At 73.9% G+C, this 45,289-nt stretch carries 43 protein-coding genes and 1 pseudogene; 33 read left to right on the top strand and 11 right to left on the bottom strand.

The window, feature by feature from the left end:
• Window positions 1-269: 269 nt before the first annotated feature.
• Window positions 270-1,031, bottom strand: a complete 762-nt coding sequence (locus NOCJ54_RS0118435) for an endonuclease/exonuclease/phosphatase family protein (protein ID WP_028656669.1) — start codon at window positions 1,029-1,031, stop codon at window positions 270-272.
• Window positions 1,032-1,118: 87 nt separating this feature from the next.
• Here NOCJ54_RS0118435 and NOCJ54_RS26855 point away from each other — a divergent pair, with 87 nt between their 5' ends.
• The 4 genes from NOCJ54_RS26855 (at window position 1,119) to NOCJ54_RS0118415 (ending at window position 5,647) form a co-directional block, all read left to right on the top strand.
• Window positions 1,119-1,760 (top strand): hypothetical protein, encoded by a 642-nt coding sequence (locus NOCJ54_RS26855; RefSeq protein WP_051486050.1) that lies wholly within the window; start codon window positions 1,119-1,121, stop codon window positions 1,758-1,760.
• A 46-nt stretch (window positions 1,761-1,806) separates the two neighbouring features.
• A complete protein-coding gene (locus NOCJ54_RS0118425; protein ID WP_028656668.1) occupies window positions 1,807-3,252 on the top strand; it encodes an APC family permease in 1,446 nt (481 codons plus the stop codon).
• Between the two features lie 62 nt (window positions 3,253-3,314).
• Window positions 3,315-4,652, top strand: a complete 1,338-nt coding sequence (locus NOCJ54_RS0118420) for a class II 3-deoxy-7-phosphoheptulonate synthase (protein ID WP_028656667.1) — start codon at window positions 3,315-3,317, stop codon at window positions 4,650-4,652.
• Window positions 4,649-5,647 carry a threonine aldolase family protein gene (locus NOCJ54_RS0118415; RefSeq protein ID WP_028656666.1) on the top strand — a complete coding sequence of 333 codons (999 nt, stop codon included), beginning with the start codon at window positions 4,649-4,651 and terminating at the stop codon, window positions 5,645-5,647. Before NOCJ54_RS0118420 ends, NOCJ54_RS0118415 begins: the two co-directional genes overlap by 4 nt.
• Window positions 5,648-5,659: 12 nt before the next feature.
• On the opposite strand, the gene NOCJ54_RS0118410 is transcribed toward NOCJ54_RS0118415, so the two are convergent.
• The 4 genes from NOCJ54_RS0118410 to NOCJ54_RS0118395 all read right to left on the bottom strand — a co-directional run bounded on the left by NOCJ54_RS0118410 (window position 5,660) and on the right by NOCJ54_RS0118395 (window position 10,457).
• Window positions 5,660-6,736 (bottom strand): zinc ribbon domain-containing protein, encoded by a 1,077-nt coding sequence (locus NOCJ54_RS0118410; protein ID WP_157514960.1) that lies wholly within the window; start codon window positions 6,734-6,736, stop codon window positions 5,660-5,662.
• Window positions 6,737-6,797: 61 nt separating this feature from the next.
• Window positions 6,798-7,280: an SRPBCC family protein gene (locus NOCJ54_RS28535; protein ID WP_051486048.1), complete on the bottom strand. Its 483-nt coding sequence runs from the start codon at window positions 7,278-7,280 to the stop codon at window positions 6,798-6,800.
• An 89-nt stretch (window positions 7,281-7,369) separates the two neighbouring features.
• Entirely contained in the window at window positions 7,370-8,278 is a 909-nt protein-coding gene (locus tag NOCJ54_RS0118400) for a DMT family transporter (RefSeq protein WP_028656664.1), read from the bottom strand.
• Between the two features lie 10 nt (window positions 8,279-8,288).
• Complete coding sequence (locus NOCJ54_RS0118395) at window positions 8,289-10,457, bottom strand: Stk1 family PASTA domain-containing Ser/Thr kinase (protein ID WP_051486046.1); 2,169 nt, start codon at window positions 10,455-10,457, stop codon at window positions 8,289-8,291.
• Window positions 10,458-10,592: 135 nt separating this feature from the next.
• Between NOCJ54_RS0118395 and NOCJ54_RS0118390 the strand changes: the two genes are divergently transcribed.
• From NOCJ54_RS0118390 to NOCJ54_RS28530, 3 genes are read left to right on the top strand one after another with little or no spacing between them, the layout of a single operon-like run.
• Window positions 10,593-10,964: an Rv2175c family DNA-binding protein gene (locus NOCJ54_RS0118390; RefSeq protein WP_028656662.1), complete on the top strand. Its 372-nt coding sequence runs from the start codon at window positions 10,593-10,595 to the stop codon at window positions 10,962-10,964.
• An 11-nt stretch (window positions 10,965-10,975) separates the two neighbouring features.
• The gene (locus NOCJ54_RS0118385) at window positions 10,976-11,446 is read left to right on the top strand and encodes a ribonuclease domain-containing protein (protein WP_036518616.1); all 471 of its coding nucleotides are present in this window, start codon (window positions 10,976-10,978) and stop codon (window positions 11,444-11,446) included.
• 4 nt (window positions 11,447-11,450) lie between these two features.
• On the top strand, window positions 11,451-11,864 hold the full coding sequence (locus NOCJ54_RS28530; RefSeq protein ID WP_051486045.1) for a barstar family protein: 414 nt from the start codon (window positions 11,451-11,453) through the stop codon (window positions 11,862-11,864).
• A gap of 85 nt (window positions 11,865-11,949) precedes the next feature.
• Here the strand turns inward: NOCJ54_RS28530 and NOCJ54_RS0118375 are convergent, their stop codons facing one another.
• Window positions 11,950-13,038, bottom strand: coding sequence for a polyprenyl synthetase family protein (locus tag NOCJ54_RS0118375; protein WP_028656660.1), 1,089 nt, complete (start codon window positions 13,036-13,038; stop codon window positions 11,950-11,952).
• 75 nt (window positions 13,039-13,113) lie between these two features.
• On the opposite strand from NOCJ54_RS0118375, the gene metF reads away from it, so the two are divergent.
• Window positions 13,114-14,004, top strand: coding sequence for a methylenetetrahydrofolate reductase [NAD(P)H] (gene metF, locus NOCJ54_RS0118370; RefSeq protein WP_028656659.1), 891 nt, complete (start codon window positions 13,114-13,116; stop codon window positions 14,002-14,004).
• A gap of 43 nt (window positions 14,005-14,047) precedes the next feature.
• Here the strand turns inward: metF and NOCJ54_RS0118365 are convergent, their stop codons facing one another.
• Both NOCJ54_RS0118365 and NOCJ54_RS0118360 read right to left on the bottom strand, forming a co-directional pair.
• The gene (locus tag NOCJ54_RS0118365; RefSeq protein WP_028656658.1) at window positions 14,048-15,364 is read right to left on the bottom strand and encodes a phytoene desaturase family protein; all 1,317 of its coding nucleotides are present in this window, start codon (window positions 15,362-15,364) and stop codon (window positions 14,048-14,050) included.
• A complete protein-coding gene (locus NOCJ54_RS0118360) occupies window positions 15,364-15,837 on the bottom strand; it encodes a YbaK/EbsC family protein (RefSeq protein WP_028656657.1) in 474 nt (157 codons plus the stop codon). The genes NOCJ54_RS0118365 and NOCJ54_RS0118360 overlap by 1 nt, the downstream gene beginning before the upstream one ends.
• Window positions 15,838-15,884: 47 nt before the next feature.
• Between NOCJ54_RS0118360 and NOCJ54_RS0118355 the strand changes: the two genes are divergently transcribed.
• The 5 genes from NOCJ54_RS0118355 (at window position 15,885) to NOCJ54_RS0118335 (ending at window position 19,537) form a co-directional block, all read left to right on the top strand.
• Window positions 15,885-16,412 (top strand): hypothetical protein, encoded by a 528-nt coding sequence (locus NOCJ54_RS0118355; protein WP_028656656.1) that lies wholly within the window; start codon window positions 15,885-15,887, stop codon window positions 16,410-16,412.
• Between the two features lie 99 nt (window positions 16,413-16,511).
• Window positions 16,512-16,961 carry an SAV_6107 family HEPN domain-containing protein gene (locus NOCJ54_RS26840; RefSeq protein ID WP_051486052.1) on the top strand — a complete coding sequence of 150 codons (450 nt, stop codon included), beginning with the start codon at window positions 16,512-16,514 and terminating at the stop codon, window positions 16,959-16,961.
• A gap of 21 nt (window positions 16,962-16,982) precedes the next feature.
• On the top strand, window positions 16,983-17,696 hold the full coding sequence (locus NOCJ54_RS0118345) for a methyltransferase domain-containing protein (RefSeq protein ID WP_028656655.1): 714 nt from the start codon (window positions 16,983-16,985) through the stop codon (window positions 17,694-17,696).
• A gap of 27 nt (window positions 17,697-17,723) precedes the next feature.
• Window positions 17,724-19,007, top strand: coding sequence for a DNA polymerase IV (gene dinB / locus NOCJ54_RS0118340; protein ID WP_028656654.1), 1,284 nt, complete (start codon window positions 17,724-17,726; stop codon window positions 19,005-19,007).
• A gap of 107 nt (window positions 19,008-19,114) precedes the next feature.
• Entirely contained in the window at window positions 19,115-19,537 is a 423-nt protein-coding gene (locus NOCJ54_RS0118335; protein ID WP_028656653.1) for a DUF3040 domain-containing protein, read from the top strand.
• A 560-nt stretch (window positions 19,538-20,097) separates the two neighbouring features.
• On the opposite strand, the gene NOCJ54_RS0118330 is transcribed toward NOCJ54_RS0118335, so the two are convergent.
• The 3 genes from NOCJ54_RS0118330 to NOCJ54_RS26835 are packed head-to-tail and all read right to left on the bottom strand — an operon-like array spanning window position 20,098 to window position 24,720.
• The gene (locus NOCJ54_RS0118330) at window positions 20,098-22,455 is read right to left on the bottom strand and encodes a transglutaminase family protein (protein ID WP_028656652.1); all 2,358 of its coding nucleotides are present in this window, start codon (window positions 22,453-22,455) and stop codon (window positions 20,098-20,100) included.
• Window positions 22,452-23,681: a DUF58 domain-containing protein gene (locus NOCJ54_RS0118325; protein WP_028656651.1), complete on the bottom strand. Its 1,230-nt coding sequence runs from the start codon at window positions 23,679-23,681 to the stop codon at window positions 22,452-22,454. The genes NOCJ54_RS0118330 and NOCJ54_RS0118325 overlap by 4 nt, the downstream gene beginning before the upstream one ends.
• A 19-nt stretch (window positions 23,682-23,700) precedes the next feature.
• Window positions 23,701-24,720: an AAA family ATPase gene (locus NOCJ54_RS26835; protein ID WP_084255429.1), complete on the bottom strand. Its 1,020-nt coding sequence runs from the start codon at window positions 24,718-24,720 to the stop codon at window positions 23,701-23,703.
• A 336-nt stretch (window positions 24,721-25,056) separates the two neighbouring features.
• On the opposite strand from NOCJ54_RS26835, the gene mraZ reads away from it, so the two are divergent.
• The 20 genes and pseudogenes from mraZ to NOCJ54_RS29125 form a co-directional block, all read left to right on the top strand.
• On the top strand, window positions 25,057-25,479 hold the full coding sequence (gene mraZ / locus NOCJ54_RS0118315; protein ID WP_028656650.1) for a division/cell wall cluster transcriptional repressor MraZ: 423 nt from the start codon (window positions 25,057-25,059) through the stop codon (window positions 25,477-25,479).
• Between the two features lie 327 nt (window positions 25,480-25,806).
• Entirely contained in the window at window positions 25,807-25,974 is a 168-nt protein-coding gene (locus NOCJ54_RS29565; protein WP_157514959.1) for a hypothetical protein, read from the top strand.
• 7 nt (window positions 25,975-25,981) lie between these two features.
• Window positions 25,982-26,983 carry a 16S rRNA (cytosine(1402)-N(4))-methyltransferase RsmH gene (rsmH, locus tag NOCJ54_RS0118305; protein WP_028656649.1) on the top strand — a complete coding sequence of 334 codons (1,002 nt, stop codon included), beginning with the start codon at window positions 25,982-25,984 and terminating at the stop codon, window positions 26,981-26,983.
• Entirely contained in the window at window positions 26,983-27,588 is a 606-nt protein-coding gene (locus NOCJ54_RS28525) for a hypothetical protein (protein WP_051486044.1), read from the top strand. The genes rsmH and NOCJ54_RS28525 overlap by 1 nt, the downstream gene beginning before the upstream one ends.
• 136 nt (window positions 27,589-27,724) lie before the next feature.
• Window positions 27,725-29,467, top strand: a complete 1,743-nt coding sequence (locus tag NOCJ54_RS26825) for a peptidoglycan D,D-transpeptidase FtsI family protein (protein ID WP_051486041.1) — start codon at window positions 27,725-27,727, stop codon at window positions 29,465-29,467.
• On the top strand, window positions 29,461-31,014 hold the full coding sequence (locus NOCJ54_RS0118290) for a UDP-N-acetylmuramoyl-L-alanyl-D-glutamate--2,6-diaminopimelate ligase (protein WP_051486039.1): 1,554 nt from the start codon (window positions 29,461-29,463) through the stop codon (window positions 31,012-31,014). Before NOCJ54_RS26825 ends, NOCJ54_RS0118290 begins: the two co-directional genes overlap by 7 nt.
• The gene (locus tag NOCJ54_RS0118285; RefSeq protein ID WP_028656647.1) at window positions 31,011-32,378 is read left to right on the top strand and encodes a UDP-N-acetylmuramoyl-tripeptide--D-alanyl-D-alanine ligase; all 1,368 of its coding nucleotides are present in this window, start codon (window positions 31,011-31,013) and stop codon (window positions 32,376-32,378) included. The genes NOCJ54_RS0118290 and NOCJ54_RS0118285 overlap by 4 nt, the downstream gene beginning before the upstream one ends.
• Window positions 32,375-33,445 (top strand): phospho-N-acetylmuramoyl-pentapeptide-transferase, encoded by a 1,071-nt coding sequence (gene mraY, locus NOCJ54_RS0118280; protein ID WP_028656646.1) that lies wholly within the window; start codon window positions 32,375-32,377, stop codon window positions 33,443-33,445. The genes NOCJ54_RS0118285 and mraY overlap by 4 nt, the downstream gene beginning before the upstream one ends.
• The gene (murD, locus tag NOCJ54_RS0118275; RefSeq protein WP_028656645.1) at window positions 33,442-34,926 is read left to right on the top strand and encodes a UDP-N-acetylmuramoyl-L-alanine--D-glutamate ligase; all 1,485 of its coding nucleotides are present in this window, start codon (window positions 33,442-33,444) and stop codon (window positions 34,924-34,926) included. Before mraY ends, murD begins: the two co-directional genes overlap by 4 nt.
• 30 nt (window positions 34,927-34,956) lie before the next feature.
• The gene (gene ftsW / locus NOCJ54_RS26820) at window positions 34,957-36,228 is read left to right on the top strand and encodes a putative lipid II flippase FtsW (RefSeq protein WP_051486038.1); all 1,272 of its coding nucleotides are present in this window, start codon (window positions 34,957-34,959) and stop codon (window positions 36,226-36,228) included.
• Between the two features lie 9 nt (window positions 36,229-36,237).
• Window positions 36,238-37,323 carry an undecaprenyldiphospho-muramoylpentapeptide beta-N-acetylglucosaminyltransferase gene (gene murG / locus NOCJ54_RS0118265; protein ID WP_028656644.1) on the top strand — a complete coding sequence of 362 codons (1,086 nt, stop codon included), beginning with the start codon at window positions 36,238-36,240 and terminating at the stop codon, window positions 37,321-37,323.
• Window positions 37,320-38,702: a UDP-N-acetylmuramate--L-alanine ligase gene (gene murC, locus NOCJ54_RS0118260; protein WP_028656643.1), complete on the top strand. Its 1,383-nt coding sequence runs from the start codon at window positions 37,320-37,322 to the stop codon at window positions 38,700-38,702. The genes murG and murC overlap by 4 nt, the downstream gene beginning before the upstream one ends.
• Window positions 38,695-39,456 carry a cell division protein FtsQ/DivIB gene (locus NOCJ54_RS26815; protein ID WP_036518611.1) on the top strand — a complete coding sequence of 254 codons (762 nt, stop codon included), beginning with the start codon at window positions 38,695-38,697 and terminating at the stop codon, window positions 39,454-39,456. Before murC ends, NOCJ54_RS26815 begins: the two co-directional genes overlap by 8 nt.
• 274 nt (window positions 39,457-39,730) lie before the next feature.
• Window positions 39,731-40,948: a cell division protein FtsZ gene (gene ftsZ / locus NOCJ54_RS0118250; protein WP_028656642.1), complete on the top strand. Its 1,218-nt coding sequence runs from the start codon at window positions 39,731-39,733 to the stop codon at window positions 40,946-40,948.
• A gap of 3 nt (window positions 40,949-40,951) precedes the next feature.
• Window positions 40,952-41,644: a peptidoglycan editing factor PgeF gene (pgeF, locus tag NOCJ54_RS0118245; protein WP_028656641.1), complete on the top strand. Its 693-nt coding sequence runs from the start codon at window positions 40,952-40,954 to the stop codon at window positions 41,642-41,644.
• Window positions 41,641-42,342 carry a YggS family pyridoxal phosphate-dependent enzyme gene (locus NOCJ54_RS0118240; RefSeq protein ID WP_036518609.1) on the top strand — a complete coding sequence of 234 codons (702 nt, stop codon included), beginning with the start codon at window positions 41,641-41,643 and terminating at the stop codon, window positions 42,340-42,342. The genes pgeF and NOCJ54_RS0118240 overlap by 4 nt, the downstream gene beginning before the upstream one ends.
• 61 nt (window positions 42,343-42,403) lie before the next feature.
• Window positions 42,404-42,895: a cell division protein SepF gene (locus NOCJ54_RS0118235; protein ID WP_028656639.1), complete on the top strand. Its 492-nt coding sequence runs from the start codon at window positions 42,404-42,406 to the stop codon at window positions 42,893-42,895.
• A gap of 738 nt (window positions 42,896-43,633) precedes the next feature.
• A complete protein-coding gene (locus tag NOCJ54_RS0118230) occupies window positions 43,634-43,930 on the top strand; it encodes a YggT family protein (RefSeq protein WP_028656638.1) in 297 nt (98 codons plus the stop codon).
• Window positions 43,931-44,072: 142 nt separating this feature from the next.
• Window positions 44,073-44,846, top strand: coding sequence for a DivIVA domain-containing protein (locus NOCJ54_RS0118225; RefSeq protein WP_036518607.1), 774 nt, complete (start codon window positions 44,073-44,075; stop codon window positions 44,844-44,846).
• A gap of 165 nt (window positions 44,847-45,011) precedes the next feature.
• Window positions 45,012-45,289, top strand: a pseudogene (locus NOCJ54_RS29125) (histone H1); the annotation flags it as partial.

Here is a 45,289-nt window from a genome sequence, read left to right as displayed (position 1 = left end):
GCCACGGTCCCAAGAGCAGGCGAGCGATCTGACGACGGCTCCCACTCATGCGCTGAAACCGGACCCGACCTCGCTGGGCCGGTCCACTTCCCTCATCCGGGGCATCCGTGGCCAGACCAGCGATGGCAATCAGCCGAACGGGGCCACCGACCCGCAGGCCGACACCCCAGAGCCCGTCACGACGCCACTCACCGGACCAGCCGGGACACTCACCATCCCGGGACCCGCGACGGTGATCAACCGCCGGAGCTCCTTACATGAGGCCGTCCTCAGCGGTGGTCGACGTCGACCACGAGCGCACGGTGGTCCGACAGTGCCATCTCCCGCGCCTCGAAGCGCGCGGGGAGCGGCCGGTCGGCGAGCACGTGGTCGAGCTGCTCGACCGGCGCGTCGGCCGGGAAGGTCGTGGCCGCCGCGAGCGGGTGCAGCCCACTGACGCCCGCCGCCCGGTCGAGGCCCATGTTCAGGTCGCCGGTGAGCAGCAGCGGCCGACGCGCCCCGGAGAGGGCGCGGACCAGGTGGCGCAGCTGCCGGCCGTTCCACCAGCGCACGAACGACAGGTGGGTCGTCGCCACGGTGACCTCGCCGCCGGGCGCCCGCACGGTCGCTGCGACCGCCACCCGCGGCTCGTCGCGGACCAGCGTGGGCGCGAGCTGGCCCCGGAACCGCATCGGCACCCGCGTCGGCAGCACCGGCAGCCGGACCACCTCCCAGCCGGCGACCTCGAACCGGCTCAGCAGGGCGATGCCGTAGGCGGCGTCCTCCGGCTGCTCCCGCCCGGTGGCCGCCGTCCAGGTCGCCCCCGGGCTCCCGGCGAGCGCGGCGACGAAGCGGTGGTGCGGCGCCCCCATCGCCTCCGCCGCGACCGCGGTGAGGTCGGCGCGGCCCGACCGCTGCTGGTTGCGGTCCACCTCCTGCAGCGCGAGCACGTCCGGGTCGAGGGACCGGACGGCGTCGGCGAGCACCCGCACGTCCACGGTGTCGTCGTGCAGCGTGCGGCCGTTGAGGATGTTGAACGAGACCAGCCTCATCGCCCCGCCAGTACCCGGGAACGGGCTCGGGAAGCGGGTGCATGGACCTCCGGGGCGGGGGTACCACCCGCCCCGAGGTGATGGCGGATGGTGCACGACGACGCCTCGGCCCGCGCAGTGCGTCCTGCCGGTCCGTACGGGCAGGACGCGCTGCGCGAGGCGCTCAAGCTGGTCGCGGTCACGCTGAAGGAGGGCGAGACGCCCTTCGCGCTGGCCGGCAGCTACGGGCTGTGGGCGCGTGGTGGGCCGGAGCCCGACCACGACGTGGACTTCATGGTCGCCGAGGAGGACGCGCCCCGCGCCCGGGACCTGCTGGCCGCGCGGGACCTCGAGGTGGTCCAGCCCCCGGAGGACTGGCTGTTCAAGGTCTTCATCGACGGGGCGATGGTCGACGTGATCTTCCGGGTCGGCGGCGAGCCGATCTCCCGCAGCCGCTTCGACGACGCCGAGGTGATCGAGGTCGAGTCGGTGCAGATGCCGGTGCTCCCGGCGACGGTGCTGATGGCCGACAAGCTCGGCGCGATGGAGGAGCACGCGTGCAACCTGACCCCGGTCATCCCGGTCGCCCGCGCGGTGCGCGAGCAGGTCGACTGGGGCGAGGTCGAGCGGCGTACGGCGGACAACCCGTTCGCCGAGGCGACGCTGGGCCTGCTGCGCCGGCTCGGCGTGGTCGCCACGCCGCCGCCCGGCGGACATGCTTCCCAACCGCCGACGGCTGCGGCAAGGTGAGACAGGGCAGGGCGAGAGACTTTCCACCTCGGGAGAAGGAACGACCATGACCGACACCTCGCAGACGGGAACGACCCCCGAGGCCGACGCCCAGCCGTCGCTCAAGCGGGTCCTGGGCCCGGGGCTCCTGCTGCTCTTCATCGTCGGTGACATCCTCGGTGCCGGGGTCTATGCCGTCACCGGGCGCCTCGCCGGACAGGTCGGCGGCATCGCGTGGCTGCCGTTCCTCGTGGCGTTCGCGATCGCGACGCTGACGGCGTACTCCTACCTCGAGCTGGTCACGAAGTACCCCCAGGCAGCGGGGGCGGCGCTGTACGCCCACAAGGCGTTCGGTGTCCACTTCATCACCTTCCTCGTCGCCTTCACGGTCGTGTGCTCCGGCATCACCAGCGCGTCGACGGCGTCGGGGCTGGTCGCGTCCAACCTGCTGATCGGCTTCGGCAACGACGAGCCGGCCTCGGGCCTCGTGCTCGTCGTCGCCCTGCTGTTCATGGTCGTGCTCGCGGCGATCAACCTGCGCGGTGTCGGCGAGAGCGTGAAGTTCAACGTCGTGCTGACGCTCGTCGAGATGCTCGCGCTGGCGATCGTCATCGGCATCGGCGTCTGGGTGGTCGGTCGCGGCGACGGCGACCTGGAGCGGGTCACGGCCTTCGAGAGCCCCGACGACAAGGGCCTGTTCATGGCGGTGACCATCGCGACCGCCATCGCCTTCTTCTCGATGGTCGGCTTCGAGGACTCGGTCAACATGGTCGAGGAGACCAAGGACCCGCGGCGGATCTTCCCGAGGATGATGCTCACCGGCCTCGGCATCGCGGTCGTCATCTACATGCTGGTGGCGGTCGCCGTCATCGCGGTGCTGCCCGCCGGTGACATCGCCGAGCCCAGCAGCGAGGCCGGCGTCCTCATCGACGTGGTCAAGATCGGTGCGCCGGACCTGCCGATCGACGACATCTTCCCGTTCCTCACCGTCTTCGCCGTGGCGAACACCGCGCTGATCAACATGCTGATGGCCAGCCGGCTGGTCTACGGCATGGCCCGCCAGGGCGTGCTGCCGCCGGTGCTGGGCAAGGTGCTGCGCGGGCGCCGCTCGCCGTACGTCGCGATCGCCTTCACCACCCTGCTCGCGCTGGGCCTGATCACCTATGTCCGGCTCGCGTCGGAGTCGACCATTGTCGCCTCGCTGGCCGGCACGACCTCGCTGCTCCTGCTCGCGGTGTTCACCATCGTCAACGTCGCCTGCCTGGTGCTACGCCGCGAGGAGCGGCCCGAGGCCTTCCGGGCGCCGACGGTGGTACCGGTGCTGGGCGCGGTGTTCTGCGCCTACCTGCTCGGCCCGTGGGCCCGCCTGGAGGCCGACATGGTGCAGTACAAGATCGCGGCCGGCCTGCTCGCGATCGGCATCGTGCTGTGGGCGGTGACCCGGTTCCTCCACAAGCCCGAGGGCGGCCACTTCGCCGACATCGACCACCTGGGCGCCGACCCGGACGACTGACGCCCGGTCCACGGGTCAGCGCCGGATCGGCGATGGGGCGTCCCGCGCCGTACCCTTGGGGGGTGAGCACCCTTCCGTCCCTCGAGCAGTTGCACGCCATCGGCGCGAAGCAGCAGCCCTCCTACGACGACCCCGCGGCCCTCGCGGCCGTCGTCGAGAGGCTGCGCACGCTTCCCCCGCTGGTCTTTGCGGGCGAGTGCGACGAGCTCAAGGCGAAGATCGCGGCCGCCAGCCGGGGCGAGGCCTTCCTCCTCCAGGGCGGGGACTGCGCGGAGACCTTCGCCGACGCGACCGCCGACAACACCCGCAACAAGCTGCGCGTGCTGCTGCAGATGGCCGTCGTGCTGACCTACGCCGCGTCCGTGCCGGTGGTGAAGGTCGGCCGCCTCGCCGGCCAGTACGCCAAGCCGCGCTCGTCCGACACCGAGACCCGCGACGGGGTCACGCTGCCGGCCTACCGCGGCGACGCGGTCAACGGCTTCGACTTCACCCCGGACTCCCGGCGCCCCGACCCGCAGCGCCTGCTCGACGTCTACCACGCGTCCGCGTCGACGCTGAACCTCGTGCGCGCGTTCACGACGGGCGGCTACGCCGACCTGCGCCAGGTGCACACCTGGAACTCCGAGTTCGTGCGCAACAGCCCCGTCGGCCAGCACTACGAGGCGATGGCGGCGGAGATCGACCGCGCGCTGACCTTCATGAAGGCGATCGGCGCCGACCCCGACGAGTTCCACCGGGTCGACTTCTACTCCTCCCACGAGGCGCTCCTGCTCGAGTACGAGCACGCGATGACGCGCATCGACTCGCGCACCGACAAGCCCTACAACGTCTCCGGCCACATGGTCTGGATCGGCGAGCGCACCCGGCAGCTCGACGGCGCGCACGTGGAGTACTTCAGCCACATCAGCAACCCGATCGGGTGCAAGCTCGGCCCGTCCGCGACCGCCGACGACGCCCTCGCCCTCGCGGCGCGGCTGAACCCCACCAACGAGCCCGGCCGGCTCACCTTCATCACCCGCTTCGGCGCGGGCAAGATCCGCGACGGCCTGCCGCCGCTGGTCGAGAAGGTCACCGCCGAGGGCGTCGACGTGGCCTGGGTCTGCGACGCGATGCACGGCAACACCTTCGAGGCGTCCAACGGCTACAAGACGCGCCGCTTCGAGGACGTGCTCGACGAGGTCATCGGCTTCTTCGAGGTCCACCGCTCGCTCGGCACGGTCCCGGCGGGCATCCTCGTCGAGAACACCGGCGACGACGTCACCGAGATCATCGGCGGCGGCGAGGAGCTCGACGAGCAGGGCCTGGCCCACCGCTACGAGTCGGTGGTCGACCCGCGCCTCAACCGCGTCCAGTCGCTCGAGCTCGCCTTCCAGGTCGCCGAGAACCTGCGTCGCAAGTGATCGACCTCCGCTCGGACACGGTCACCCGGCCGACCGCGGCCATGCGTGCCGCCATGGCCGCGGCCGAGGTGGGCGACGACGTCTACGGCGAGGACCCGACCGTCCGTGCGCTCGAGGAGCGGGTCGCCGGCCTGTTCGGCCACGAGGCCGCGCTCTTCACGCCGACCGGGTCGCTGGCGAACGTGCTCGCGGTCGCCGCGCTGGTCGGTCCCGGGCAGGAGGTACTCTGCGAGGCCCGGGCGCACATCGCCCGCGCCGAGCTGGGCGCGCACGGAGCCGTCACCGGGCTCACGATGCGCACGTGGTCGGACCCGCGTGGGCAGGTGGACCTCGCCGCGATCAGTGACCTGCTCGCCCCCGACCTCGGCCCGTTCTTCGTGCGCACCACGGCGATCTCGGTCGAGAACACGCACAACTTCGCCGGCGGCACCGTCGTCCCGCTCGACGACCTCGCCGCCGTCCGGCGCTTCGCCGACGACCACGGCGTCGGCGTGCACGTCGACGGGGCCCGGATCTGGAACGCCCACGTCGCGACCGGCACCCCGCTCGCCGACTACGGCCGGCTGGCGGACGTGATGGCGGTCTGCCTCTCCAAGGGCCTCGGCGCCCCGGCCGGCTCGCTGCTGCTCGGCCCGGCCGACGTGGTCGCCGAGGCGCGGGTACGACGCAAGCGGCTCGGCGCCGGGATGCGCCAGGTCGGCATCCTCGCCGCTGCGGGTCTGCACGCCCTGGACCACCACGTCGACCGGCTGGCCGACGACCACGCCCACGCCCGGCTGCTGGCCGAGGCCGTCGGCGTCGACCCGGCGACCGTCGACACCAACATCGTGGCACTCGAGTGCGCCGACGCCCCGGGCCTGGTGGCCCGGGCCCGCGAGGCGGGGGTGCTGGTCGGCGCCGTCGGCGCCCGCACCGTGCGGCTGGTGACCCACCTCGACGTGGACCGCGGCGACGCCGAGTCGGCCGCGCGGGTGCTCGCCTCGCTGCTGGCCTGACGCCGCAGCCGGTCAGGCCGGTGCGCCGAGGAAGCGGACCTCGCTGATCGCGGTGTAGTCGCGCCCGTTGTCACCGCGCCCCGGGGCGGTGACCTGGACGAGGTGGATCCGGATCGTCCGGGTCGCGATGGGCCCGACCTGGGCCATCTGCATGCGGCGGTCGTCGGCGAGCTCCTGGGTGACCCGGGTGCCGTCGTCGAACTCCCACTGCACGGCCCGGACCCGGCGGTTGGCGCGGTACCAGTTGTCGGGGCCGTCGATTTTCGCGTAGCCGTTGATCATGCCGACCTCGGTCAGCACGACCTCCTGGCCGAGGTCGAAGGTCAGCGTCGTTCCTGTCCCGTCACCGGGCATCCGCCACGACGTGCGGGCCTCGCCGTCCCACATGTTGCGCGGGAGGAAGCGGACCGGCCGGTTCTGCCGGTCGCGGCTCGGCGGCGCGACGCCCGGCACCTCGGCCGAGACGCCCGAGGTGAGGTCGACGACGTCAGCGGGGTCGGGGGCAGGCGCCGGATCCTCGGTGCCGGAGGCGTCCGGCTGGGCCGGCTCGCTGGTGCCGGCGGACGGGTCCGTCGCGCCGACAGTGCGGCGGGCGTCACCCCGGTCGTCGGCGCGGTCGTCGCCGTCGTCACCGCCCAGCAGCAGCCAGCCACCCAGGCCGGCGACCAGCGCGAGCACCACCACGGCCGCGACCCACGGCAGCCAGCCGGGGGTGGAGCGCCGCGGCGCGGGAGCGCCGTGGGCGGGCGCGACGAACGGGGGTGGACCGGCCGGCGGCGGACCGGACGGCGGCGGACCGGACGGGCGCGGTCCCGGAGGGACCGGGCGAGCGGCCACCGTCGGCGCCGTACGGGTCGGCGCGTCGTCGGCGTACAGGGGGTAGCGCGCGGCCGGCGGCACGTGGCTCACCGGCGGCGGGACGACCGGGCCGCGGGGCTCCGGCGCGCGCTCGGTCACCGGCGCCGGGGGAGCACCGGGGGCGGGCGCCGCCTCGGGGTGTCGGCCGGGCACGGGCCTGCCGCAATTCGTGCAGAACCGCCCGACCCCGAGCTCGTGCCCGCAGCTGGTGCAGTAGGTCGGGGTGGTCATCTCGCGGGTCACCGTACCCCGACCGCGCCGCGGACCGTGGAACGGAACCGCTGTCGGGGTATCAGCCGGCCGCGGCGGCGCGCCGGCAGGCCTCCGCCTCGATGTCCTCCAGGTCGTGCTCGAGCACCTTGCGGCTGCGGTCGTAGCTGAAACCGCCGAACATCGCCCAGACGGCGCGCGACACCGGCGAGCGGTGGCTCATCTCGACCGTCGTGGTCATCGCCAGCCGGGTGCGCTGGCGGTCCGGCGTCGGGGTGAGGCGGTACGACGTGCGGATGACGTCGTCGCCCACCTCGGCCTCGACCACGGTGCGGACCGGCGCCTGGGCCTCGACGACGTGGAGCTCCTCCGGGCCGCGGTGCCCGAACAGGGTGCGCCGCTCGCGCCAGGTGGTGCCGACGTCGTAGCCGCCGTCGGTGAGCACCTCGCTGTCGTGGACGCTGCGCAGCACCTGGTCGGCGTGGCCGACGTCGGTGATGACTTCCCAGACCCGCTCCGGTGGCGCCGGGATGGTGGTGTGGACGTGGATGACGTGACCGGCCATGGCGACTCCTCAGGGACGACGAACCCCCCGTCCTCCATGGTGCGCCGGGTCGGCGCCGAGCGCCAGTGGGGGCGTCCGGCCGGGTGCGGCTAGACGGCGAGGTGGGTGACCTCGGCCTCCACCTTGCGCCGCGGGAGCGCCTCGACGACGAGCATCGCCGTCAGCACCATCAGCCCGCCGACCGCCATCCGTGCGGTGACCTGCTCCCCGCCGAGCAGGACGGCGAAGAACGCGGCGAACACCGGCTCCATGCTCATGATGATCGCGCTGCGGGTGGGCGGCAGGTGCGACTGCGCCCAGGTCTGGGCGAGCATCGCCGCGGCACCGGCGACCAGCGCCATGTAGACCAGGGACACCCAGTCCGCGCCGCGGTCGGGCAGCACCACGCCGCGCTCGCCGGTCACCAGCGCGGCTGCCAGGCAGATCGCTGCGATGACCAGCACCTGCAGGATCGACATGCCCAGCGCGTCCGACGCGGTGGACCAGGCGCCGAGGCCGACGATGTGCGCGGCGTAGAGCAGCGCCGCGACGAGGGTGATCGCCTCGCCGTAGCCGATCGAGAAGCCGTCGAGGGTGAGTACGCCCAGGCCCGCGGTCGCCAGCAGGACCGCCGCCCAGGTCAGGCCGTTGATCCGCGTGCGCAGCACCACGGCGGCGAGCACCGGCGTCGCGACGACGTAGAGGCCGGTGATGAAGCCGGACACGCTCGCCGGCGTGTGCGCGAGCCCGGCGGTCTGCAGGATCTGCGCGACGCCGTACAGCGCGCCGAGCACCACCGCCCTGCGGCGCACCTCGGGGGAGAGGCCGGCGACCGCGCGCGGAGCGACGAGCACCATCGCGGCGCCGGCGACGAGGAAGCGCACGGCGAGGAAGTCGACCGTGGGCACCCGGTCGAGCAGGTCCTTGATCAGGAAGAACGTCGAGCCCCACGACGCGGTCATGGCGAGCAGCGCCAGGGCGGCGAGCAGGGAGGTACGGCGGGCGCCGCGGTCGGTCACGGTCGCCGCCTCAGACGACGTAGAGGATGATCGTGCTGCCCTTGCGCACCCGGGCGCCCGAGCCGGGCTCGGTGTCCCACGCGACCTGGCCGCTGAGGTAGATCGACGCCCGCTCCTTCTTCACCTTGAAGCCGAGGTCCTCGAGCTTCTCGACCGCGGAGGAGGTGGACGAGTAGCGCACCGAGGGGACGGTGACCAGCTCGGGTCCCTTGGACACCACCAGCTCGACCTCGTCGCCCTTGTAGAGCGTGCTGCCGGCCTTGGGGGTGTGGCTGATGACGTGGCCCTGCGGCACGTCGTCGCTGTACTCGGTGTCGACGACCTTCACCTGCAGCCCACGCCCCTCGAGCGTCTTCTCGAGCTTCTCGGCGTCGCGACCGGCCCAGCTGCCGACCTTGATCGGCTTGCGTCCCTTGCTGACCACGACGGCGACCGCGGTGTCGACGGGCAGCGCCTTCGCGGCGTCGGTGCCGAAGGCCGGGCGGCTTCGGATGACCCGGCCCTTCGGCACGGTCTCGGACCAGCGCTCGACCTGGCGGCCGAGCACCATCCGCACCTCGGCGAGCGACTGCTCGGCGTCCTCCACGGTCAGCCCGGCGAGGTCGGGGACGTCGTAGACCTCCGGGCCGAGCGAGACGGTGAGGGTGACGTCGTCACCGGGCAGGATCCGCTCGCCCGGGCGGGGATCGCTGGAGACGACGTGCCCGGCCGCGACGTTGTCGGAGTGGACCTCCTCGATCGTGGCACCGAGGCCGGCGTCGTCGAGCTTCGTCTCGGCAGCGGCCTGCTCGAGGCCGACGACGCCGGGCGTCGAGGTGTAGCGGCCCCAGCCGAACCAGTAACCGCCGGCGCCGAGGCCGGCCAGGACCAGGGCGACGACGAGGGCGAGCACCAGGCCGCGGCGGCTGCGGCGTCCGGGCCCGTGGGCACCCGCATCGCCGTGGCCGTCGGGTCCGTCATGGTCGCCGGCCGGCCCGGGACGGGCGGCCACTGCTGCGGGGGCCGCCCCCTGGCGCGGGCGACGCGCGGTGCGCTCCGCCGGGGACGCGGCGGACGCCGGGATGACCGAGGTCCGCTCGCCGTCGGCGTCGCGGGCGGCGGTGCCCGCCCGGGGCGCGGTCGACGCCGGCAGCAGGCCTGGCGCCTGGGCCAGCAGCGAGCCGACCGGCTCGGGCGTGGTGTCGCCGTCGACCGAGCGTGCCGACGGCAGCAGGTCGGCGACCAGCTCGGGGTCCTCGCGGACCCCGTCGTGCAGGGCCTGGGCGACCCGGTGCACGTGGTGCAGCAGCACCGTGGCGTCGGCCGGGCGCAGGCTCGGGTCGCGGGTGGTCGCCCGGGCGACCAGCGCGTCGACGTACGCCGGCAGGCCGGGCACGACCGAGGACGGCGGCGGCACGTCGTGGTGGACGTGGCGGTAGGCGACGGCGATCGGCGTCTCGCCGGTGTGCGGCTTGGTGCCGGTCAGCAGCTCGAAGAGGATCACGCCGGCGGCGTAGACGTCGGCACGGGCGTCCGCACGCTGCTCGACGACCAGCTCGGGCGCGAGGTAGGAGACGGTGCCGATCAGCACGCCATTGGTCGCGGTGTGCTGGGTCTCCGCGCTGACCGCCTTGGCCAGGCCGAAGTCGGCGACCTTGATCCGCCCGTCGTCCGCGATCAGCACGTTCTCCGGCTTCACGTCGCGGTGGATCAGGCCCGCACGGTGGGCCGAGCCGAGCGCGGAGAGCACGGGGTCGAGAATGGCCAGCGCCCGCTCGGGCGACATCGGCGCTTCCTTGGTGATCGTGTCGCGCAGGGTGTGGCCGGGGACGTACTCCATGACCAGGTAGGTCGTGCCGTCGCCGGCCTCGTCGCGGCCCTGGTCGTAGACCGCCACCACGTTCGGGTGGGACAGCCCGGCGGCCGCCTTGGCCTCCCGCACGAAGCGGCGGGCGAAGGAGTCCTCCTGCGTCGTGGCGTCCCCGAGGCCGGGGTGCATGACCTTCACCGCGACGGTGCGGTCCAGGCGGGTGTCGACGGCCTCGTAGACGCTGGCCATGCCGCCGCGGGCGATGCGCGGCCCGACCCGGTAGCGGCCGTCGAGCAGGCGGCCGCTCAGGTGGTCCTCGGTCCGGGAGGTGCCCGCGGGGTCGCCACGCCGCGCGGCCGCCTCGCCGCGGGCACGCTCGTCCTTGTGCACAGCGACCCTCCTGTGCGGTTCCTCTGGACCGGCCGGGGAAGTGGACCGGAACGGCCATGGTACGGCGCCGGGCCACGCTCGCCGGGCGGCCACGCCGGTGTGATCCTCGACCGCCCGGTGGGGGAAGATGGGTGCATGAGCGACGCACCGCTGGCCGAGCAGGACCTGTCCGTCCTCGTCGAGGAGTGGCTGACCTGGGACGAGGCGGCCGCGCAGATCGGCGTGACGCCCGCCAAGGTGCGCACCATGGTGCGCGACCACCAGCTGGCGGCCGCCGTCCCCGCGAAGGGCCGGCCGCAGGGCATCCCGGCGCTCTTCATCGTCGACGGCGAGCCGGTCAAGGGCCTGCCGGGCCTGCTGACCGTGCTGCACGACAACGGCTTCGACGACCGCGAGTGCATCGCGTGGATCTTCCTCGACGCCGACCTCCCGGGCCGCCCGATCGACGCCCTGCGCGAGAACCGCGGCGCCGAGGTGAAGCGGCGCGCCCAGGCGCTCGCCTTCTGAGGCCGAACCCGGTGCCGCGCCCCGGGAGGCGGACCAGCCAGGTCCTCTCGACCCTCGTCACCCTCCTGCTGCTCGCGGGGCTGTGGTGGCTGCAGTCCCAGGGCGACGACGAGGACGGCGGCACCGCCCGCGAGGACTCCAGCGCGGTCGCCACGCCGACGGACGGTGCCCGGTCCCCGACCTCGTCCGTCGACGAGCACGGGCTGCCGTACGTCGACCTCGCCGACCTGCCCCGCGAGGCCGCCGAGACCGTCGACCTGATCGACGCCGGCGGACCGTTCCCCTACCCGCGCAACGACGACCAGACCTTCGGCAACTTCGAGGGCCTGCTGCCGGACCGGCCTCGCGGCTACTACCGGGAGTACACCGTCGAGACGCCCGGGCTCAGCCACCGCGGCGCGCGGCGCATCGTCGCCGGCGACGGGGGAGAGCTCTACTGGACCGAGGACCACTACCAGTCCTTCGAGCGGATCCGGAGGTGACCCCGTGAGCGGTCTCGCTGCCGTCCTCGCCGGCCGGCACGCCCCGGGCGTGCACCGCTGGGACTCCGCGCTCGACGTCGTCGACGTCGAGCACGCGGTGGAGCACGCCGGCTGGGCGTTCGGGTACGTCGACGGCGCGGGTCTCGAGGAGCTGCCCGCCGTGCTGGACGCGATCGGCAGGGCGCTGGTGCTGCCGGAGCACTACGGCCGCAACCTGGACGCCCTCAACGACTGCCTGCGTGACCTCGGCACGCCGACGGTGCTGCTGTGGGACGCCTGGGGCGGCTTCGCGCACGCCGACCCGCGGCGCTTCGCCGTGCTCGTCGAGGTGCTCGGCAGCCGGGCCGACGACGACCCGGCCGTCGAGGTGCTGCTGCGCGGGCCGGGACCCGCGGACGTCGTACCGCTGCTGGACTAGTGGCTGACTGACCGCTGACCGCTGACCGCTGACCGCTGACCGCTGACCGCTGACCGCTGACCGCTGGCCGCTGGCCGCTGGCTGACTAGCGGGTGCGGCGGGTGGCCGCGGTGGCGAGCTGCTCGAGCACCTCGCAGGCCCCGGCGTCCCAGCCCTCCTCGGCCTGGCCGGTGCGCAGCGCGCCGACCGCCGTGGTGGCGAGGTCGGCGATCATCGTCTCGACCTGCTCGCGGGCGCCGCTGGTGTCGATGATCCGGCGCAGCTCCGCGACGGCGTCCTCGTCGAGCGCGGTGCCGAGCGCGGCGTCGAGCCGGGCGGCGTCGTCGGCACCGGCGCCCTGCAGCGCGAGCGCGACCAGCACGGTGCGCTTGCCCTCGACCAGGTCGTCCCCGGCCGGCTTGCCGGTGGTGGCCGGGTCACCGAAGACGCCGAGCAGGTCGTCGCGCAGCTGGAACGCCTCACCGAGCGGCAGGCCGAAGGCGGTGAGCCGCTCCAGCGTCGCCGGCCCGGCGCCGGCCAGGGCGGCGCCGACGTGCAGCGGCCGCTCGATGGAGTACTTCGCCGACTTGTAGCGCAGCACGGTCGTGGCCTGCTCGACGGTCGCGCGCCCGCGCGCCTGCACCGACACGTCGAGGAACTGGCCCGCGATCACCTCGGAGCGGCACAGGTCGAAGACCTCGAGCGCGGGGCCGACCCGGTCCCAGCCCAGCCCGCAGCGCCGGACCAGCTCGTCGGCCCACGAGAGCAGCAGGTCGCCGAGCAGGATGGCCGCCGCGGCGCCGTACTGCACCGGGTCGCCGCGCCAGCCGTCGGCGCGGTGCTCGGCCTCGAACCCACGGTGGGTCGCCGCGCGGCCGCGGCGGGTGTCGGAGGCGTCCATCAGGTCGTCGTGGACCAGCGCGCTCGCGTGCAGCAGTTCCAGGGCCGCCGCGGCGCGCAGCACGGCGCTCGCGTCGTCACCGTCGGGCACGCCTGCGACGGCGGCGTAGCCCCACTGGCAGAAGGCGGCGCGGAAGCGCTTGCCGCCCGACACGGTCGCCCGGGCCTCGGTCAGCAGTCGCGACGCGTCGGCGCCCAGCGGTGCCAGCCGGTCGGCCTGCTCGGCCAGGAAGGCGTCGAGCGTGGCCTGGACGCCCGCCCGGAAGGAGGTCGGGTCCCACCGCTGGTCGGTCACCCGGCCAGCCTAGTGACGGTATCCACCTGCGAGATGATGGGGTGGCGACAACCTGTTCCACCTACACTGCGGCCCATGACGACAGGTGCAGGGCGTTCGCTCGGCGAGCTGATCCGCGAGGGCGGTCGCTCGTTCTCCTTCGAGTTCTTCCCGCCGAAGGACGAGGCCGGCGAGGTCCAGCTCTGGGACGCGATCCGCGCGCTCGAGCCGTACCGCCCGACCTTCGTCTCGGTGACCTATGGCGCCGGCGGCAGCACGCGGGACAAGACCGTCGCGATCACCGGCCGCATCGCCCGGGAGACCTCGCTGATCCCGATGGCGCACCTGACCTGCGTCGGCCACACCCGCGGCGAGCTCGAGGCGATCCTCGACGCCTACGGCCGCGAGGGCGTCAACCACGTGATGGCGCTGCGCGGCGACCCGCAGGAGGGACCGCGCGCCGAGTGGACCCCGACCGACGGCGGCCTCAACTACGCGATCGAGCTCGTCGAGCTCGCCCGCTCGCGCGGCGACTTCCGGGTCGGTGTCGCCGCGTTCCCGGAGGGCCACCCGTCCGCGGAGTCGCTCGACGCCGACGCCGACGTGCTCGTCGCCAAGGCGCGGGCCGGTGCGGAGTTCGCGGTCACCCAGATGTTCTTCCGCGCCGAGGACTACTTCGGCCTCGTCGACCGGGTGCGCGCCCGCGGCGTGGACATCCCGATCCTGCCGGGCATCATGCCGATCCTGAACCTCAGCGCGATCCGCCGCCAGGGCGAGCTGATCGGCACGAGCGTGCCGCAGCCGGTCGTCGACCGGATCAGCGCCTACGACGGCGACCCCGCGGCCGTGCGGGCCGAGGGCATCCGGCTCGCCGCCGAGCTGTGCGACGAGCTGCTCGTCGGCGGCGCGCCGGGGCTGCACTTCTACACGCTCAACCGGTCCAAGGCGACGCTCGAGATCTTCGAGGCGCTGCAGATCACCGTCTGACCGCCTCACCGCGCCGCACCGTGGTCCGGCCGGGGGCTCCCGCTCAGGCGGGGCCGACCAGCCCGGCGACCAGCGCGGCCGACTGCGTCGCGAACGGGACCCCCGCCCCCGGCGCACCGTGCGCACCGGCGAGGTAGACCCCGGCCACCGGCGTGGTCGGCCCGAGCCGGCTGCGGACGGTGCCCCGGCCCTGCCACAGCACGCCCAGCGGCGAGCCGTTCCAGTGCTGGACGAGGTCGCGAGGCGTGAGGTCGACGCGGGTGACGACGTGGTCGCGCACGTCGAGCCCGTGCCGGGCCAGCGCCACGGTCATGTCCTCGGCGATCTTGCCGCGCCCGTGCAGGGTCCACGCCGTGCCGCCCTCCGGCGCGGAGACACCGGGGCGCACCGAGATCATCGGCTCGGCGTTGAACACGACCTCGTGCTCCAACGGCGGGACGTCGCCGGTCAGGCCGAGGTGCGTGACGACGGGCGGGAGGGCCGGCATCGTCTTCTGCACGTGGCCCGCGAGCGCGGGCAGCCGGCGCGGGTCGACGGCGACCACGACGACGTCGGCGTCCGCATCGCCCTCGCTGGTGCGCACCGCGACGGCGCGGCCCCCGCGCACGACCACGTCGGCCACCTCGGTGCCGGTGCGCACGGTGACCCCACGGGTCGCCAGGCGCGCCTCCAGGAGGTCGGCGAGCCGGCACATGCCGCCGGGCACGCGCCACCCGCCGAAGGTCTGCTCCAGGTAGGAGCCGACGCCGACCCACGACGGCACGTTGCGCAGGTCGTGGCCCTCGGCGCGGGGGAGGTGGCCGGCCACGAGGGCCAGCCGCTCGTCGCGGAAGTCGTGGCGCAGCCGCTTGTGCAGCGTCTCGCGGATGGCGAAGAGGTCGTCGAGCTCCTTGGGCAGGCTGCGACGGTCCGCAGGCTCTGCCGGTGCCTCCACGTAGTGACGGCGCAGGACGTCCCACACCGCCCCGTAGAGGTCGACGTGGCGCGCCCACACCTCGCCCAGGCCTGCGCCGAGCTCGTCGAACGCCGCGATCTGGTCGGCCCGCGAGCCGCCCGGCAGCCGGACCGACGTGCGGTCCTCGAAGCGGTGCTCGCGCAGCACGGCGACCGGCTCGAGCTCCCCGGCCAGCTCCTTCTCCAGGGGCCGGCCGGTCTTGCGGAACAGGTCGCGCAGCGCCGCCGGGACCAGGGTCGTCGCCGGCCCGCCCTCCCAGCGGTAGCCGTCCTGCTCGACCGGCGCGAGGGCACCGCCCAGCCGCGGGCCCGCCTCGAGCAGCGCGACCTGGTGGCCCTGCTTGGCCAGCCGGGCCGCGGTGGCCATGCCGCCGAGGCCTCCGCCGACGACGACGACCCGCGCCACTACTCCACCTCGACGGGGGTCGCGCCGGTCATGGCCAGCAGCTCGTCGTACGACGTGGAGAAGACGGCAGCCGGGTGACCCGCGGCGGCCCACACGACGTCGTACCGCTGCAACCAGGTGTCGAGGTAGGTCGGGACCGGTGCCGGGTGCGCGATCGGCGAGACGCCACCGATCACCTGGCCGGTGTGCTCCTTCACGAAGTCCGGCGAGGCGCGGCGCAGCTTGCCGCGCCCGATCCGCTCGGCGGTGAGCTTCGTGTCCACGCGGTGGTCTCCCGAGGTGAGGATCAGCACGGGGGATCCGTCGGCCTCGAAGAGCAGGCTGTTCGCGATCGCGCCGACCTCGCAGCCGAGTGCCTCGGCGGCCAGTGCGGCGGTGTGGACGGAGTCGGGCAGAATGACGATCTCGCCCCGTCCGCCGCGGCGCTGGTGCTCCGCGCGGAACCGGGCGATCGAAGGATGCTCGGCCGACATGGGGCAGACCCTATCGAGGCCGGGACGGGCTGATGCAGGAGGAACGGATGACCAAGCGACCACCGGCCGTCGACGCGGCGTGCTGGCTGCTGTGGCTCCTCGTGGCCGCTGGCCTCGCCGTGTGCGTGATGGTCCTGGTCAAGCGCGACGACCTCGGGGCCGTGTGGTCCCCGATGCAGGTCGGCGACAGCACCGTCCAGCCCGTCGAGTTCGTGCCCGTGATCCTCGTGCTCTACGGCACGACCGCCGTCATGGCCGCGACCCTCATCGCGCTCTACCGCGGTGGCCACAACTGGGCGCGCCACTTCCTGGCGATCATCGTCTTCGGCGTCTTCCTCGTCACCGTCGCCACCGTGCGCACCGAGCCGCCGGCCCTGGTCGAGTGGGCCGCGATCGCGGGCGCCGTGATCTGCTCGGTCACCCTCGTCTTCCTCTGGCACCCCCAGAGCTGGCACTACATGCGCCTGCACAGCGAGTACGCCGAGGAGGCGGTCGAGCCGCCGGAGGCCTCCCTGCGGACGAGCCGGTCGTCACGTTCGTCCGACGCGGCACAGGAGGCCGGCGCGGCCTCCTGAGCGGCACGCCCGGGCGCGACCCTTGACGTTGCGTCGGAGCGCGGGTGTATCTTCGAGGTGTTCGAACACGTGTTCGAACGGCACTCGAAGGAGAACACCGTGGCACCGTCCTTCCCGCTCGGTCCCGACACGCTGCCGGCGACCACGCACAACTACCTGCTCCGCTCGGCCGAGTCGCTCAGCGAGGCCGTCGCCGCGGTCGACGTGGCGACCCGCTACGCCTGCGCCCACGTCGCCGCCCTCCGCGCCGCCGCCGCGCTCCTGTCCGCGCGGGCCCGGCCGACCGCGACCCGCCGCCGCGCGCAGAAGAACGCCTGGGTGCTGCTCGCCGAGGTCGCGCCCGAGATGGGGGAGTGGGCGACCTTCTTCGCCGCCGGCGCAGCCAAGCGCGCCGCGGCCGAGGCCGGCTCCTCCCGTGCGGTCACCGGCCGCGAGGCCGACGACCTGGTCCGCGACGCCGACCGCTTCCTCGCCCTCGTCGAGCAGTCCCTGGGCCTCACCCCGCACGCGCCGGTCGGCGTGCGGGTGGTCGACCGGGCCGCGGGGTGAGTGACCGCTAGTGTTCGGGGCATGGCCACTCGCGAGCAGCGCGGTTCGGTGCGGACCGCCGTCGTCTGGGACGCCCTCGAGGCGGCCCTGGCCGGCGGCCCCCGGGACGTGGTGGACCTCGGCGGCGGGACCGGCGGCTTCGCCGTCCGGCTGGCCGAGTCGGGCCACCGCGTGCGGGTGGTCGACCCGAGCCCGGACGCCCTCGCGGCGCTCGCCCGTCGGGCCAAGGAGGCCGACCTCGACGTCGTCGGCCTGCAGGGCGACGTCACCGACCTCGTCGACGTGGTCGGCGCCGGGTCCGCCGACGTCGTGCTCTGCCACGGTGTCCTCGAGGTGGTCGACCCGTCCCTCGCGCTCGCCCGGATCGGCGAGGTGCTGCGCCCGCAGGGCCTGCTCAGCCTCGTCGTCGGCCAGCGCCACGCGGCCGTGCTCGCCCGCGCGATGGCCGGGCACTTCCAGCAGGCGCTCGGCCTGCTCGACGACCAGTCGGCGGTCGACGGCCGCACGGGGCGCCGGTTCACGGCCGGCGAGCTCGAGGCCCTGCTCGCCCCGGCCGGCTTCGTCCCCACCGCGATCCACGGCGTCCGGGTCTTCGCCGACCTCGTGCCCGCCGCCCTCGTCGACATCGAGCCCGGCGCCGCCGCGGCCCTCGTCGAGCTCGAGCGCGCCGTCGCGGACCGCGCCGAGTACCTCCCCCTCGCGACCCAGCTGCACCTCCTGGCGACCCGCGGCTGAGCCCGTGCCCCGACGGGGTGCGGAGCCATGACCGGGGCGTGGGACCCGGCACCCCCGCCGACGTGCCCGATCCTGCACGTCGACATGGACGCGTTCTACGCGTCCGTGATGATCCGCGACCGCCCCGAGCTGCACGACGTGCCCGTCGTCGTCGGCGGCGGGCACCGGGGCGTGGTGCTCTCGGCGAACTACCCCGCCCGCCGGTTCGGCATCCGCTCCGGGATGTCCGGCACCGAGGCCCACCGCCTGTGCCCGCACGCGGTCACCATGCCGCCCGACTTCGCCGTGCTCACCCCGGTGTCGAAGGCGATCATGGAGACCTTCCGCACCGTCACGCCCGTCGTCGAGGTGACCTCCCTCGACGAGGCCTTCCTCGACGTCCGCGGCGCCGGTCGCCTCTTCGGCACCCCCGAGGCCATCGCGGAGCGGCTGCGCTCCCGCATCCGCGCCGAGCACGGCATCACCTGCTCGGTCGGCATCGCCGCGACCGTCTCCGTCGCCAAGCTCGGCAGCCGCCTCGCCAAGCCCGACGGCGTGCGAACCATCGCGCCCGAGCGCTTCGCCGCCGAGGTGCACCCCCTCGACGTCGGTGTCCTCCATGGCGTCGGCCAGGCCACCCGCCGGCGCCTGCACCGGCTCGGCCTGGTGACCGTCGGCGACGTCGCCGCCCTCCCCGTCGACCAGCTGCGCCGGATGCTCGGCGGCCACCTCGGCAGCCACCTGCACGCCCTCGCCCACGGCACCGACCGCTCCGAGCTGCATCCCGGCGGCGCCGGCGTCTTCGGCTTTGGTGAGGGCGACCCCGAGGGGAGCATGGGCTCCCAGCACACCCTCGCCGTCGACATCAGCGACCGCGCTCGCCTGCACCGCGAGCTGCTCCGCCTCGCCTCGCGCGTCACCGCGCGGGTCCGCGCCGCCGGCCGCGTCGGCCGCACCGTCGCCCTCACCGTCCGGTTCAGCGACTTCAGCACCCTGCACCGCTCCCGCACCCTCCGTGAGCCCACCGACGTCACCCAGGAGGTCTACGACACCGCCGTCACCCTGCTCGACGCCGTCCTCGACGCCCTGGCCCCGCGCCGCCCCGCCGTCCGACTCCTCGGCGTCCGTGTGGAGGGCCTGCGCCGGCTCCGCGACGGCGACAGCCGCCAGCTCGCCCTCGACGAGCGCGACCCCGGGTGGCCGGACGCCGACCGCGCCGTCGACCGGGCCGCCGACCGGTTCGGCGCCGCCGCCGTCCGCAGGGCCAGCCTGCTCACCTCCGCCGACTCCGCCCCACGCCCTCCGGGATGGCCCGTTCAGGCCATCCGCTGAGGTCCGCCCGGACCGTCTGGCAACGGATTTTCGGGGTAGCCCTACCCCGGCAGGAGTTGCCTGCCTACACTTGGAGGACAGTCAGCGACGACGTGTCGGAGGAACCGGTGCCACTCTCAGAAGAGGAGCTTCGCCTGCTCGAGCAGATGGAGCGGGCGCTCAGCGAGGAGGACCCGAAGTTCGCCTCGACGCTGCGCGGAACGACGCAGCGCCTTGCGGCACGCCGCCGCGCCATCCTCGCCGGCATCGCCTTCGCCGCCGGCATCGCCGTGATGATGGGCGGCGCGGTCAGTGGCTACTGGCCCGTCGGCGTCGCCGGCTTCGTCGTGATGCTCGGCTCCGCCACCGTCCTGCTCTCCGCCCTCCGCGGCCAGCGCACCGGCGGCACCCCCGACCCCCACGTCGCCGCCCACCCCTCGGGCTTCGGCGTCGTCGACGGCGGTCGCTCCCGCGGCGGCCGCTCCTCCTCCGGCTTCATGGACACCCTCCAGGCCCGCTGGCGCCGCCGCCGCGAGCGCGGGGGCTGGTAACCGGCGCGAGCGTGTCGGCTGTCAGCCGATACCGCACGGGCACTCGCTGGCGCTCGGCCCGCGGGTAACGGCTGACGCGGCTTCGCCGCGGCCGCCACGCTGCCGCGCACGCAGTTGCCTTCCGTAGGTGACCACCTCCGCCCGGCGGCAAGCCCTGCGTACGCGTCCTCGTGGTGGCTCTCCGTGCCCGTCCTCACGACGAGGTGTGAGGGTTTGCGCCGCGAAGTGTGACGCTTCGGGCCGCCAGGTGTGACGGTTCGTGTCGCGAGATGCGTTGCTTCGCGCGACGAGGTGCGGGTTGTGGTTGCACGAGGTGCGGGTTGTGGTTGCACGAGGTGCGGGTTGTGGTTGCACGAGGTGCGGGTTGTGGTTGCACGAAGTGCGGGTTGTGGTTGCACGAAGTGTGGGTCGTGGTGCCCCTTGCCGGATCCGGGTGCGTCGTTCGTAGCCACGAGCGACACCTCGCACCGCCATTGCTGACACCTCGCGCAGCCAACCCTCACACCTCGCGCAGCCAACCCTCACACTTCGCGGGGCCAACCCTCACACCTCGCGGTGGGTCAGGGACGGCGCCAGGTGGACCAGACGGAGCGGGGGAGCCACTGGGCGCGGCGGCGGGCGCGGGGGGTGACGCCGGCGGAGAGGGAGGCCGTGACCAGGGCGGCGTCGGACTCCGTTGCGGTGCGGTCGGCCACGGCGACGGCCGAGCGGGAGCCGGGGCGCGCGTAGCGGGTGCGCTCGACGGTGTCGACCAGCCGCTCCAGGGCAGCCGTGGCCTCCGGAGCCTCGAACGGGCCGGTGCGCGGGCGCTCGACCGGCTGGGCGTCGGGGTCGGCGAGGTGGTCGACGAGGACCGCGCCGACCTCGCGGGGCGAGCGGCCCTCGGGCCAGGGGATGCCGAGGTCGAGTGCCGTGGCGCGCAGCTCGGCCCACAGTTCGTCCGGACCGCCCCCGAGGCGGGAGCGGCGTGCGCTGCCGCGCACCGAGCGCGGGCCGAGCAGCAGCACGGCGAGCAGCACGAGCAGCACGGCCACGGTCACCCCGATCGCGACGTTGCGGCCGGTCTTGCTGCTCGTGCCGGTCGTCGTGCCGGTCTCCGTGCCCGCGGGCTCGGTCGGCCGGTTCGCCCCGGGCACCGGGGCGGCGGAGCTGGTGCCGCCGGTGTCGGTCGGCTGGCTGGCGGCGCCGGTGTCCTCGTCGCCGGAGCCGGGCGTCGAGACCCGGCTGTACGCCGGCACCGAGGTCGCCCTGCCGGCCGGGGTCGGCTCGAAGCGGACCCAGCCGGCACCGGAGAAGTAGAGCTCCGGCCAGGCGTGCAGGTCGTGGCTGCTGTAGACGAACTCGTTCGGTCCCACCTGCTCCGGCTCGAGGAAGCCGATCGCGACCCGCGCCGGGATGCCGAGCACGCGCGCCATGACAGCCATCGCCGACGCGAACTGCTCGCAGTAGCCGACCCGACCGCCCGGGGCGAGGAAGCCCTCGAGGGTCGCGTTGCCGGCACCGCTCGGTGCGCGGCGCAGGTCGTAGCGGAAGCCGCCGTCCTGGCGGAAGAAGCGCTGCAGCATCACCGCGCGCTGGTAGTCGTTGGACGCCGGCGCGGTGACGCTGCGGGCGAGGTCGCGCACCAGGGCCGGTACGGCGGAGGGGAGCTCGAGCAGCTCGTCGGGGACCGCGCCGGTGGACGCGTCGCGGAAGTAGCGTCCGTCCGTGCCGTAGTGCGGGGCGACGGCGGTCATCGAGTAGTCCATCCCGCGGGTGTCGAGGTCGTCGTCGGCCGCGAGGAAGTCCATCGTGCTCGGGTCGAAGCGCCAGTCGCCGTCGGCCCGCACCGCCGCTGCCGGGAAGCTCGTCGGCAGCCACGTCGAGTCGAGCTGCTCGGTGACCTGGACCCGGTAGTCGTACTCCGTGCGCGGCACCTCCTGCGCCAGCCCGACCGGCGGCGGCAGCGCACCGCTCGCAGTGTTGCCCGACGGCACGTCGCGGTCGCCGCTGCTCCACTCCGCCCCGGTGAACCGGTTCAGCACCGAGATGCGCAGGTACGACGGACGGGGGTCGTCGGTCACGACCCGGACCATCGCGACGTCCTCGCCCCGCTCCAGGTCGCGGCGCATGTCGGCGATCGGCTTGCGGATCTGGATGTTCCCGCCGCCGCTGCCGCTGCCGAGGTCGAACAGGTCGGTGCCCAGCACCGGGACGAACGCCGGCACCACCAGCGCGAGCGCGGTCGCGGTGAGGCCGATCCGCCCCGCACCCGCGCGCGCCGCCTCCCGCACCGGGTTGCCGTGGCCCCACGGCGAGTTGTCCTCCGGTCCCAGCGAGCGCCCCCAGCGCAGCAGGCTGTCGCGGGCGTCGAGGTGCAGCATCAGCAGGAAGCCGAGGGTCGTGACGACGAAGCTGCCCCAGCCCGGTCCGTCCTGGAGCAGCCCGCTCGGCACCGAGTAGACGGCCAGCAGGGCCAGGCCCGCACCCGGGACCCGGCCGAAGGTGAAGGCGACCGCGTCGACGAGCAGCACGAACACCACGCCGGAGACGACCAGCAGCGGCCAGAGCGGCGGCACGTCGGGGCTGATCGGCGCGGCGTAGGTCCGTGCCGTGTCCACGGCGACCGACAAGGCGTTGCCCAGCGCGGAGAAGGTCGCGCCGTCCGGGACCGCCGACCCGGTGACCTGCCACGCGACCACCGCCCACGCGACGACGAGCTGGGCGAGCAGGGTCAGCCAGCGCGGCGAGGCCAGCGAACGCAGCCCGGCGCCGGTCACCACGATGGCCAGCCCGGCCACCCCCACGCGGTTGAGGTACGACGGAGGGCGGGTCACGAAGCCGTGCCACGCGGTCAGCGCGACCCAGGTCGTGGCGAGCCCGATCAGGCCCAGCGCGAGCGCGGCGCGGAAGGAGGGCGTGCTGCGGGCGGCGCTCATGCGCGCAGCCCTCCTCGCGACGGGGCGCGTCCGAGGTCGCGCCAGGCGGCGTCGAGCCGGTCCCGCGGGCCGACCCCCGCCGCGCGCCAGCCCATCGCCAGCATCGGCTCGGCGGCGGCAGCGGGGCCGAGGCTGGTGCGGGACGAGGACCACTGGTCGACGTCGAGCACGACGGCGAGGGCGACGCCGGCGTCGTGGCGGATCCGCCGCAGTGCGCTGGTGTCACCCGCGACGTGGGCGCCGAGCAGGGCGACCACGACGCCGCCGCGGGCCTGGTCGCCGGACCAGGTCGTGTCGAGCGAGGGTGCTGCGGTGAGGCCGAGGACGGCGAGCTGGCGCAGGGACTGCTCGGCGCCGTCGGCCTCGGCGCCGGTCGCGGTGGCCAGCTGCACGGCGTACCCGTGCTTCTCGAGGTGGACCACGACGGAGGCGGCCGCGACGACGGCGGCCTCGAAGCTGGAGGCGGGCCCCTGTCCGCGGTGCGCGTGCGCGCGGTTGTCGATGACGACGGTCGCGTGCGCCTCCCAGGGCTGCTCCTCGCGGCGCACCATGAGGTCGCCGACCCGGGCCGAGCTCCGCCAGTGCACGCGCCGCAGGTCGTCGCCGCGGCGGTACTCCCGGACGCTCACGTCCTCGGCCGAGCCGGACGCGAAGGCCTGCGGCCGGTGCTCGCCCGCGCCCTGCCACCCGCCCGAGAGAGGGATGGCCGGCAGCGGCAGGACCCGCGGGGTGACCACGAGCTCGGCGGTGCCGCCGATCTGGCGGCGCCGCTCGACCAGCCCGAACGGGTCGGTGATCCGCACGACCAGCGGGCCGACCTCGAACCGGCCCCGCACGTCGGAGCGGACGGGGTAGGTGACCGTGCGCTCCCAGCGCTGGCCCAGGCCCTGCAGCACGAAGCGCGGCCGGCTGCCCAGGGCGTAGGGGAGGGAGTCCTCCACGAGCAGGGGGCCGTCGGCCCGGCGCCGGTCGCTGGCGATCGCGAGGTCGATCCGCGCCGTCTCCCCGGCGCGGAGCAGGCGTGGCCACACGGTGCGGGTGACGGTCGGGTCGTGCTTGCGGCGGCTGACGAAGAGCGCGGCGACGACGGGGAGCGCGAGCACGAGGACGCCGACGCGGGTCAGCGCAGGCTGCCCGAACACGACCGCGCACACGATCGCGGTGACCCCGGCGGCGAGGAACGCCCGGCCCCGGAGGGTCAGCGAGGAGAGCGAGGGGCGCGGCATCGTGGGGGAGCCGGGTCGGTCAGGCGGAGGGGTCGGGGACCGGGACCTGGGCGGCGATCCCGTCGAGGATGGCGGCCGCGTCGCGGCCGCCGACGGCCGCCTCGGCGCTCGGCAGCAGGCGGTGGGCGAGCACCATCGGCAGCAGCGCGCGGACGTCGTCGGGCAGGACGTAGTCGCGGCGCTGCAGGGCCGCGCGGGCCTTGGCCGCCCGGACCAGGTGCAAGGTGGCGCGAGGCGAGGCGCCGAGCAGCAGCTCGGGGTGGTTGCGGGTGGCGGAGGTGAGCGCGACGGCGTACCGCTGGACCGCGTCGGAGACGTGGACCCGGGACACGATCTCGCAGAGCTTGCGGACCTCGGCGCTGTCGGTCACCGGCTCGAGGTCGTCGAGCGGGCTGACCGTGCCGTGGCTGGAGAGCATCGCGATCTCGGCGGCCGGCACGGGGTAGCCGATGGACACCCGGGCGAGGAAGCGGTCGCGCTGCGCCTCGGGCAGCGGGTAGGTGCCCTCCATCTCGACCGGGTTCTGCGTCGCGATGACCATGAACGGCGACTCGAGCTGGTAGGTCACGTTGTCGACGGTGACCTGGCGCTCGGCCATGCACTCGAGCAGCGCCGACTGCGTCTTCGGGGAGGCGCGGTTGATCTCGTCGCCGATGACGACGTTGGCGAAGACGCCGCCGGGGCGGAACTCGAAGGTCCGCGTCGACTGGTCGAAGACCGAGACGCCGGTGATGTCCGACGGCAGCAGGTCGGGCGTGAACTGGATGCGCCGCACGGTCGAGTCGATGCTGCGGGCCAGGGCCTTGGCGAGCATGGTCTTGCCGACGCCGGGGACGTCCTCGATGAGCAGGTGGCCCTCGGCGAGCAGCACGACGATCGCGGCCCCCACCACGTCGCCCTTGCCCTCGATGACCTTCTCGACGTTGGCGCGGACCCGGGCGGCCACCCGGGCGACGGCGTCGACGTCGGTGGTGAGGTCGGTGCCGGTGGTGGCGCCGGTCGCGGCGCCCGCGGACGGCGGTGCCGGCGGCGGGCTCATCGGTGGGCTGGTCGGCGTCTCCACGGCTACTCCTCGTCGTGCTCTCCCTCGGTGGACCAACCCTACGGCGCAGGTGGGAGGAGCGGGGCCACTCCGCGACAGCGGCTCCGGGACCGGTCGCCCCACCGTCCCCCACCACCCGCTCCACTCCGCTCCACCACCGCTCCACGGGGCCTGGCCTGCGCCGACCTGCGCTGACCTGCGGGTTTCCGGGACGCGGGGGAGCCAATCCCCCCGCGAAGTGGGGCGTTGGTGGTTGACGGTGGGGGAAAGTGGGGTACTGTGGTGGAAAGTGGAGGAACGGCGGAGTCCAGTGGGACGGCTGGGGGTGGCCCGATGCTCTTCATGGGCACGTACACCCCGAAGCTCGACGACAAGGGCCGCCTCTTCCTCCCGGCGAAGTTCAGGGATCGGCTGGCGGAGGGCGTCGTGGTCACACAGGGACAGGACAAGTGCCTGGTCGTGTGGCCGCCCGATGTCTTCGCCGAGGAGGCCGAGCGGGCAGCCGCGCGGCCGATGACCAACAAGGCCGCCCGGCGCTACGCCCGGGTGCTGTTCGCCGGTGGTGACGAGAGCACCCCCGACAAGCAGGGCCGGATCTCCATCCCTGCACACCTCCGGGAGTACGCCGGCCTCGAGCGCGACGTGGTCGTGATCGGGGTCCGGGACCGGCTCGAGATCTGGAGCCCCGCCGCCTGGCGCGAGTTCCAGGCCGAGGCGCTGGACGAGTTCGCCGAGCTCGACGAGGACGACGACTAGCAGCACCGGCGGCCACCAGCCACCACTGGCAGCCACCGACAACCACTGACAACTCAACAGCGGATCCGCAGGACGAGGTCTCAGCCCGCTCCCGCTACCCCGACCACCCGACGTCGCGCCTCCTGGGGCACCTTCCCCGGCACCAGGCGGCACCCGCGACCGGAGGGGGTCAGTCACCCGGCCTTCTGGGGCACCTTCCCCGGCACCAGACGGCACCCGAACAACCCGGGCAGGGGAGCGGGCAGGGACCTGGCTCTGCGGATCCGCGCGATTTCACAGCCACCACCGCACAACAGCAGTTCCACACCGGGTCGAAGGGTCGAAGCCATGAGCGTGATGCGGACGCACGCACCGGAGGTCTCCGGCTCGCGGCCGCCGCGCGTGCGGGAGCAGGCACGCGAGGTGCTGCTCCTCATGGCCTTCTCCGCGGCCGTCTCGGTCGGCTGCGCCCTGCTGCTCGTGCTCACCCACCTGGCCTCCGGGTCGGGGCGCTGAGGCGGCCATGGCCAGCCCGCGCCACGTCCCCGTCCTGCTGGACCGGGTCGTCTCCCTCCTCGCGCCCGCGCTCGAGCGCGACGGCATCGCCGACGACGAGCAGACCGTCATGGTCGACTGCACCCTCGGCCTGGGCGGCCACACCGAGGCCGTCCTCGAGCGCTGCCCGCACGCCCGGGTGATCGGCATCGACCGCGACCCGCAGGCGCTCGCGATGAGCCGCGAGCGGCTGGCGCCGTACGGCGACCGGTTCACCGGCGTCCTCGCGGTCTACGACGAGATCGCCGACGTCGTCGCCGACCAGGGCCTCGACGAGGTCGACGCCGTCCTGTTCGATCTCGGCGTCTCCTCCATGCAGCTCGACCTGCCCGAGCGCGGCTTCGCCTACGCCGTCGACGCCCCGCTCGACATGCGGATGGGCAGCACCGGCCCCACCGCCGCCGACGTCCTCAACACCTACAGCGCCCCCGAGCTCGCCCGGGTGCTCCGGGAGTACGGCGAGGAGAAGATGGCGCGCCGCATCGCCGACGCCGTCGTCCGCGAGCGGGCCCGGGAGCCGTTCACCACCTCGGGCCGCCTCGTCGAGCTGCTGTACGACGTCATCCCGGCCCCCGCCCGCCGCACCGGCGGACACCCCGCCAAGCGCACCTTCCAGGCCCTGCGCATGGAGGTCAACGACGAGCTCGGGGTGCTGCGCCGGGCGATGCCGGCGGCGGTCGACGTGATCGGGCTCGGCGGCCGCGTGGTCGTCGAGTCCTACCACTCCCTGGAGGACCGGCTGGTCAAGCGCGTCTTCGCCGACGCCACGAAGCTCGACGTCCCCGACGACCTGCCGTTCGTGCCGGAGGGGGCCGAGCCGTCGTACCGGCTGGTCACCCGCGGGGCCGAGCAGGCCACCCCCGAGGAGGTCGAGGAGAACCCTCGCGCCGCCTCGGTCCGCCTCCGCGCCGTCGAGCGCATCCGTCCGTCGAGCAGGTCCAGCAGCACTCAGGGCAAGGGAGCCGTCTGATGTCCTCCACCGCAGCACAGGTCCGTCGCCTGCAGTCCGTCGCTCCCCGGGTCGCGCAGGCCGCCCTCGAGCGGGCCCGGCTCACCGTCGTGCCGCGGCCCCGGCGCACCCGCGCCCCGCGAGTGCCCTTCGTCGCCTTCGTCAGCGTCATCCTGCTCGCCGGCGTGGTCGGCCTGCTGCTCTTCAACACGTCCATGCAGCAGGCCTCCTTCCGGGCGACCGCGCTGCAGGGCCAGGCGACCGACCTCGGCGCCCAGCAGGAGGCGCTGGAGATGGACATCCAGTCGCTGCGCGAGCCCCAGCGGCTGGCCCGCCTCGCCCAGGAGATGGGCATGGTCATCCCCTCGACCCCGGCCGGCATCCTCGACCTGACGACCGGCCGGATCACCGGCGACCCCGTGCCCGCCTCCGGCGACGACGCCCTCCCGCTGCACATGCCCGGCCCGAAGAAGCCGGCCCAGCTGCGGCGCCCCGCCGACGTGAAGGTCGCCGCGGGCAGCCGCACCGACCGCACCGACCGCACCGTCCGCACCGACCGCACCCCCCAGCGCACGGAGCGCACGCCGAAGCGCAACGGCGACGGCGCGCCCACCGGAGATCGGTGAGCGTTCCGCCTAGGGTCGGGGTGACCGGGGGACGTCGTCCCCGCCACCGAGCAGGACGAGAGCGTTGAGCCGACCCAGCAGCACCCTCCGCAACCGCCGCGGGAAAGGCATCCGGCGCGGCTCCTCGAGGCTGCGCATGCAGATCGGCTTCCTGCTGATCGCGATCGTGCTCTCGGTCTTCGCCGGCCGCCTGGTCCAGCTGCAGGCCATCGACCCCGGCTCCTACGCCCAGATGGCCGCCCGGGAGGGCCGGGCCACCGTCGTGCTGCCCGCCACCCGCGGCGAGATCCTCGACCGCAACGGCGAGGCGCTCGCCGAGACCGTCGACGGGCGGATGATCATCGCCGACCCGGCCGTGACGAAGAAGGTCGCGCCCGAGCTCGCCACCATGCTGGCGCGCCGCCTCGGCGTCGACTACTTCCAGACGCTCGAGCGGCTGCGCGTCGAGGGCAGCCGGTTCCAGTACGTCGCCCGCCAGGTGCCCGCGAGCAAGGCGCAGAAGGTCGTCGCCGACGTCCGCAAGAAGTTCACCGACGACGACGGTCGGCCGTTCGCGGGGCTCTCCACCGAGCGCGACCCGCTGCGGATCTACCCCAACGACGACGTCGCGGCCAACCTGCTCGGCTTCCTCGGCACCCCCAGGGACGACGGCTCCGCCCAGGCGCTGGCCGGCCTCGAGACGTCGTTCAACAGCTGGCTGTCCGGCAAGGACGGCGAGGCGACCTACGAGGTCGGCGCGGGCAACCAGATCCCGCTCGGCGACAAGACCGTCACCCCGGCCGTCGACGGCCGCGACCTCAGGCTGACCATCGACCGCGACCTGCAGTTCTACACGCAGCGGATCCTCCAGCAGACCGTCACCCGCGCCGCCGGCCAGTCCGGCATCGCGGTGGTGATGGACAGCCGGACCGGCCAGCTGCTCGCGCTCGCCGACTACCCGACGTACGACGCCTCCGACCCGTACCGCTACGACGAGGGCCTCTACAAGTCCTCCGCCCTCACCGACGTCTACGAGCCCGGCTCGGTCGAGAAGGTGCTCACCATCAGCTCGCTCGTCGACGCCGGCCTGGCGTTCAAGGAGCAGAAGTTCCGCGTGCCGGGCAAGCTCTACCGCCAGGACCGCCCGATCGGCGACTACTGGGACCACGGCACGCTGCGGCTCACCCTCGCCGGCATCCTCGCCAAGTCCTCCAACGTCGGCACCGTGCTCGCCGCCGACCAGTTCCGCCGCGGCGCGCTGCGGCGCTACCTCACCGCGTTCGGCCTCGGCCAGCGCACCGACATCGGCCTCGGCGGCGAGACCAACGGCATCGTGCCCAAGGGTGCGGCGTGGACCTCGCAGGTCGGGGACCGCATCGCCTTCGGCCAGTCGCTGTCGGTCAACGCCGTGCAGATGGCAGCCGCGGTCAACACGATCGCCAACGGCGGGGTGCGGATCGCTCCCTCGCTCGTGCAGGGCGCGGCCACCACCGACAAGGGCCAGCAGGTCGGCAGCGACCAGGCCGCCACGACCCGCGTCATCAGCGCCGACGCCGCCCGCGAGACGATGCTGATGATGGAGCGGGTGCTGGACCCGGAGGAAGGCGTCGCGCCCGGCGCGGCCGTCCCGGGCTACCGCGTCGCCGGCAAGACCGGCACCGCGCAGCGCGTCGGCGAGGACGGCACCTACGACGGCAGCACGACCGTCTCCTTCGCCGGCTTCGCCCCCGCGGACGACCCGCGGTTCACGATATACGTCGTCGTGCACAGCCCGCGGGCGGGCAGTGGTGGTGGCAGCGTGGCCGGTCCGGCATTCTCGAAGCTGATGAGCTACACGTTGCGCCGCTACGGAGTCCCGCCGACCGGCGGCAAGCCCAACCAGACCCCGGTCGAGTGGTGAGCCTGCCCACCCGGCCCGCCCACCCGCACCAGACGCCGCTCGCCGACGTCGCCCGCGCACTGGGCCCGGCCCCGGACCACCCCGACGGCACCGCGGTCCCCGCCGCCGACCCCGACGTGGCCGTGCAGGGGGTCACCCTCGACTCCCGCCGCGTCGCGGCCGGGGACCTGTACGCCGCGCTGCCCGGCTCCCGGGCGCACGGCGCCGCGTTCACCGGGCAGGCCGTCGAGGCCGGGGCCGTCGCGGTGCTGACCGACCCGACGGGCCGCGAGGCGGCGTCCGGCCACGGCGTGCCGGTGCTCGTCGTCGACGACCCCCGTGCCGTGCTCGGCGACGTGGCGGCCCTGGTCTACGGCCGGCCCGCCGACGCGCTGCGCACCATCGGCGTCACCGGCACCCAGGGCAAGACCACGGTCACCCGGCTGCTCGACGGCGGCCTGCTCGCCGCCGGCGTGCGCAGCGCCGTGGTCGGCACGGTCGGCACCCGCATCGCCGGCGAGGAGGTGAAGACCTCGCTGACCACCCCGGAGGCGCCCGACCTGCACGGCCTGTTCGCCCGGATGCGCGAGCTCGACGTCACGGCCTGCGCCATGGAGGTCTCGAGCCACGCCCTGGTGATGGGCCGCGTCGACGGGGTGCGCTTCGACGTCGCCGTGTTCACCAACCTCGGCCGCGACCACCTCGACTTCCACGCCGACGTGGAGGAGTACTTCGCCGCCAAGGCCAGCCTCTTCACCCCGGAGCACGCCGCCCGCGGCCTGGTCTGCACCGACGACGAGCACGGCCGCCGCCTCGCCCGCGAGGCCCCCATCCCCGTGCGCACCTACGGCCTCACCGGGGACCCGGACTGGCGGGCGCTCGACGTCGAGCTCGGTGCCGACGGCTCCCGGTTCACCGTGGCCGGGCCCGACGGCGTCCGGGTCAGCGCCGCGGTGCCGCTGCCCGGCGACTTCAACGTCGCCAACGCGCTCGCGGCCGTGGCCGCGGCGGCCGAGGCCGGGCTGGACCCGCAGGCGGTCGCCGACGGCATCGCCGCCTCCGGCGGGGTGCCCGGCCGGCTGGAGCGGGTGCCCACCGGGCGCGACCTCACCGTCGTCGTCGACTACGCCCACAAGCCCGACGCCGTCGAGGCGGTGCTGCGCACGCTGCGCCCGGTCACCCGCGGCCGGCTGGTCGTCGTCATCGGCGCCGGCGGCGACCGCGACCGCGGCAAGCGCCCGGTCATGGGCGAGATCGCCGCCCGCCTGGCCGACGTGGTCGTGGTGACCGACGACAACCCCCGCTCCGAGGACCCCGCGACCATCCGGGCCGAGGTGCTGGCCGGCGCCCGCGACGGGTCCGCCGAGGTGCAGGAGGTCGGCGACCGTCGTACCGCCATCGCGGAGGCGATCGGCCGCGCCGGCCCCGGCGACGTGGTCGTGGTCGCCGGCAAGGGCCACGAGACCGGGCAGGAGGTCGACGGCGTGGTGCACCCCTTCGACGACCGCGAGGTGGTGCGCGAGGTGCTCGCGTCCCTGGACGCGGCGGGCAGCGGGGGAGCGCGATGATCCCGCTGCGGCTCTCCGAGGTCGCCGACGTCGTCGGCGGCACCCTGCGCGGGGACGACGTCGTCGTCTCGGGCCACGCCTACCTCGACAGCCGCTCGCCGGTCGCGGACGGGCTCTTCGTCGCGATCGTCGGCGAGCGCGTCGACGGCCACGAGTACGCCGACGGCGCGCACGCCGTGCTCGGCAGCCGCCCCACGGCACGCCCGACCGTCGTGGTCGAGGACCCCGTCGTCGCCCTCGGCCGGCTCGCCCGCCACGTCGTGGACCGCCTCGACGTCACCGTGCACGCGATGACCGGCTCCCAGGGCAAGACCGGCACGAAGGACTACCTCGCCGCCGTGCTGCGCACGCTCGCCGGCGAGGACGCGGTCGTCGCGACGACCGCCAACAACAACAACGAGCTCGGCGTGCCGCTGACCGTGCTCCGCGCGGGCCCCGCGACCCGCCACCTCGTCGTCGAGATGGGTGCCCGCGGCATCGGCCACATCGCCTACCTGTGCGGGATCGCCCCGCCGCAGGTCGCGGCCGTCCTCAACGTCGGCACCGCCCACGTGGGGGAGTTCGGCGGTCAGGAGCAGATCGCGCGCGCCAAGGGCGAGATCGTCGAGGCGCTCGGCGAGGACGGCACCGCCGTGCTGAACGCCGACGACCCGCTCGTCGCCGCGATGGAGTCGCGCACCGCTGCCCGGGTGGTCACCTTCGGCACCGCCGGCACGCTGCGGTGGAGCGCCGTCGAGCTCGACGACCTGGGCCGTCCCGGCTTCGTGCTCGAGCGCGACGGGGCCTCTGCCCCCGTCCAGCTGCTGCAGACCGGCCTCCACCAGGTCCAGAACGCCGCCGCGGCCGCTGCGATGGCGATGGCCGCCGGGTTCGACCTGGCCGAGGTGGCCGGCGCGCTCGGCGGCGCGGCCGCCGCGTCCCCCTGGCGGATGGAGGTCTCCGAGCGGCCCGACGGCCTCGTCGTGGTCAACGACTCCTACAACGCCAACCCCGAGTCCATGCGGGCCGCCCTCGAGGCGCTCACCGCGATCGGCGGGTCCCGCGGCCGTCGTACCGTCGCGGTGCTGGGGGAGATGAAGGAGCTCGGCGCCGAGCACGACGCCGGCCACCGCGCCGTGGGCGCCGACGCCGCCCGGCTGGGCGTCGACGTGGTCGTCGTGGTGGGCGAGGCCGCCCGCGGGATCGGGGAGGGCGCCAGCAGCCCCGGAAGGGGGTGTGAGGTGGTCCTCACGGCGGGCCGTGAGGAAGCCGTGGCGTGGTTGCGGCAGAATGCCGGGGCGGAGGACGTCGTCCTCGTCAAGGCGTCGCGCGGGGCGGCGCTGGAATGGGTTGCGGACCAGGTCCTGGAGGGTACGACGCCATGAGAGCCATCCTGCTCGGGGGCGGCATCGCGTTGCTGATCTCCCTGCTCGGGACCCGCGTCGTGATCACCCTGTTCACCAACTGGGGCTACGGCCAGGAGATCCGCGACGACGGTCCCACCAGCCACCACACCAAGCGCGGCACGCCCACCATGGGCGGCGTCGTCATCATCCTCGCCGCGGTCATCGCCTACTTCTCGGCGAAGCTCATCACCCTGACCACGCCGAGCGCCTCGGCGCTGCTGCTGCTCTTCCTGTTCGTCGGGATGGGCCTGGTCGGCTTCCTCGACGACTTCATCAAGATCTCCAAGCAGCGCAGCCTCGGCCTGCGCAGCAAGGCGAAGATGGCCGGCCAGACCGTGATCGCGCTGGTCTTCGGCTGGCTGGCGCTCTCGCCGATGCTGGAGGACGAGAACGGCCGCACGCCCGCGAGCGAGAAGGTCTCCTTCCTCCGCGAGCTCGACTGGTTCGTGCTGCCCACGATCCTGGCCATCCTGCTGATCTGGCTGTTCGTCGCCGGGTTCAGCAACGCCGTCAACCTCACCGACGGGCTCGACGGCCTCGCGGCCGGCGCCTCGGTGATGGTCTTCGGCGCCTACACGCTGGTGAACATCTGGCAGAACAACCAGTTCTGCCAGGCCGAGCCGAGCGCGAGCTGCTACAACGTCCGCGACCCGCTCGACCTGGCGATCATCGCCGCCGCGATCACCGGCGCCTGCTTCGGCTTCCTGTGGTGGAACGCCTCGCCGGCCAAGATCTTCATGGGCGACACCGGCTCGCTGGCGCTCGGCAGCGCGCTGGCCGGCTTCGCGATCCTGACCCGCACCGAGCTGCTCCTGGTCATCCTCGGCGGCCTGTTCGTCCTCGAGACGGTCTCGGTGATGATGCAGGTCGGCTTCTTCAAGCTCAGCAAGGGCAAGCGGATCTTCCGGATGGCACCCATCCACCACCACTTCGAGATGCTCGGGTGGGAGCAGGTCACGGTCGTGATCCGGTTCTGGATCATCACCGGCCTGTTCGTCGCGACCGGCCTGGGCATCTTCTACGCCGAGTGGGTGTCGCGGCTGTGAGCGATACCCGCCCGGACCCGACCAGCCTCGGCCGGCGCGACTCGTGGGCCGGCGTACGCGCCGTCGTCGCGGGGTTCGGCACCAGCGGCGCCGCCGCGGTCGACAACCTGCTCCACCTCGGTGCCGACGTGCACGCCGTCGCGGAGTCGGCCAGCGCGTCGATCCAGGAGCGCGCCGAGCTGCTGCAGGTCCTCGGCGCCCGCATCGACGTCCACGAGGGCGCGACCGGGGTCCTGCCCGACGACGTCGACCTGCTCGTCGTCTCGCCCGGCTTCCGGCCCGACGCCCCGATCATCACCACCGCCCGCGAGCGCGGCGTCCCGGTGTGGGGCGAGGTCGAGCTGGCCTGGCGGCTGCGCGACCCCGAGCACCCGGCGCCGTGGCTGTGCATCACCGGCACCAACGGCAAGACCACCACGGTGCAGATGCTCGTCAGCATCCTGCGTGCCGCCGGACTGCGCAGCGTCGCCGCCGGCAACGTCGGCCTGCCGCTGACCGAGGCGGTCATGGACCCCGAGCCCTACGACGTCATCGCTGTCGAGCTCTCCAGCTTCCAGCTGCACTACGTCGAGACCATGGCCGCCGAGAGCGCCGCGGTGCTCAACGTCGCCGAGGACCACCTCGACTGGTACGCCGGCCAGTCGGCCATGCAGGACTACGCCGCCGACAAGGGCCGGATCTACGAGGGCGTGGAGCGGGCCTGCGTCTACAACGTCGCGGACCCCGCCACCGAGCAGCTGGTCCGTGACGCCGACGTGGTCGAGGGAGCCCGGGCGATCGGCTTCACCCTCGGCGTCCCCGGCCCCGGCATGCTCGGCGTCGTCGACGAGATCCTCGTCGACCGCGCGTTCATCGAGGAGCGCGCCACCAGCGCGGCCGAGCTGTGCACGCTGGACGACCTGGCCTCCCGCGCCCCGCACTTCATCGCCAACGCCCTCGCTGCCGCAGCGCTCGCCCGCGCGCACGGCGTGAGCCAGGCCGCGGTCCGCGACGGGCTGCGCTCCTTCCAGCCCGACGGCCACCGGATCGCGGTCGTGGCCGAGCACGCCGGCATCACCTGGGTCGACGACTCCAAGGCGACCAACCCGCACGCCGCCGCGTCCTCGCTCGCCGCGTTCGCCCCGGTCGTGTGGGTCGCCGGGGGCCTCGCCAAGGGGGCCAGCTTCGACGACCTGGTCCGGCAGGTGGGGGACCGGCTGCGGGCCGTCGTCCTCATCGGCCGGGACCGTGACGTGATCCGCCAGGCGCTTTCGCGACACGCTCCCGATGTGCCGGTGATCGACGTCGACAGCCCCGACACTGGGGACGTAGTCGGTGACGACCGGATGAGGCGCGTCGTCGCGGCAGCGGCCGAGGTCGCCCGGGCGGGCGACACCGTGCTGCTGGCGCCGGGATGCGCGTCGATGGACCAGTTCTCCGACTACGCCGCTCGCGGCGACGCGTTCGCCGAGGCGGTGCGGGACTACATCGGCGAGAGCTAGCGAGCTGGCGGGCAGGAGAGGGGACGGGTCATCACCACCGCGAACCCCGAGAAGCTCCGCTTCCACCTCCGCCAGCGCCTCCCCTCGCGCCCGTTCCTCCGGCGCCCGTCGGCACGCCGGTCCGGCTGGACCGCCGCGGTCAAGGACGCCCTCGACCGGCCGCTGACGACCTACTACCTGCTGCTCGGCGCGACCGCGCTGCTGCTCACCATCGGCCTGATCATGGTGCTGAGCGCCTCCAGCGTCTACGCCTACCGCGAGACGGGCGACTCCTACACCGTCGTACGACGCCAGCTGATGTGGGTCCTGCTCGGCGTGCCGTGCGCCTTCCTGGCGTCGCGGGTGTCGCTGCGCTGGGTGCGCGCGCTGACCTACCCGGCGTTCTCCATCTCGCTGCTGCTGCTCGCGCTGACCGCCAAGGTCGGCGTCGAGGTCAACGGCAACAAGAACTGGCTCGACCTCGGCGTCGTGCAGATCCAGCCCTCGGAGATCGCGAAGCTGTCGCTGATCATCTGGGCCAGCCACATCTACGCCAACAAGGAGCGCCGCCTCGGCAACCTGCACCAGATGCTGGTGCCCGTCGTGCCCGGCATGGTGCTGGCCACGGCCCTGGTCGTGGTCGGGCGCGACCTCGGCACCGCGCTGGTCTTCTTCGCCCTGCTGGTCGCGATGCTGTGGGTCGTCGGCGCCCCGGGCAAGCTCTTCGCGCTCGCGTTCTCCGGCGTCAGCGTGCTCGCGCTCGGCCTCGCCGCCACCGACGGCGAGCGGCTGGCCCGCATCTACAACTTCGCCGACCCGTTCAAGGACTACCTCGGCACGGGCTGGCAGCCCGCCCACGGGCTCTACGCCATGGCCAGCGGCGGCGTCTTCGGGGAGGGCATCGGCGCCAGCCAGCAGAAGTGGGGCCAGCTGCCCGAGGCGCACACCGACTTCATCTTCGCGGTGCTCGGCGAGGAGCTCGGCCTGGTCGGCACCCTGCTGGTGGTCGCCCTCTTCCTCGTCCTCGCCTATGCCGGGACCCGCGTCGCGAAGGAGACGAAGGACCCCTTCGTCCGCTACTGCTCCTTCGGCATCGTGGTGTGGCTGCTCGGCCAGATGATGATCAACGTCGGCATGGTGCTCGCCCTGCTGCCCGTCATCGGCATCCCGCTCCCGCTCGTGTCCTACGGCGGCTCCAGCCTGCTGCCGACCCTCGCCGCGCTCGGCCTGGTGATCGGCTTCGCGCGCCGCGAGCCGGCGGCCGCCCGTGCCCTCGCGCAGCGCCGGCGGGCCCGGTCGGCCGGGCTCTCCGCCCGCCGGTAGGTTGGCCACGTGCGAGTCTTGTTGGCCGGTGGGGGAACGGCGGGGCACACCTCGCCACTGCTCGCGACCGCAGATGCCCTGCGTCGCCTCGACCCGGGGGTGGAGGTCACCTGCCTCGGCACGCCCCGGGGCCTGGAGAACAAGGTCATCCCCGAGGCCGGCTACCCGCTGCGGCTCGTGCCGCCGGTCCCGCTGCCCCGCAAGCCCGGCAAGGACCTCGCCATGGTCCCCGCCCGGCTCCGGGCCGCGGTCAAGGCCGCGCTGGACGTGATCGACGAGGTCCGCCCCGACGTCGTCGTCGGCTACGGCGGCTACGTCTCGATGCCGGCCTACGTCGCCGCCCGGCGCCGCAAGCTCCCGCTCGTGGTGCACGAGCAGAACGCCCTGCCCGGCATCGCGAACAAGTTCGGCGCCCGCGTCGCCACCCGCGTCGCGGTCAGCTTCCCGGACACGCCGCTGCGCGGCGCCGAGTACGTCGGCCTGCCGATCCGCCGGATGATCGCGACCCTCGACCGCGAGGCGCTGCGCGCGGAGGCCCGGGCCTTCTTCGGCCTCGAGCAGGACCGGCCGACCCTGGTCGTCACCGGCGGCTCCCAGGGCGCGCGCCGCCTCAACCAGGCCGTCAGCGGTGCTGCCCCCGCGCTGGCCGCCGCCGGCGTGCAGGTGCTGCACGTGGTCGGCCCCAACGGAGCCAGCGACCCGAGCTGGTCCGAGCCGCTGCCCAGCGGCGTGCCCTACGTCGTGCTGCCGTTCGTCGAGCGGATGGACCTCGCGCTGGCCGCCGCCGACGTCATGGTGTGCCGCTCCGGCGCCTCCAGCGTCGTCGAGGCCTCCGCCTCCGGCGTGCCCGCCGTTTTCGTGCCGCTCCCGATCGGCAACGGGGAGCAGGCCCTCAACGCCCGCCCGGTCGTCGACGCCGGGGGAGCGCTGCTGGTCGAGGACGTCGACTTCACCGCCGACTACGTCGCCGAGACGATCCCGTCGCTGGTCGCGGACCCGGCGCGGCTCGCCTCCATGGGCGCGGCCGCCGCGCACCTCGTGCCCCGCGACGCCGACGAGCGCCTGGCCCGGATCATCCAGGACGTCGCCCGGTGAAGATCCCCGTCCCGGACGAGATCCTCCCCGCCGACCAGCTCGGCCACGTCCACCTCGTCGGCATCGGCGGCGCGGGCCTGTCCGGCATCGCCCGCCTCATGCACGCCTCGGGCGTGGTCGTCAGCGGCAGCGACGCCAACGACTCGCCGGTCGTGCGCGCCCTGCGCGAGGAGGGCATCACCGTCCACGTGGGCCACGACGCCGCCCACCTCGACGGCGTCGACACCGTGGTGGCGACGACGGCCGCCCGCGAGGACAACCCGGAGATCGCCGAGGCCACCCGCCGCGGCCTGCGCCTGTGGCCGCGCTCGGCCGGCCTGCAGTCGGTCCTGATCGGCAAGCGCGTGGTCGCCGTCGCCGGCACCCACGGCAAGACCACCACGACCGCGATGCTCACCGTCGCCCTGCAGGAGGCCGGGCTGGACCCGACCTTCGCGATCGGTGCCGAGGTGGCCAGCCTCGGCACCAACGCCCGCCTCGGCAGCGGTGACGTCGCCGTCGTCGAGGCCGACGAGTCCGACGGTGCCTTCCTCGTCTACACCCCCGACGTCGCCGCCATCACCAACGTCGACGCCGACCACCTCGACCACTGGGGCACCGAGGAGGCCTACGAGGCAGCCTTCGCCGAGTTCGCCCGGCGGGCCCGGGTGACCGTCACCGAGCGCGCCGACCTCGCCGACGTCACCGCCGCCTTCGCCGACGGTGCGCAGGTGCGCGGCCACGACCTCGTGGTCGAGGGCGGTCGCACCCGCTTCCGCGTCGAGGCCCGCGGCGTCGACCTCGGCGAGGTCGAGCTCGCCGTGCCCGGCCGCCACTACGCCGTCGACGCCCTCCTCGCGCTGGCCGTCGGGCTCGAGCTCGGCGCCGACCCGGCCGCGCTGGTGCGCGGCCTGGCCCGCCACCAGGGCGCCAAGCGGCGGATGGAGCTGGTCGGAACGGTTGGCGCGGCCGATCGTGCCATCCGGGTCTACGACTCCTACGCCCACCACCCCAGCGAGATCCGCGGCGACCTCGAGGCCGCCCGCTCGCTCGTGGGGCCCGGCGGGCGGCTCGTCGTGTGCTTCCAGCCGCACCTCGTCTCGCGCACCCGCATCTTCGGCACCCAGATGGGCCACGAGCTCGGTGCGGCCGACGAGGTCGTGCTGATGGACGTCTACGTCGCCCGGGAGGACTCCGACCCCGAGGTCACCGGCGCGCTGGTGGCCGGCGCCGTGCCGCTGCCGGCCGAGCGGGTCCGCTTCGTGCCCGACCGCGCGGACGTCGTACCCACGCTGGCGGGGATCGCCCGTCCCGGGGACCTCGTGCTCACCCTCGGTGCCGGTGACGTGACTGCGCTGGCGCCCGAGCTGGTGGCGCTCCTCGGGGGGAGCGGTGCCTAGCCTGCGCGGGGGGCGCGCCGCCGCGACCGGGCACGAGAAGGCCCAGCAGCGGGCGCGCCGGGCGTTCGCCCGCCGCCAGCGGGCCCGGCGCTGGCTCACCTGGCGCTACGTGCTCGCCGCCAGCCTCGCGGTGCTGCTCGTCGGGCTGGGCGTCTACGCCCTCTACTTCTCCTCGTGGCTGCGCACCGAGGGCGTCGAGCTGGTCGGCAACGACCTGGTCAGCGACGCGAAGGTGCTGGCCGCGGCCGAGGTGCCGACCGGCGGTCCGCTGGTCCGCGTCGACCTCGAGGCGATCGAGAAGCGGGTCAAGGCGCTCGCCGCGGTCAAGGAGGTCGACGTCTCGCGCCAGTGGCCGCACGACGTGCGGATCGAGGTCACCGAGCGGACCCCCGTCGCCCTCCTCGACCTCGGCGACCGGGTGGTCGCGCTCGACGCCGAGGGCACCTCCTTCCCGGCGCCGCCGCGTGCCCGCGACGGCCTGCCGCGCGTGCGCGTCGGCAGCGGCGCCGACCAGAACGCCCTGCGCGAGGGGGCGGCGGTCGTCGCGGCGCTCGACGGCGACGTGTCGTCGATGGTCAGCTACGTCGAGGTCCGCACCGTCGACGAGATCCTGCTGCACCTGCGCGACGACCGGCTGGTCAAGTGGGGGAGTGCGGAGCAGTCGGAGGACAAGGCCGCGGTGCTGCTCCAGCTCCTCGAGCGCCAGGCGTCGACGTACGACGTCTCCGTGCCCGGCGCGCCAACGACGAAGTGAGCCGGCCGCCCTCGGGGCGGCACGGTGCCGGCGGTCGGCGACATCACGGAACATCACGCAACATCGACGCACGCCGGTGCGGCGTGTCTGCGCGATGCGGGGACGTGGCGTCCCTACTGTCTTCATCACGACGAGGTTGACATAACTATAACCCTCAGGTTGAGGGTAAGGGTTGTGCGACACGCCGGTCGGCCACGGGGAAGCGGTCCGGCCGCCGATCGTCGGTGAACGGACACAGACAACGTACGGACCACACCGGAGAGGTGAAGCCGCCGTGGCAGCTGCACAGAACTACCTGGCCATCATCAAGGTCGTCGGCATCGGCGGCGGCGGCGTGAACGCCGTCAACCGCATGATCGAGGTCGGCCTCAAGGGCGTCGAGTTCATCGCCATCAACACCGACGCGCAGGCGCTGCTGATGAGCGACGCCGACGTGAAGCTCGACATCGGGCGCGAGCTCACCCGCGGCCTCGGTGCGGGTGCGAACCCCGACGTGGGCGGCAAGGCCGCCGAGGACCACGCGGAGGAGATCGAGGAGGTGCTCAAGGGCGCCGACATGGTCTTCGTGACCGCGGGCGAGGGTGGCGGCACCGGCACCGGCGGCGCGCCCGTCGTCGCCCGGATCGCCCGCTCGCTCGGCGCGCTGACCATCGGTGTGGTGACCCGTCCGTTCACCTTCGAGGGCGCCCGCCGCAAGAAGTCCGCCGACGAGGGCATCGAGCGGCTCCGCGAGGAGGTCGACACCCTCATCGTCATCCCCAACGACCGCCTCCTGCAGATCTCGGACCGCAACGTGTCGATGCTCGACGCGTTCAAGCAGGCCGACCAGGTGCTGCTCCAGGGCGTCTCGGGCATCACCGACCTGATCACCACCCCCGGCCTGATCAACGTCGACTTCGCCGACGTCAAGGCGGTCATGAGCAACGCCGGCTCCGCCCTCATGGGCATCGGCTCGGCCCGCGGCGAGGACCGGGCGCTGCAGGCCGCCGAGATGGCGATCAGCAGCCCGCTGCTCGAGGCCTCGATCGACGGCGCCCACGGCGTCCTGCTCTCGATCGCCGGCGGCTCCGACCTCGGCATCTTCGAGATCAACGAGGCCGCGGCCATGGTCGCCGACGCGGTGCACGCCGACGCCAACATCATCTTCGGCACGATCATCGACGACGCCCTCGGCGACGAGGTCCGGGTGACCGTCATCGCCGCAGGCTTCGACGGTGGCCTGCCCAAGCGCCGCGAGGACACCACCATCCGCCGGCCGCAGCAGGCCTCGCGCCCGGCGGCGCCGTCGAGCCAGTCCAGCCAGTCCGCGCCCGCCCAGTCCGCCCCGTCGCAGTCGGCCCCGGCGAGCCAGGGCCAGGACCGTCCCGCCCGTCCCGCATCGCCCGAGCCGGCGGCGCCCTCCGACCCGCAGCCGGTCGGTGCGCGCACCCAGCCCGCGCCGATGAAGTTCGACGACGGCGACGACCTGGACGTGCCCGACTTCCTGAAGTGACGCGTGTTCGCCTTCCGTGAGAGCCACGACCTCGACCCGGATCCCGCCGCTGGCGGGGCCCGGGTCGAGGTCGCGTTCACGGACGCCTCCCTCGACCTCCACGAGGACGGGGAGGGGCTGGCCGACGCCCTGCGCGAGCTCGCCCAGGCGGTCGACGCCACCCTCGTCCGTGCCCACCAGGTGCACGGCGACGCCGTCGCGGTGGTCGAGGAGCCGGACGACGTCCCGACCGCCGACGGCCTGGTCACCGTGCGCCGCCGTACCGCCCTGCTCGTGCGCGTCGCCGACTGCGTCCCCGTGCTGCTCGCCGACCCCCGTGCCGGGGTCGTCGGCGTGGCCCACGCCGGACGCCGCGGCGTCGAGCTCGGTGTCGTGACCCGCACCGTGGAGCGGATGCGCGACCTCGGCGCCGCCGACGTCCGCGCCTGGGTCGGCCCTCATATCTGCGGCCGCTGCTACGAGGTCCCCGAGGCCATGCGCGAGGAAGTCGCCGCCGTGGTCCCCGAGAGCCGGGCCGAGACCTCCTGGGGCACTCCCTCGCTCGACCTCGGCGCCGGCGTCGCCGCGCAGCTCGCCGCCGCCGGCGTCGCCAGCACCCTCGTCGAGGGCTGCACCCGCGAGGACGCCCGCTTCCACTCCTACCGCCGCGACGGCCAGGCCTCCGGCCGCATGGCCGGGGTGGTGTGGCTGCCGTGACGACCCGCAGCGACGAGATCGCCGCCAACCTCGCCACCGTCCGCGAGCGCATCGCCCGGGCTGCCGAGGCCGCCGGTCGCGCCCCCGACGACGTCCACCTCGTCGTGGTCACCAAGTTCTTCCCCGCCTCCGACGTGCGCGTGCTCGCCGCCCTCGGCGTCACCGACGTCGGCGAGAACCGGCACCAGGAGGCCGAGGCGAAGGCCGCCGAGTGCGCCGACCTGCCGCTGCGCTGGCACTTCATCGGCGGGCTGCAGTCCAACAAGGCCGCCGCCGTCGCCCGCTACGCCCACGTCGTCGAGTCCGTCGACCGCAGCAGCCTGGTCGCTCGCCTCGACCGCGGTGCCGCCGAGTCCGGACGCGCCGTCGAGGTCCTGCTCCAGGTCTCCCTCGACCCGCCCGGCCGCGACCACCGCGCCGGCGCCCCGCCCGACCAGCTCGCCGACCTCGCCGCCGAGGTCGCTGCCGCGCCGCACCTCGAGCTGCGCGGCCTGATGGCCGTCGCACCCCTGGGCGAGGACCCCGCGGCCGCCTTCGGACGGCTCGCGGAGATCCGCGCCGGCTTCCTCGCCGACCACCCGTCGGCCACCCGGCTCTCGGCCGGCATGAGCGGTGACCTCGAGGAGGCCATCGCCGTCGGCGCGACACACGTGCGCGTCGGCTCCGCGGTCCTCGGAACGAGGCCCGCGGTCCAGTAATGTCCACAACACCACCACATGTCCCCGATCTCCGGGGGCACGGATCACGGAGGCAACAGTCATGAGCGGTGCGATGCGCAGGATCGGCGAGTACCTCGGCCTGCTGGAGGACACCGGCTATGACGAGTACGACGACGAGGTCACCGAGCCCGCTCGCGAGTCCCGCGAGCCGCGCGCTGCCCGTCCCGTGCGCGCCGTACCTTCCGGCACCGTCGCCGACCTGGAGGAGCGCCGCCGCCCCGTGGCCGTCGCGCCCCAGCCCGAGGTCGCCGAGCTGTCCCGGATCACCACCCTCCACCCGACGACCTACAACGACGCCCGCGCCGTGGGGGAGCAGTACCGCGACGGCATCCCGGTGATCATGAACCTCACCGAGATGGACGACACCGACGCCAAGCGCCTCGTCGACTTCGCCGCCGGCCTGATCTTCGCCACCCGCGGCTCCATCGAGCGGGTCACCAACAAGGTCTTCCTGCTCTCCCCGCCGAACGTCACCGTCGCGGCCGAGGACAAGCAGCGGATCGCCGACCGGGACTTCTTCAACCAGAGCTGAGTTGGCTGGGCCGAGCGTGTCGCCTGTCGCGCTCGCCGCCCGGGCACTCGCAAGCTCGGCCCGCGGGCTTCGCGCGACGCGGCTTCGCCGCGGGGCGCCACGCTGCCGGCCGCGCAGTTGGCTTCCGTAGGTCCTGCCTCCGTCTGGCGGCACGACTTGCTGAGATGGGGCGAGCGTGTCGCCTGTCGAGGGCTGCGCGCAGGCCTCGCAAGCTCGGCCCGCACTTGCCGCCGACGCGCCCTCGGCGCGGGCGCCACGCTGCCGCGCCCGCAGTTGGCTCCGGCGGATGGCACCGTCCGTCTGGCGGCAAGCCGGACGTAGGGCTCTTGGGGTCGGTCCCTGTGGTCGGGTCGGTGAGTCGGACGTCATCCGTTCTGTGGGCTAGAGCCCACGGTTCGTATGACGTCTTCGCCTTGGAGGCCTGAGTCGCACCGATTGGGCAGGAACTGCAACCCCGCACGGCGTGTCGCATGTCGTTTGGGACCAAACGACAGCCAAGCGGCCGCTTGTGGCGGCGCGGGCGGAGCCCGTGCCGACATCCGTGCCGCAAGCAGGTGGTCGGCTCAGCGCGGCCGCCTGGACGAGCCCGGCGCAACATCGCCGATTGGGCAGAGACGACATGCCCGTACGGCGTGTCGCACGTCGTTTGGGACCAAACCGCAACCCCCGCACGATCCCCGTCCCGGCGGCACCCCGGGCGGGACCAGGTCCTCAGAGGCCACCGGATAGATTGGAGGCGTGAGCATCGCCGGCTGGATCATCGAGGGCATCCTCTTCGCCTTCATCGCGTTCCTGTGGGTGCGCTTCATCACCGACTGGGTGCAGGTGTTCGCGCGGGCGTGGGAGCCCCGTGGGCCGCTGCTGGTGTTCCTCGAGCTGTGCTACTCGGCCACCGATCCGCCGATCAACGCGCTGCGCAAGGTCATCAAGCCGATCCGGATCGGGAACTTCGCGCTGGACCTCAGCTTCATCCTGGTGCTGATCCTCGCCTACGTCCTGCTCAGCGTGAACCGCAGCACACTGCTGGCCGCCTGAGCGGAAACGGGGCCCCTCACGAGGGTGTGGGGCGTACCGTGAACGGTGACGTCCGAACTGCCGGGTGATGCGGGCTTCTCGCCCGCAGGCGCTAAGGTTCGGGAAGACAGTTTGTCCTTGTACTTCGAAGATAGGTGAGGTCATGCCGCTGACGCCTGAGGACGTGAGCAACAAGCGCTTTACGCCGGTCCGGCTGCGCGAGGGCTACGACATGGGCGAGGTCGACCAGTTCCTGGATGAGGTGGAGGCCGAGCTGGCCCGCCTGACCCAGGAGAACGACGACCTCCGCGCGAAGCTGGCGGCCGCCCAGGCGGGTGCCGGCTCCTCCTCGGCGTTCGACGTCCCCACGCAGCTGGCGCCCGTTCCCGAGCCGACCCCCGAGCCGGCCCCGGTCGAGGTCCCCGCGCCGGTCGAGCCGGTCGCCGCGGCGCCGGCCCCGGCGGTCGCCGGCGGTGTCGAGACCATCCGCGTCGAGACGGTCCCCGAGGCCTCCAACGCGGCGGCCCGCCTGCTCGAGATCGCGACCCGCAACGCCGACGAGCTCGTCGAGGACGCGAAGAACGAGGCCGACAAGATCGTCGGCGAGGCGCGCACCAAGGCCGAGCGGCTCGAGTCCGAGGCAAAGGTCAAGGCCGACCGCCTCGAGGCCGACGCCCGCACCCGCGCCGAGATGCTCGACAGCGAGACCGCCGAGCGTCGCACCCAGCTCTTCGGCGACCTCGAGAAGGAGCGCGACAAGCTCTCCGCCGAGGTCGAGACGCTGCGCTCCTTCGAGCGTGAGTACCGCTCGCGCCTCAAGAGCTACTTCACGCAGCAGCTCGAGGCCCTGCAGACGCCGGGCGACACCCTGGCCCCCGTCGAGGAGGCGCCGGCCCCCAAGCGGCTGCGCTCCATCCTGGGCGAGGAGGAGGGCTGAGCCCCCGGCTCACCCCCAGCTGAGCACCGACCGGTCGGTCCGCACTCGCGGGCCGGCCGGTCGTTTCATTCGGTGAGTCTCCTTGGAGGCGTCGCCGGGAGCCGATACCCTCCCCTGCACGCCTGCCGACCTCCGTCGCAGGTCGCCTGCCTCGAGGAGTCCGTCATGGCCCGCACCGCGAAGAAGACGTTGGCCGGTCAGGCCGCCTCGGCCGCCCGGAAGCTCATCAGGCCGCGGAAGTCGACCCGATCAGCCGCCGCGAGCGAGCCCCCGGCCAAGAAGGCGGCCCCCGCGAAGAAGGCGGCCCCCGCGAAGAAGGCGGCCCCGGCCAAGAAGGCGGCCCCGGCCAAGAAGGCGGCCCCCGCGAAGAAGGCGGCCCCCGCGAAGAAGGCGGCCCCCGCGAAGAAGGCGGCCCCCGCGAAGAAGGCGGCCCCCGCGAAGAA

This window comes from Nocardioides sp. J54 (assembly GCF_000519005.1).
Taxonomy (GTDB): Bacteria; Actinomycetota; Actinomycetes; order Propionibacteriales; family Nocardioidaceae; genus Nocardioides.
The sequence above is the reverse complement of the archived record's forward strand: the minus strand, read 5'-3'. Positions and strand labels throughout refer to the sequence as shown.

Coding starts and splice junctions, on each gene's coding strand:
- NOCJ54_RS0118360 (WP_028656657.1), bottom strand. CDS start 15,837: ATGTCGGCCGAGCATCCTTCGATCGCCCGGTTCCGCGCGGAGCACCAG.
- NOCJ54_RS0118345 (WP_028656655.1), top strand. CDS start 16,983: ATGGCCACTCGCGAGCAGCGCGGTTCGGTGCGGACCGCCGTCGTCTGG.
- NOCJ54_RS0118390 (WP_028656662.1), top strand. CDS start 10,593: ATGAGCGACGCACCGCTGGCCGAGCAGGACCTGTCCGTCCTCGTCGAG.
- NOCJ54_RS28535 (WP_051486048.1), bottom strand. CDS start 7,280: ATGGCCGGTCACGTCATCCACGTCCACACCACCATCCCGGCGCCACCG.
- NOCJ54_RS29565 (WP_157514959.1), top strand. CDS start 25,807: ATGAGCGTGATGCGGACGCACGCACCGGAGGTCTCCGGCTCGCGGCCG.
- NOCJ54_RS0118410 (WP_157514960.1), bottom strand. CDS start 6,736: ATGACCACCCCGACCTACTGCACCAGCTGCGGGCACGAGCTCGGGGTC.
- NOCJ54_RS0118435 (WP_028656669.1), bottom strand. CDS start 1,031: ATGAGGCTGGTCTCGTTCAACATCCTCAACGGCCGCACGCTGCACGAC.
- NOCJ54_RS0118285 (WP_028656647.1), top strand. CDS start 31,011: ATGATCCCGCTGCGGCTCTCCGAGGTCGCCGACGTCGTCGGCGGCACC.
- NOCJ54_RS26835 (WP_084255429.1), bottom strand. CDS start 24,720: ATGAGCCCGCCGCCGGCACCGCCGTCCGCGGGCGCCGCGACCGGCGCC.
- rsmH (WP_028656649.1), top strand. CDS start 25,982: ATGGCCAGCCCGCGCCACGTCCCCGTCCTGCTGGACCGGGTCGTCTCC.
- NOCJ54_RS26855 (WP_051486050.1), top strand. CDS start 1,119: ATGGTGCACGACGACGCCTCGGCCCGCGCAGTGCGTCCTGCCGGTCCG.
- dinB (WP_028656654.1), top strand. CDS start 17,724: ATGACCGGGGCGTGGGACCCGGCACCCCCGCCGACGTGCCCGATCCTG.
- mraZ (WP_028656650.1), top strand. CDS start 25,057: ATGCTCTTCATGGGCACGTACACCCCGAAGCTCGACGACAAGGGCCGC.
- NOCJ54_RS0118235 (WP_028656639.1), top strand. CDS start 42,404: ATGAGCGGTGCGATGCGCAGGATCGGCGAGTACCTCGGCCTGCTGGAG.
- metF (WP_028656659.1), top strand. CDS start 13,114: ATGACGACAGGTGCAGGGCGTTCGCTCGGCGAGCTGATCCGCGAGGGC.
- mraY (WP_028656646.1), top strand. CDS start 32,375: ATGAGAGCCATCCTGCTCGGGGGCGGCATCGCGTTGCTGATCTCCCTG.
- NOCJ54_RS0118325 (WP_028656651.1), bottom strand. CDS start 23,681: ATGCCGCGCCCCTCGCTCTCCTCGCTGACCCTCCGGGGCCGGGCGTTC.
- NOCJ54_RS0118225 (WP_036518607.1), top strand. CDS start 44,073: ATGCCGCTGACGCCTGAGGACGTGAGCAACAAGCGCTTTACGCCGGTC.
- NOCJ54_RS0118355 (WP_028656656.1), top strand. CDS start 15,885: ATGACCAAGCGACCACCGGCCGTCGACGCGGCGTGCTGGCTGCTGTGG.
- NOCJ54_RS26825 (WP_051486041.1), top strand. CDS start 27,725: ATGCAGATCGGCTTCCTGCTGATCGCGATCGTGCTCTCGGTCTTCGCC.
- NOCJ54_RS28525 (WP_051486044.1), top strand. CDS start 26,983: ATGTCCTCCACCGCAGCACAGGTCCGTCGCCTGCAGTCCGTCGCTCCC.
- NOCJ54_RS0118425 (WP_028656668.1), top strand. CDS start 1,807: ATGACCGACACCTCGCAGACGGGAACGACCCCCGAGGCCGACGCCCAG.
- NOCJ54_RS0118330 (WP_028656652.1), bottom strand. CDS start 22,455: ATGAGCGCCGCCCGCAGCACGCCCTCCTTCCGCGCCGCGCTCGCGCTG.